This is a genomic window from Desulfurispirillum alkaliphilum (assembly GCF_055378285.1).
The window spans coordinates 1,856,201-1,912,308 of the sequence record NZ_AP042405.1; the positions used below are offsets into that span (position 1 = coordinate 1,856,201).

The 56,108-nt window shown below is 56.3% G+C and carries 57 protein-coding genes (2 of these 57 running past the window's edge); 20 read left to right on the forward strand and 37 right to left on the reverse strand.

The genetic code is table 11. From position 1 onward, the window contains the following. From ACZ46I_RS08300 to ACZ46I_RS08330, 7 genes are all read right to left on the reverse strand, one after another. Positions 1 to 700 carry the 5' portion of a sensor histidine kinase gene (locus ACZ46I_RS08300; RefSeq protein ID WP_226507767.1) on the reverse strand. Its footprint begins 437 nt before the window's first position, so 700 of the gene's 1,137 nt are visible here — the first part of the coding sequence; it begins with the start codon at positions 698 to 700; its stop codon lies off the left edge, out of view. Then, complete coding sequence (locus tag ACZ46I_RS08305) at positions 697 to 1,395, reverse strand: cobalamin B12-binding domain-containing protein (protein ID WP_226507766.1); 699 nt, start codon at positions 1,393 to 1,395, stop codon at positions 697 to 699. Before ACZ46I_RS08305 ends, ACZ46I_RS08300 begins: the two co-directional genes overlap by 4 nt. Positions 1,396 to 1,697: 302 nt before the next feature. Continuing rightward, complete coding sequence (purL, locus tag ACZ46I_RS08310; RefSeq protein WP_464280502.1) at positions 1,698 to 3,926, reverse strand: phosphoribosylformylglycinamidine synthase subunit PurL; 2,229 nt, start codon at positions 3,924 to 3,926, stop codon at positions 1,698 to 1,700. Next, positions 3,923 to 4,588, reverse strand: coding sequence for a phosphoribosylformylglycinamidine synthase subunit PurQ (purQ, locus tag ACZ46I_RS08315; protein ID WP_464280503.1), 666 nt, complete (start codon positions 4,586 to 4,588; stop codon positions 3,923 to 3,925). Before purQ ends, purL begins: the two co-directional genes overlap by 4 nt. Next, entirely contained in the window at positions 4,585 to 4,833 is a 249-nt protein-coding gene (purS, locus tag ACZ46I_RS08320) for a phosphoribosylformylglycinamidine synthase subunit PurS (protein ID WP_464280504.1), read from the reverse strand. The genes purQ and purS overlap by 4 nt, the downstream gene beginning before the upstream one ends. Continuing rightward, a complete protein-coding gene (gene purC / locus ACZ46I_RS08325) occupies positions 4,833 to 5,549 on the reverse strand; it encodes a phosphoribosylaminoimidazolesuccinocarboxamide synthase (protein ID WP_226507763.1) in 717 nt (238 codons plus the stop codon). The genes purS and purC overlap by 1 nt, the downstream gene beginning before the upstream one ends. 145 nt (positions 5,550 to 5,694) lie before the next feature. Then, complete coding sequence (locus ACZ46I_RS08330) at positions 5,695 to 6,639, reverse strand: mechanosensitive ion channel family protein (RefSeq protein WP_013506391.1); 945 nt, start codon at positions 6,637 to 6,639, stop codon at positions 5,695 to 5,697. Positions 6,640 to 7,706: 1,067 nt separating this feature from the next. Between ACZ46I_RS08330 and ACZ46I_RS08335 the strand changes: the two genes are divergently transcribed. From ACZ46I_RS08335 to ACZ46I_RS08370, 8 genes are all read left to right on the forward strand, one after another. Then, positions 7,707 to 8,459, forward strand: coding sequence for a LytR/AlgR family response regulator transcription factor (locus ACZ46I_RS08335; RefSeq protein WP_013506390.1), 753 nt, complete (start codon positions 7,707 to 7,709; stop codon positions 8,457 to 8,459). A 38-nt stretch (positions 8,460 to 8,497) separates the two neighbouring features. Beyond that, entirely contained in the window at positions 8,498 to 9,508 is a 1,011-nt protein-coding gene (locus tag ACZ46I_RS08340; RefSeq protein WP_464280505.1) for a DctP family TRAP transporter solute-binding subunit, read from the forward strand. A gap of 107 nt (positions 9,509 to 9,615) precedes the next feature. After that, positions 9,616 to 10,122, forward strand: a complete 507-nt coding sequence (locus tag ACZ46I_RS08345; RefSeq protein ID WP_049871124.1) for an NUDIX hydrolase — start codon at positions 9,616 to 9,618, stop codon at positions 10,120 to 10,122. After that, entirely contained in the window at positions 10,115 to 11,221 is a 1,107-nt protein-coding gene (hflK, locus tag ACZ46I_RS08350; RefSeq protein ID WP_013506387.1) for an FtsH protease activity modulator HflK, read from the forward strand. The genes ACZ46I_RS08345 and hflK overlap by 8 nt, the downstream gene beginning before the upstream one ends. Before the next feature lie 12 nt (positions 11,222 to 11,233). Then, positions 11,234 to 12,091, forward strand: coding sequence for a protease modulator HflC (gene hflC, locus ACZ46I_RS08355; protein ID WP_013506386.1), 858 nt, complete (start codon positions 11,234 to 11,236; stop codon positions 12,089 to 12,091). After that, the gene (locus ACZ46I_RS08360; protein WP_013506385.1) at positions 12,088 to 12,612 is read left to right on the forward strand and encodes a gamma carbonic anhydrase family protein; all 525 of its coding nucleotides are present in this window, start codon (positions 12,088 to 12,090) and stop codon (positions 12,610 to 12,612) included. Before hflC ends, ACZ46I_RS08360 begins: the two co-directional genes overlap by 4 nt. Further along, positions 12,602 to 13,546: a Ppx/GppA phosphatase family protein gene (locus ACZ46I_RS08365; protein ID WP_464280506.1), complete on the forward strand. Its 945-nt coding sequence runs from the start codon at positions 12,602 to 12,604 to the stop codon at positions 13,544 to 13,546. Before ACZ46I_RS08360 ends, ACZ46I_RS08365 begins: the two co-directional genes overlap by 11 nt. 367 nt (positions 13,547 to 13,913) lie before the next feature. Continuing rightward, positions 13,914 to 14,990, forward strand: a complete 1,077-nt coding sequence (locus ACZ46I_RS08370; protein ID WP_013506383.1) for a permease — start codon at positions 13,914 to 13,916, stop codon at positions 14,988 to 14,990. Here the strand turns inward: ACZ46I_RS08370 and ACZ46I_RS08375 are convergent. The 6 genes from ACZ46I_RS08375 to ACZ46I_RS08400 all read right to left on the reverse strand — a co-directional run bounded on the left by ACZ46I_RS08375 (position 14,962) and on the right by ACZ46I_RS08400 (position 19,868). Continuing rightward, positions 14,962 to 16,023: a hypothetical protein gene (locus ACZ46I_RS08375; RefSeq protein WP_464280507.1), complete on the reverse strand. Its 1,062-nt coding sequence runs from the start codon at positions 16,021 to 16,023 to the stop codon at positions 14,962 to 14,964. The genes ACZ46I_RS08370 and ACZ46I_RS08375 overlap by 29 nt on opposite strands. Before the next feature lie 5 nt (positions 16,024 to 16,028). Next, a complete protein-coding gene (locus ACZ46I_RS08380) occupies positions 16,029 to 16,637 on the reverse strand; it encodes a transglycosylase SLT domain-containing protein (RefSeq protein ID WP_464280508.1) in 609 nt (202 codons plus the stop codon). Between the two features lie 174 nt (positions 16,638 to 16,811). After that, complete coding sequence (locus tag ACZ46I_RS08385) at positions 16,812 to 16,946, reverse strand: hypothetical protein (RefSeq protein WP_013506380.1); 135 nt, start codon at positions 16,944 to 16,946, stop codon at positions 16,812 to 16,814. Further along, positions 16,936 to 17,523, reverse strand: a complete 588-nt coding sequence (mobA, locus tag ACZ46I_RS08390) for a molybdenum cofactor guanylyltransferase (protein WP_464280509.1) — start codon at positions 17,521 to 17,523, stop codon at positions 16,936 to 16,938. The genes ACZ46I_RS08385 and mobA overlap by 11 nt, the downstream gene beginning before the upstream one ends. Then, the gene (rfaD, locus tag ACZ46I_RS08395) at positions 17,520 to 18,446 is read right to left on the reverse strand and encodes an ADP-glyceromanno-heptose 6-epimerase (protein WP_464280510.1); all 927 of its coding nucleotides are present in this window, start codon (positions 18,444 to 18,446) and stop codon (positions 17,520 to 17,522) included. The genes mobA and rfaD overlap by 4 nt, the downstream gene beginning before the upstream one ends. A 30-nt stretch (positions 18,447 to 18,476) precedes the next feature. Beyond that, positions 18,477 to 19,868, reverse strand: coding sequence for a Do family serine endopeptidase (locus ACZ46I_RS08400; protein WP_464280511.1), 1,392 nt, complete (start codon positions 19,866 to 19,868; stop codon positions 18,477 to 18,479). Positions 19,869 to 20,410: 542 nt separating this feature from the next. Between ACZ46I_RS08400 and ACZ46I_RS08405 the strand changes: the two genes are divergently transcribed. From ACZ46I_RS08405 to ACZ46I_RS08420, 4 genes are all read left to right on the forward strand, one after another. Beyond that, positions 20,411 to 20,692 carry an integration host factor subunit beta gene (locus ACZ46I_RS08405; RefSeq protein WP_013506376.1) on the forward strand — a complete coding sequence of 94 codons (282 nt, stop codon included), beginning with the start codon at positions 20,411 to 20,413 and terminating at the stop codon, positions 20,690 to 20,692. Between the two features lie 353 nt (positions 20,693 to 21,045). Next, positions 21,046 to 22,629: an ATP-binding protein gene (locus ACZ46I_RS08410; RefSeq protein WP_464280512.1), complete on the forward strand. Its 1,584-nt coding sequence runs from the start codon at positions 21,046 to 21,048 to the stop codon at positions 22,627 to 22,629. Continuing rightward, positions 22,595 to 23,281, forward strand: coding sequence for a response regulator (locus ACZ46I_RS08415; RefSeq protein ID WP_013506374.1), 687 nt, complete (start codon positions 22,595 to 22,597; stop codon positions 23,279 to 23,281). Before ACZ46I_RS08410 ends, ACZ46I_RS08415 begins: the two co-directional genes overlap by 35 nt. A gap of 165 nt (positions 23,282 to 23,446) precedes the next feature. Beyond that, positions 23,447 to 24,775: an anaerobic C4-dicarboxylate transporter gene (locus ACZ46I_RS08420; RefSeq protein WP_464280513.1), complete on the forward strand. Its 1,329-nt coding sequence runs from the start codon at positions 23,447 to 23,449 to the stop codon at positions 24,773 to 24,775. Between the two features lie 107 nt (positions 24,776 to 24,882). On the opposite strand, the gene rseP is transcribed toward ACZ46I_RS08420, so the two are convergent. The 11 genes from rseP to radC all read right to left on the reverse strand — a co-directional run bounded on the left by rseP (position 24,883) and on the right by radC (position 35,519). Then, positions 24,883 to 25,950 (reverse strand): RIP metalloprotease RseP, encoded by a 1,068-nt coding sequence (gene rseP, locus ACZ46I_RS08425; protein ID WP_013506373.1) that lies wholly within the window; start codon positions 25,948 to 25,950, stop codon positions 24,883 to 24,885. Continuing rightward, the gene (locus ACZ46I_RS08430) at positions 25,947 to 27,101 is read right to left on the reverse strand and encodes a 1-deoxy-D-xylulose-5-phosphate reductoisomerase (protein WP_464280514.1); all 1,155 of its coding nucleotides are present in this window, start codon (positions 27,099 to 27,101) and stop codon (positions 25,947 to 25,949) included. The genes rseP and ACZ46I_RS08430 overlap by 4 nt, the downstream gene beginning before the upstream one ends. A gap of 11 nt (positions 27,102 to 27,112) precedes the next feature. Next, a complete protein-coding gene (locus ACZ46I_RS08435; protein ID WP_013506371.1) occupies positions 27,113 to 27,895 on the reverse strand; it encodes a phosphatidate cytidylyltransferase in 783 nt (260 codons plus the stop codon). A 91-nt stretch (positions 27,896 to 27,986) separates the two neighbouring features. Then, positions 27,987 to 28,544: a ribosome recycling factor gene (gene frr / locus ACZ46I_RS08440; RefSeq protein WP_013506370.1), complete on the reverse strand. Its 558-nt coding sequence runs from the start codon at positions 28,542 to 28,544 to the stop codon at positions 27,987 to 27,989. 2 nt (positions 28,545 to 28,546) lie between these two features. Then, positions 28,547 to 29,257, reverse strand: a complete 711-nt coding sequence (gene pyrH / locus ACZ46I_RS08445; RefSeq protein ID WP_226507756.1) for a UMP kinase — start codon at positions 29,255 to 29,257, stop codon at positions 28,547 to 28,549. 73 nt (positions 29,258 to 29,330) lie between these two features. After that, positions 29,331 to 30,209: a translation elongation factor Ts gene (gene tsf, locus ACZ46I_RS08450; RefSeq protein WP_464280515.1), complete on the reverse strand. Its 879-nt coding sequence runs from the start codon at positions 30,207 to 30,209 to the stop codon at positions 29,331 to 29,333. A gap of 71 nt (positions 30,210 to 30,280) precedes the next feature. Further along, positions 30,281 to 31,051 carry a 30S ribosomal protein S2 gene (gene rpsB, locus ACZ46I_RS08455; RefSeq protein WP_464280516.1) on the reverse strand — a complete coding sequence of 257 codons (771 nt, stop codon included), beginning with the start codon at positions 31,049 to 31,051 and terminating at the stop codon, positions 30,281 to 30,283. A 189-nt stretch (positions 31,052 to 31,240) separates the two neighbouring features. Then, a complete protein-coding gene (gene feoB, locus ACZ46I_RS08460; protein ID WP_013506366.1) occupies positions 31,241 to 33,397 on the reverse strand; it encodes a ferrous iron transport protein B in 2,157 nt (718 codons plus the stop codon). Continuing rightward, complete coding sequence (locus tag ACZ46I_RS08465) at positions 33,394 to 33,648, reverse strand: FeoA family protein (RefSeq protein WP_013506365.1); 255 nt, start codon at positions 33,646 to 33,648, stop codon at positions 33,394 to 33,396. The genes feoB and ACZ46I_RS08465 overlap by 4 nt, the downstream gene beginning before the upstream one ends. A gap of 345 nt (positions 33,649 to 33,993) precedes the next feature. Beyond that, positions 33,994 to 34,869, reverse strand: a complete 876-nt coding sequence (locus tag ACZ46I_RS08470; RefSeq protein WP_464280517.1) for a radical SAM protein — start codon at positions 34,867 to 34,869, stop codon at positions 33,994 to 33,996. Further along, positions 34,869 to 35,519 carry a RadC family protein gene (gene radC / locus ACZ46I_RS08475; protein WP_013506363.1) on the reverse strand — a complete coding sequence of 217 codons (651 nt, stop codon included), beginning with the start codon at positions 35,517 to 35,519 and terminating at the stop codon, positions 34,869 to 34,871. Before radC ends, ACZ46I_RS08470 begins: the two co-directional genes overlap by 1 nt. A 205-nt stretch (positions 35,520 to 35,724) precedes the next feature. On the opposite strand from radC, the gene rpmB reads away from it, so the two are divergent. After that, positions 35,725 to 35,910 (forward strand): 50S ribosomal protein L28, encoded by a 186-nt coding sequence (rpmB, locus tag ACZ46I_RS08480; RefSeq protein ID WP_013506362.1) that lies wholly within the window; start codon positions 35,725 to 35,727, stop codon positions 35,908 to 35,910. A gap of 387 nt (positions 35,911 to 36,297) precedes the next feature. Here rpmB and tpx read toward each other — a convergent pair whose 3' ends face one another. Both tpx and tkt read right to left on the reverse strand, forming a co-directional pair. Then, complete coding sequence (gene tpx, locus ACZ46I_RS08485) at positions 36,298 to 36,798, reverse strand: thiol peroxidase (RefSeq protein WP_013506361.1); 501 nt, start codon at positions 36,796 to 36,798, stop codon at positions 36,298 to 36,300. A 43-nt stretch (positions 36,799 to 36,841) separates the two neighbouring features. Then, positions 36,842 to 38,830: a transketolase gene (gene tkt / locus ACZ46I_RS08490; RefSeq protein ID WP_464280518.1), complete on the reverse strand. Its 1,989-nt coding sequence runs from the start codon at positions 38,828 to 38,830 to the stop codon at positions 36,842 to 36,844. A 247-nt stretch (positions 38,831 to 39,077) separates the two neighbouring features. Between tkt and ACZ46I_RS08495 the strand changes: the two genes are divergently transcribed. The 4 genes from ACZ46I_RS08495 (at position 39,078) to ACZ46I_RS08510 (ending at position 43,215) form a co-directional block, all read left to right on the forward strand. Beyond that, positions 39,078 to 40,313, forward strand: a complete 1,236-nt coding sequence (locus ACZ46I_RS08495) for a TraB/GumN family protein (RefSeq protein ID WP_013506359.1) — start codon at positions 39,078 to 39,080, stop codon at positions 40,311 to 40,313. Between the two features lie 54 nt (positions 40,314 to 40,367). Next, positions 40,368 to 41,372: a class 1 fructose-bisphosphatase gene (gene fbp / locus ACZ46I_RS08500; protein ID WP_464280519.1), complete on the forward strand. Its 1,005-nt coding sequence runs from the start codon at positions 40,368 to 40,370 to the stop codon at positions 41,370 to 41,372. A gap of 2 nt (positions 41,373 to 41,374) precedes the next feature. Continuing rightward, on the forward strand, positions 41,375 to 42,364 hold the full coding sequence (gene tsaD, locus ACZ46I_RS08505) for a tRNA (adenosine(37)-N6)-threonylcarbamoyltransferase complex transferase subunit TsaD (RefSeq protein ID WP_013506357.1): 990 nt from the start codon (positions 41,375 to 41,377) through the stop codon (positions 42,362 to 42,364). Positions 42,365 to 42,432: 68 nt separating this feature from the next. Next, a complete protein-coding gene (locus ACZ46I_RS08510) occupies positions 42,433 to 43,215 on the forward strand; it encodes an SIR2 family NAD-dependent protein deacylase (protein ID WP_464280520.1) in 783 nt (260 codons plus the stop codon). A gap of 10 nt (positions 43,216 to 43,225) precedes the next feature. On the opposite strand, the gene ACZ46I_RS08515 is transcribed toward ACZ46I_RS08510, so the two are convergent. Beyond that, a complete protein-coding gene (locus ACZ46I_RS08515) occupies positions 43,226 to 44,446 on the reverse strand; it encodes a PAS domain-containing sensor histidine kinase (RefSeq protein WP_013506355.1) in 1,221 nt (406 codons plus the stop codon). 206 nt (positions 44,447 to 44,652) lie between these two features. On the opposite strand from ACZ46I_RS08515, the gene ACZ46I_RS08520 reads away from it, so the two are divergent. The 3 genes from ACZ46I_RS08520 to ACZ46I_RS08530 all read left to right on the forward strand — a co-directional run bounded on the left by ACZ46I_RS08520 (position 44,653) and on the right by ACZ46I_RS08530 (position 46,475). Further along, entirely contained in the window at positions 44,653 to 44,922 is a 270-nt protein-coding gene (locus ACZ46I_RS08520; RefSeq protein ID WP_013506354.1) for a helix-turn-helix transcriptional regulator, read from the forward strand. Between the two features lie 343 nt (positions 44,923 to 45,265). Next, a complete protein-coding gene (locus ACZ46I_RS08525) occupies positions 45,266 to 45,832 on the forward strand; it encodes a hypothetical protein (protein ID WP_464280521.1) in 567 nt (188 codons plus the stop codon). A gap of 52 nt (positions 45,833 to 45,884) precedes the next feature. Continuing rightward, a complete protein-coding gene (locus ACZ46I_RS08530) occupies positions 45,885 to 46,475 on the forward strand; it encodes a uracil-DNA glycosylase family protein (protein WP_464280522.1) in 591 nt (196 codons plus the stop codon). On the opposite strand, the gene ACZ46I_RS08535 is transcribed toward ACZ46I_RS08530, so the two are convergent. The 10 genes from ACZ46I_RS08535 to ACZ46I_RS08580 form a co-directional block, all read right to left on the reverse strand. Then, positions 46,463 to 48,502 (reverse strand): sensor domain-containing protein, encoded by a 2,040-nt coding sequence (locus tag ACZ46I_RS08535; RefSeq protein ID WP_013506351.1) that lies wholly within the window; start codon positions 48,500 to 48,502, stop codon positions 46,463 to 46,465. The genes ACZ46I_RS08530 and ACZ46I_RS08535 overlap by 13 nt on opposite strands. A gap of 246 nt (positions 48,503 to 48,748) precedes the next feature. Next, entirely contained in the window at positions 48,749 to 49,264 is a 516-nt protein-coding gene (locus ACZ46I_RS08540; RefSeq protein ID WP_013506350.1) for a nitroreductase family protein, read from the reverse strand. A 35-nt stretch (positions 49,265 to 49,299) separates the two neighbouring features. Beyond that, on the reverse strand, positions 49,300 to 51,384 hold the full coding sequence (gene priA, locus ACZ46I_RS08545; protein WP_464280523.1) for a replication restart helicase PriA: 2,085 nt from the start codon (positions 51,382 to 51,384) through the stop codon (positions 49,300 to 49,302). Beyond that, complete coding sequence (locus tag ACZ46I_RS08550; protein ID WP_464280524.1) at positions 51,384 to 52,025, reverse strand: HAD-IA family hydrolase; 642 nt, start codon at positions 52,023 to 52,025, stop codon at positions 51,384 to 51,386. The genes priA and ACZ46I_RS08550 overlap by 1 nt, the downstream gene beginning before the upstream one ends. Before the next feature lie 68 nt (positions 52,026 to 52,093). Then, entirely contained in the window at positions 52,094 to 52,600 is a 507-nt protein-coding gene (locus ACZ46I_RS08555; protein WP_013506347.1) for a ferritin, read from the reverse strand. Between the two features lie 114 nt (positions 52,601 to 52,714). Next, the gene (locus ACZ46I_RS08560; protein WP_464280525.1) at positions 52,715 to 53,395 is read right to left on the reverse strand and encodes a zinc metallopeptidase; all 681 of its coding nucleotides are present in this window, start codon (positions 53,393 to 53,395) and stop codon (positions 52,715 to 52,717) included. Between the two features lie 47 nt (positions 53,396 to 53,442). Further along, positions 53,443 to 54,360, reverse strand: a complete 918-nt coding sequence (locus ACZ46I_RS08565; RefSeq protein WP_013506345.1) for a sigma-70 family RNA polymerase sigma factor — start codon at positions 54,358 to 54,360, stop codon at positions 53,443 to 53,445. Between the two features lie 42 nt (positions 54,361 to 54,402). Then, positions 54,403 to 55,092: an O-methyltransferase gene (locus ACZ46I_RS08570; protein WP_464280526.1), complete on the reverse strand. Its 690-nt coding sequence runs from the start codon at positions 55,090 to 55,092 to the stop codon at positions 54,403 to 54,405. After that, positions 55,085 to 55,771 (reverse strand): 23S rRNA (guanosine(2251)-2'-O)-methyltransferase RlmB, encoded by a 687-nt coding sequence (rlmB, locus tag ACZ46I_RS08575; protein WP_226507744.1) that lies wholly within the window; start codon positions 55,769 to 55,771, stop codon positions 55,085 to 55,087. Before rlmB ends, ACZ46I_RS08570 begins: the two co-directional genes overlap by 8 nt. Next, positions 55,768 to 56,108 carry the 3' portion of a 1,4-dihydroxy-6-naphthoate synthase gene (locus tag ACZ46I_RS08580; protein WP_464280527.1) on the reverse strand. Its footprint extends 469 nt past the window's final position, so 341 of the gene's 810 nt are visible here — the last part of the coding sequence; its start codon lies off the right edge, out of view; its stop codon occupies positions 55,768 to 55,770. Before ACZ46I_RS08580 ends, rlmB begins: the two co-directional genes overlap by 4 nt.

Sequence of the window (56,108 nt, forward strand, 5' to 3'; positions counted from 1 at the left end):
GGAAAGCCAGGGTTTTTTCAATAAGGGTCTCCAGGTTGACGGGCGTGATATTCAGTCCCATCCTGCCTGCTTCAATCTTTGCTATGTCAAGAAGGTCATTGAGGAGATTCAGCATAAAGCCGCTTGAGGAACGAATCATCGTCAGGAAATGGATGTGCTCGCTGCTCAGATGCTCAAAGGCCTCTTCCAACAGAAAATCGCTCAAGGTCATGATGGTGCCGATGGGGTTGCGCAAGTCGTGAGCCGCCATGCCGAGGAACTGATTTTTTAACTCATTGAGCTTTTCCAGTTCAGCGTGTTTTTTTTGCAGGTCCCGGTTGGCATTGCCGAGCTCGTGGTTCAGGTCAATCATGTTTTTGCGCAGCAGGTTGATTTCTTCGTGATGCTGCTCACCTATGGCAAGAATGTATTCAGCTTCTTCGTAAAAGCGAAAGTACAGAGTGTGGGCCAAACCGTCTATTGAAGGAAGGTTGAGGAGGTAAGAATCTTTACTGTTCTGGAGGCAGCTTTTCAGGCAGAAGGTGCTGGAGAAGTCCAGTATGACTTCCGAGAGGAAGAGGCGAAGGATGTCACGGCCTACCAGGCTTTTCGCGTAGCTATTTGTTTCCAGAATACGTCCTTCGCGGTCCAGTACCAGCACTGCCATGGCGCTGCGCTCCATGATGTGATGGAGCAGCGGGGTGCCTATGTCATGTTTCATGGGGCGTACTCCTGGTGCAGTACTCTTTCGAGATGCTGCAGGGTGGGAATATAGCGCACTCCGGAATAGGTGCTCCCGATATCCCGTCCGCCCCAGCGAAATGCCTGGCCGCCGACAATGATGGGGATTTCGGGCATGTCTGTGCGGATCCTCGCAATGGCCGTGTGCAGGTGATGCAGGTTGAAGAAGACACTCAGGGAGAGTGCCAGCATGTTTGGTTTTTTTTCAAGAAGGATGTGGCAGAGCTCCTCCATGGGGGTGTTGGCTCCAAGGAAGTATCCATCCCATCCACACATTTCAAAGGTATCTGCAACCATGCGCCCGCCGATTTGATGATATTCGCCAGCTACGCAGGAAATGACGGCTTTTCTGCCGGTGCGCTCTGCTGCGAAGAGGCGTGGGTATATGGTGCCGAGAAGGCTTTCCACAATTGCAGTAGCCAGATGCTCAACGGCAACGGAAATGCGGTTGGCTTCCCACAGGGCACCGACCTCATAAAGCGCACGCTGAAAGAGCTCAACATAGATGGCTCGTATAGGTGTGTCCTGTCTCAGCATGCTCTCTACCTGGGTGTGGCAGGAAGAGCGATCCCCCTGCAGCAAAACTTTCAGGAAAGCCTGGTAGTTGGTTTCCGGGATTATCACGGCGTCAGGTTGACGCGATATGGGTGAGTGTGGGTTGTTTTGAGGATTCATAGCAGCACCAGGCGTCTCCGTGTAAAGGGCTGTCGGAGGGAGGAAAAGCGCATTGCAAACTCTTGCTCTGTAGGATTCAGGCGGTATTGTCGAAGATCTCTCCTGAAAACAGGCTAATGAGTGACAACATGATTGATACCAGCGCAGTGTTACCTTTGTGCCATTCTCGCAAGGGAAAGAAATTTTCTCAACTCAAATCGGCTTCCCCCATCAAGGGGTTAAAGGAGAACGTGGCAAAAAAAAACAGCACCTCCCGTGATTACCCGGGAGGTGCTGTGGATGTTATGCGCAATGGAACGTTTTTACTGCTCCATCAGATCGCGGATGGCGTACTTGTAAGCGTACAAGGCTTTTTCCATGGGAACACTTATCATGGGAACTTCGCCGACGCGGATATTCATGGAGTCGCCGCCAACGACGCCGATATGGACGCACGCAATCTGCTTGCCCACGGTTTCGCGGAAGGCGGTGAGTTTTTCAGGGCTGACGCTGACGACGGCGCGGGAGTGGCTTTCCCCGAAGAGCAGGGCGTCAGTGCGCATGCTGGGGCTCAGGCTGGCGCTGAAACCAATGCGCTGCCGGGAGCTCAGGGAACACTCCGCCAGGGCTACGGCCAGTCCACCCTCGCTGCAGTCGTGGGCGCTTTGCAGGAGTCGAAGCCTGGCCAGCTGCTGCAGCACTTCCACCAGGGCGCGGGCTTCTTTCAGATCCACATGGGGCGCGTCACCGGTGATAAGGCCGTGGATGACCTTCAGGTATTCGCTGCCGCCCAGCTCCTCGCGGGTGGCTCCCAGCAGGAAGATGTGGTCACCGGCCTGTTTGAAGTCCTGGGTAAGGCGCAGGTCAATGTCTTCGATCAGTCCTACGGTGGAGACGGTGGGGGTGGGGTAGACGGCTCCCTTTCCGGAAGTTTCGTTGTAGAGGGAGACGTTGCCGCTGATGACGGGAATGTTCAGCTCGCGGCAGGCGTCCTTGATGCCCCGCACGCACTCCACAAACTGGTACATGGTTTCGGGCTTCTGGGGGTTGCCGAAGTTGAGGCAGTCGGAGATGGCCAGTGGTTTGGCACCGGAGCAGGCGATATTGCGCGCGCCTTCGGCGACCGTGGCCTTGCCGCCCTCATAGGGGTTGAGGTAGCAGAAGCGGCTGTTGCAGTCGGTGGTCATGGCTACGCCCTTCTTGCCGCCCTTGATGCGCACGAGGGCGGCATCGGAGCCGGGCAGAATGACGGTGTTGGTGCGAACCTGGTGGTCGTACTGCTGGTAGACCCACTCCTTGGAGGCGATGGTGGGAGAGCCCAGCAGGCGCAGCAGGGTATCGGAGAGGTCAGCGGGAGCGTGGATGGTGTTAAAGTCGAAGCTCTGCACCTCATCCAGATAGGCCCCGCGCTTGTAGGGGCGGTCGTAGATGGGGGCAGCTTCCACCAGGGGTTTGATTTCCAGGTCGGCCATGGTCTGGCCCTGCCAGATGATGCGCATGCGGCCATCGTCGGTGACGCGGCCCACCACTTCGGCGTCCAGATCCCACTTGGCGAAGATGGCCTTGACGGCGTCTTCGCTGCCCTGGCGCACCACCATGAGCATGCGCTCCTGGGACTCGGAGAGCATCATCTCGTAGGGGGTCATACCCTCTTCGCGGCAGGGGATGTTGTCGAGCCACATTTCAATGCCCATACCGGCGCGGTCGGCCATTTCAAAGGAGCTGGAGGTGAGTCCGGCGGCGCCCATGTCCTGGATGCCGATAATATGATCGGTCTGCATCAGCTCCAGGCAGGCTTCCAGCAGGAGTTTTTCCGTGAAGGGGTCACCCACCTGAACCGTGGGGCGCTTCTCCTCGGAGTTCTCGTCAAAGTCGGCGGAGGCCATGGTGGCGCCATGGATGCCATCGCGACCGGTTTTGGCGCCCACGTACATGACGGGGTTGCCCACGCCGTCGGCGCGGCCCAGGAAGATTTTGTCCTTTTTCACGTACCCCAGGGCAAAGGCGTTGACCAGGGGGTTGGTGCTGTACTGGTCGTCAAAGTATACTTCGCCGCCCACGGTGGGAACGCCGAAACAGTTGCCGTACCAGCCGATACCCTTGACCACGCCGCTGAAGAGGTAACGGTTTTTGGGGTTATCCAGCTCGCCAAAGCGCAGGGAGTTCATGGCGGCGATGGGGCGCGCACCCATGGTGAAGACGTCGCGCAGAATGCCGCCCACGCCGGTGGCCGCGCCCTGCAGGGGTTCGATGAACGAGGGATGGTTGTGGGACTCGATTTTGAAGGCCACGCACTCGTCGTCGCCGATGTCAATGACGCCGGCGTTTTCGCCGGGGCCCTGTACCACCCAGGGAGCTTCGGTGGGGAAGCCCTTGAGGTGGATGCGGCTGGATTTATAGGAGCAGTGCTCGCTCCACATGACGCTGAAGATACCCAGCTCGGTGAGGGTGGGTGTGCGTCCCATGATCTGGAGTATCTTGTCGTACTCTTCGCGGCTCAGGCCGAATTCCATGGCCAGCTCAACGCTGACGGTTTTTTCCTGGGCACTCATAGGCTCACCACATATTCACGGAGGGATTCAAAGAGGGGCGCGCCATCGGTGCCACCCAGCTCGGGGGTGACGACGCGCTCGGGGTGGGGCATCATGCCCAGCACATTGCCTTTTTCGTTGCAGATGCCGGCGATGTCGCCCAGGGAGCCGTTGGGATTGTCCTGGTAGCGGAAGACCACCATGTCGTGGGCGTCCAGGTACTGCAGGGTATGCTCATCGGCGTAGTAGCTGCCGTCGTGATGGGCCACGGGCACGTTGATCACCTGGCTCTGGCGATACTTGCGGGTGAAAGGGGTGCGAGTGGTTTCCACCCGCAGGCTGGTGTTTCTGCAAAGAAATTTGAGGGTGTTGTTGCACATGAGGGCTCCGGGCAGCAGGCCACTTTCCAGCAGAATCTGGAAACCGTTGCAGATGCCGATGACGGGGCGTCCTTCCGAGGCGAAGCGGATGACGTCGGCCATAACAGGGCTGTTTTTGGCGATGGCGCCACAGCGCAGGTAGTCGCCGTAGCTGAAGCCACCGGGCAGGATGATGGCGTCCACGTTGCCCACCGAGCCTTCCTTGTGCCAGATAAAGCGGGTGTTGGCACCGGCCAGGGTGGCGGCATAGTCACAGTCGTGGTCGCAGTTGGAGCCGGGGAAGACCACTACGCCAACATTCATGATTCCTCCGTCACTTCAATGCGGTAGTTTTCAATGACAGTGTTGGCCAGCAGCTTCTGGCACATCTGGGCCACCCGCTCTTTGGCGGCGCTGGCGCTGGTGGCGTTCACCTTGACTTCAATGTATTTGCCGACGCGAACGTCGGAGGCGTCTTCAAATCCCAGATCCTGCAGGGAGCCGAGAATAGCCTTGCCCTGGGGATCCAGGACGCCATTTTTCAGGGTAACATAGACGCGAGCCAGCATTACTTGTCACCCCGGCTTTCGATGCGGCGCACCACTTCAGCGTAGGATTCCTCGATTTTACCCAGGTCGCGGCGAAAGCGGTCTTTATCCATCTTCTCGTTGGTGGTGGCGTCCCACAGGCGACTGGTGTCGGGGCACATTTCGTCAGCCAGGATGATCTGGCCTTTGTGCACGCCAAACTCCAGCTTCATGTCCACCAGCTTAATATTGATGTCGCGGTAGTAGTTGACCAGCAGAGCGTTGATTTTCAGGGACAGCTCGTCGATGGTGGCCATCTGTTCGCGGGTGGCCCAGCCCATGGCGTCGATGTGGTAGATGTTGATGAAGGGGTCGCCCAGTTCATCACTTTTGTAGCAATGTTCCACCACGGGCTTGGCCAGGGGGACTCCCTCTTCGCTTCCCAGGCGCTTGGCCAGGGAACCGGCCACGATATTACGGGTGATGACTTCCACAGGGATGATCTGCACCTTCTTGCAGAGCATTTCGCGGTCGTTGAGCTTTTTGACAAAATGGGTGGGGACGCCATGGTTCTCCAGGAAATTGAAGATGATTTCACTGGTGCGGTTGTTCATGATTCCCTTGTTGATGATGGTGCCCTTTTTTTCGGCATTGAATGCGGTGGCGTCATCCTTGAAGTACTGGATGATCAGGTTGGGGTCATCGGTGGCGTAGAGAATCTTGGCTTTGCCTTCGTAGAGCTTTTCGCGCTTTTCCATGGTGCTGTCTCCATTTGATGTACTGTACGGTTATTCCGGGAAATCCTGGTGATGGAATGAAGAGGGATTTTTACCACGAAACTCTCACGGGCTCAATGGATTTCGCTGGAGGTTCACTGGGTTTTGCCCATGGCATGAACTCTGGCTATCCCGTGTAAATTATAGGTTTTTCCACTGATGCTGAACTGCCATGCGGCTGGCCTGCGGGATCAGTTTGCGGGCCGGCATCCGGCACCCACATGTGACGGTGGAAGTGGGTGTGAATACCCAGAACTTCCAGCTCTTTTTTCAGCTGAGAGCGCATGTTGGAGCGCAGGTTCCAGGCGTCGGAAGGGTGGGAGGCCCAGGCCGCCAGCCAGCACTTGACGCCCTCTTTGTCAAGGCCCATGTACCAGAAGCTCGGCGGCTCCACCTTGCAGGAGTAGGGGTTGTGCTCGGCGATTTCCAGGGCCACCTTTTCCACCACTTCCAGGTCGGCTTCGTAGGAGACCCAGAATTCAATGTGGGCCCAGATATAGCTGTCGGTGATGGTGTAGTTGATGAACTCTTTTTCCAGCATGCGGCTGTTGGGGATAATGTAGCGGCGCCAGTCCCAGATTTTGACGACGGTGTGGGTGATGGAGATATCTTCCACGGTGCCGTAGTTGCCGTCCATAATGACGGTGTCACCGATGCGCAGCTGGTTGGAAAAGGAGATGACGACGCCGGCGATGAAGTTCTGCACGAAGGTCTTGGCGGCGATACCAAGGATGACGGCAAAGGCAGCGGCAAAGGTGGAGACAACCGCGGCGGGTACCAGCCCCAGGAAGGGGAGTATGAGCGCCAGGATCCATACCAGGAAGATACCGACGACCAGGACGCGCCGGATGATGGTAAAGCGGTTGGCGATGCTTTCCAGGGCGCGGCTGCGCGCCTTCTGCACAGGGTTTTTATGGGGGGAGGTGGTGCGCACGGCGTCAAAACGGTGGAAGTCTTCGACGCGGGTGGCGCGCTGATCTTCAATGGCGCGTACACGACTGCGAACCCACCACAGGATAATGGCACCGCTGAGGCCGACGACGCCAAGATAGGTGAGGAAATAGTAGCTCATGGGGGACAGTGTAACACATTCAGTGGAAAAAGGAATCCTGGCGTAGGGGGAGAAAAATGGAATTGAAACTTGAAAAGAGGAAAGTTGATATATATTATAATTGAAGTTTCGCACCCCCGAAACGGCAGGTTGTCGGCGCCGACCCACATGCCATGCTGAAATGGAGGAAATGGTTCTGCACAGACTGCGTCGCTTGACATTGCCCTCACCCTGTTTATGAGTTTCTTTTGCCACTTTTGGGTCGCCAAAAGTGGCTGGGAAGCGACCCCCAGTGCTGTCCTTTTCAGCCGTCCGCTCGCCTGGAACTGGGGACCGCAAACAACCGCCCTCCGTGGCTTTTGGTTTGCGGTTGCCGCCCTCGTGGCGTCAACCCTGCGGGTCCATCGCGTTATGCAGGCAATTGAAAAGCTCTCAGGTGCAAGGCGCACGCAAGGTGAGGAGTGAGGCGTACTTCCTGTACGTCGCAGCGACGAGCATTGGTGAGCAACGCCGCAGGTGAGGCTTTTCAGCAGCCTGACAGTCAGCGCGTCCTGGCTGGGCCAGCACACGGGGGAGGGACAGAAGCAGGCCGTTCCCCCCTGAGCCCGTCCGGTGAGTGCGACGCCTGGCTGGCAAGACCCGAAGGGACACTCACAGGAAGTGAGTGGTCCGGCAGCACTGCAGGGAGGCAGCGGTCAGGCAACGCAAAGAGGCCCAGGTGCAAGGCGCGGGCAAAGCGAGAAGGGAGGCGTACTCCCTGTACGTCGCAGTGACGAGCGATGCCCGGCAACGCAGCAGATGGGCCTCTTTGGGCAGCCTGCTGCCGGATCTCCAGAACAGGCAAGCCAACGAGCCGGAAAAACGGGCGTTCGGGGGGCGCGTTTTTGCGCCCTTTTTGCGCGGTCAAAAAGGGCAATATCCGGAAACAAAAAGTGGAATACCAGATAAGTCAAGCATTCAAAATCAATACAGTTTCCGCGCGATAAATGTTAGAATGATAACACCTTAACCTAAGACAACAAGATGCGAAACTTGAGTTATAAGTTTTTTTAAATCCATATTCTATTGCTTTGGCAAAGGAGTCTCCTATGAGAGTGGTTATAGTGGAGGATGAAGCTCCCGCAGTTGACGAGCTTAAATATATCCTGCGGCAGGCCGAGAATGTCGAGGTGGTGGCGGATGTTCAGAATGGTCTCAAAAGCCTTGATGTCATCAAAAAGCTCAAACCCGATGTGGTCTTTCTGGACATAGAGCTTCCGGATATGAATGGTTTTGAGGTGGCTACCGAGCTGCTGGAGTACGCTCACCGCCCCCTGATCATTTTCTGCACCGCCTACGACGAATATGCCATAAAAGCCTTTGAGGTAAATGCTGTCGATTACATCCTGAAGCCCTATAATGACGAGCGTATCCTTCAGGCGCTGGAGCGCGCCAAGGGGCGCCTTGAGGAGAAAAAAATCTATCACGAGCAGCTGCGCAGCGCCATGAGTGAACTGACGGGTAACCGCATTCGCAAAATCGTGGTGGAGTCCCGCGGCAAGCTCAAGGTCATTGATCAGGAGGAAATTTACTGGATCGGCGCTTCCGTAGGTAAGACGGAGTTCCATACCCATGAGGAGATGTACTACTCAAATCACACCCTGCAGAATCTCGAGAAAATTCTGGACGACAAGCTTTTCCTGCGCATTCACCGCTCCCATATCATCAATCTCAATCGGGTACGTGAGCTGATTCCCTGGTTCAGCGGCTCCTTCCAGGTGGGCATGGACGACAAGGCCAAGACCAACCTGGCGGTAGGGCGTGACAAAGTCAAAATCCTGAAAAACATACTCAATTATTAGATATGCCCCTTTTTTCCGGCCAGAAGCCGATCACTCGCATGGGCACGCCGCTGGTGGCGCTGTGCCTGATGCTGCTGTTCATGTGGCTGTTTATCGCTCCCCAGCCTTCTGCGCAGAGCCGCAAGTATCCCATGATCATCTCCCATGTGCTGCACCCGGAGTCGCCCAAGGGTGAAGCTTTCACCTATTTCGCTCAGATATTGCGTGAGACCGCTGGTGGCGAGGATGTGAATATTGAAATCTATCCTTCGTCGACGCGCTATATCGATGTGGAGGCAATTGAGGCGCTGAATCGCGATGCCATACACTTCATCGCGCCCACCACATCCAAGCTCTCCGTCTTTGTGCCGGAACTGGCGGTGCTGGATTTTCCTTTCCTCTTTGAGGACCGCGAATCCTACTATCGCCTGCTGGAAGGCCCCTATGGCGATTATGTACGGGAGAAGCTGCGTGAGCACGATCTGCGGCTGCTGGCATTCTGGGACAACGGCTTTCGTCATTTTTCCAACGCTATCCGCGAAGTGGTTTATCCAGAAGATCTCAAAGGCCTTTCCATCCGGGTCATGTCGGGGGAAAACACCGGGCTGCTCTACGAGCATTTCGGTGCTCATCCCAAGGTGATCTCTTTTTTACAGATGCCCCAGATGCTGCGTCTTGGCGTGGTGAATGGTGCTGAGAATACCGTTATCAATTATTACGATGAAAATCTGATGGGTATTCAGCCGTACCTGACCCTCAGCTATCACAGCCTGATGATCTACACCTTCCTCATGAGCGAATCCTACTACCAGTCACTCTCACCGGAAATGCAGGAGGCCATTGATGTGGCAGCAGCCAGAACCACTGAGTATATCAACTACCTGGTGGGCACCCGTGAGCAGCGCTTTGTCTCTCTGCTCGAGCAGGACGAACGGGTGCAGATAGTCACGCTCCCGCCGGGGGTGCGGGATCTGTGGCGCAAGAATATTCAGCTGAAAACCACGCCAGCCCTGCAAAGACACTATTCCCGTGCCTACCAGCATATTCTTGAGGCAGGGTACAATCCGTGAATATTCCCTGCGTTAGCGCATATTCCGAAAAACCGCTTTTGAGTCGCCTGCAGAGAAAAATACAAAACAGACCATTGCGCCCTCGCTTTTACAGTCAGGAGTGCAATGTGGCATCGGTCATTCTGCCCGTGCTGGCCCATGGAACTTCCTCCGAGGTCCTTTTCATCCGTCGCGCCGCTGACGGCTATCACCACTCACGGCAGATATCCTTTCCCGGAGGACGCCTGGAGCCGGGTGAGGACCCGCTGCAGTGCGCGCTGCGCGAGTTCGAAGAGGAAATGGGTGCCGCGGTGCCCCAGGACAGTGTGGCTGGCCTGGTGGATATCGGCTTCGCCCATGTCTCCTGCTCGCGCATCAACTGCTATCTCGCCGTTGTGGAGGAACCGCTGACTTTTGCTCCGAATCCACGAGAAGTGGAGTACATTATCCGGGTTCCATTGAATTTTTTCCTGTACCTTGATACTGTACCTGTGGAATATTTCGAGCACGGTTCGGAATGCATCATTTCCCCTGTGTTCCAGTACCGCTCGGAGCGCATTTGGGGCGCGACGGCCAGAATGATGGCCACCTTCCTGACGGAAGTGAATAACACCATTGAGGAGAAACATGTCTAAATTCGCTCTTTCAAAAGTATTTTCCCAATACAACAACCCGTGGGAAAAGCACCGCAAGTCGCCCTTTGGTGGCGGCGGCTCCGGCCCTGGTGGCGGAGGTGGAGGTTTCAATCCCGGGAATTTCAAGGTAAACCTTCCCAAAGACTTTAAGTTTCCCGGCAATTTTGACAAAAAAGTGCCCGTGATTCTGCTGGTGGTTATCCTGCTGGCCTGGCTTTCCACAGGCATTCTGATACTCAAGCCCGAGGAGCAGGCGGCGATTTTGCGCTTCGGAAAGTACGACCGTACTCTGGGTCCCGGTCCTCACATTACCCTGCCCTATCCCATAGAGCGGCGCTATGTGGCCAGTGTCACCACGGTGCAGCGCCTGGAAATCGGTTTCCGCAGCGCAGCCAGCCAGCGCGATGATCGCATTATTTCGGTGGGGCAGGAGTCCCTGATGCTGACTGGCGATGAAAATATTCTCGACGTCAAAGTCATTGTTCAGTTCCGCATCCGCGATATCATTGACTATATGTTTGAAGTGCGCGACTCCCTGCAGACGCTGCAGAACACGGCAGCCTCCTCAGTGCGTGAAGTTATGGGTGGTGAATCCATAGACAACGCCCTGACCGTGGGGAAATTTGAAATACAGATGAATATTCGCGAGCAGCTGCAAAAGGCCCTGAATGAGTATCGCGCTGGCCTGGAGATTCTGTCCGTTGAACTCTATGACGTTCAGCCGCCCCAGCAGGTTGCTGGCGCCTTCCGCGAAGTTGTCAGCGCCCGTGAGGATCGCGAACGGTTTATCAACCAGGCCCAGGGGTACCGCAACCAGATCCTGCCCCAGGCGCGTGGTGAAGCCGCTCAGATTATGGAAGCTGCCAGCGCCTACCGTGAAGAGCGCATTCTGCGCGCCCGTGGTGACGTGGCCCGTTTCCTGGCTATGGAAAGTGAATACAGGCTGGCCCCCGCGGTAACCCGCGACCGCCTCATGTTCGACACGCTGCAGGAGACGCTTCCCAAGACGAAGCTCTTCCTGATCGACAGCGATGCCGGCAGCGGAGTTCTGCCCTATCTGCCACTTGATGGAGTTCGCACTCCATCGGCACGCAATTAAGGAGGCCATGGCGTGAAACCTGTAAAATTTTTCATATTCCCCATTATCATCGTTTTTGGCCTGCTGGCCTATATGTCTCTGTATATAGTTACCTTTACCCAGAGCGCCGTGGTTACCCAGCTGGGCAAACCGGTGCGTACCATCATGGAGCCAGGGCTGTACGTCAAGATTCCCTTCATTCAGGAGGTATTCTATTTTGATCGCCGACTGCTCACCTACGATGGTTCCACTTTTGAAATGCTCTCCCGTGACAAGAAGACCCTGGTGGTGGATAACTTCGTACAGTGGCGTATCACTGACCCCCTGCTCTTCATGACTTCTGTACACAACGAAGAGGGCGCCCGTCGCCGCATTGCCGATCTGATCTATGCAGAGGCGCGCCTGGAAATTGGTTCCTTTGATTTCATCGACGTCATCAACTACAACCGTCTGGAAATCATGCGCAGCATCACCAGCAGTGCCAATGAGAAGGCTCAGCCCCTTGGAATTGAAATAGTCGATATGCGTATCAAGCGAGCCGATCTGCCCACGGAAAACGAGCGGGCGGTATTTGACCGTATGGCCACGGAGCGTGAAAAGATCGCCACCCAGTATCGCTCGGAGGGTGAGGAAGCAGCTGCCCGCATCCGTGCAGACAGTGATCGTCAGCGTGCCATCATCCTGGCGGAAGCCTACCGCGAGCAGGAACAGCTGCGCGGTGAAGGTGATGCGGAAGCTGCCAACATCTATGCGGAAGCCCTCAGTAGAAATCCCCAGTTCTATCGCTTCATGCGTGAGCTGGATCTCTATCGCGCGTCACTGAAAGAAAACAGCACTATCATTCTTAACGAGGAGTCAGAATTCTTCCGCAGCCTGATGGACAAACGATGAGTTTTCTCTCCCGCCCATACCGTGGCGTTACGCCCACCGTTCATGAGAGCTGTTTTGTGGCGCCCACGGCAGTGCTGATCGGTGACCTGGTGCTGGCTCCCCAGGCCAGTATCTGGTATGGGGCCATTCTTCGCGCCGATGTGAACTTCATTCGCGTCGGCGCGCGTACCAATATCCAGGATGGTGCCGTTGTCCATGTCAATGGAAACCCATCCCACCCGACTGTCATCGGTGAAGACGTGACGGTGGGGCATAATGTGACCCTGCACGGGTGCCATATTGGTGACCGTGTGCTGGTGGGCATGGGAGCTATAGTGCTCAATGGAGCGACCATTGGCGATGACTGCGTCATCGGTGCGGGAGCCGTGGTGAAGCAGGGTATGGATATACCCGCTGGCTCCATGGTGGTGGGCAATCCTGCAGTTATCAAACGCCAGCTTTCAGAGCAGGAACGGGCATTTTTGCTGAAATCGTCGAAAACCTATACGGATCTGGCTGAGGAATATCTCCATGACAGTTGAAAGCCGCTTGCGGGGAGCTGTCGATATTGGCAGTAACACCATTCGCATGCTCATTGGTGAATACTCCCCCGCCAGGGGACTCGTTATTCACGACTCCAGGCGTCATGTTACCCGCCTTGGCAAGCAGATGGAAAATGGTTTCCTCCTGCCCGAGGCCATTCAGCGCAGTGTTGAAGTTCTGGCCGAATACAAGCGGTGCTTTGATGACTTTGCGCTGCTGCCGCAGCACTTGAATATCATTGCCACCAGTGCGGTACGCAGTGCCAGCAATCGCCTTGAGTTCATTGAAACGGTGCAGCAGGACACCGGCCTGGAAGTGCGGGTGGTTGATGGTGCTGAAGAAGCCCGCCTGGCGGCCCTGGGTGTCTGCGCCGCCGTAAAGGCAGCCGGCAATAAGCTGATCGTGGATATCGGTGGCGGCAGTGTTGAGTTTATTCTGGTGGATCGTGACACCAACCTGCTCCACAGTCGGTCTGTGGAAATGGGTGTCGTGCGTCTGACGGAGAAGTTTATTACCCGTGCTCCTTTAAGTATAGAGGAGTACCTGAATATGCAGGAGTTCGTCCTGGAGAAGCTCGATACCGTCCATGAGGAGTTTGCCCGCTTTGACCTGACCCACCTGAAGATCGTCGGTACTGCTGGCACCTACACCACGGCAGCCCATGTGCTTTCCGGGCAGCAGGAGTACAGTCCCAGGCTTATCAATGGCATGACCTGTACTGTCAAGGACACGAAGATGTTCCTGGATAAGCTCTCGGATATGACCCTGGCTCAGCGCCTCGAAGCTTTTCCCATAGAAAAGGGGCGCGAGGATCTCATTATTGCCGGGCTCTGTCTTGCGTTGAATATCAACTCCTGCTTCTGTCAGGACCACTTTATGGTCAGCGATTATGGGCTGCGTGAAGGGGCCCTTATCGACGCTGCCAGCCGCTGAAACCTTTCACGGAATTCCCACCCCAGGTTTTGTGCTCCGTCACTGTTTCTTCCCGCTGCGGATTCATCAAAGCGCCCGGCTGCTCTTTTCAGAAAGAGCACCGGGCGCTGTTCTCTGCATAGAACGGCCGTGAAGGCGCGCAATTTGAGAAAGTCTTTTTGTTAGATAATGCGATTTCTCTTAGGTTCTTTTTTCTGTATGATGTTTTCCGATTCACGGTGCAATGCATCGTCAGAAAGGATCAATATGCGCAAACGAAATTTACAATGGCAAGTGCGTCAAATATGCAGAATCTAAACGCTTTTGGCCATGGTGGCAGGGTACGGAACTTCAGTTTCATGATGCTTTATACGCAGAGGAGTGAGTGATGATGGCCTATGGTCTGGAATTCTGGCACCATTTCTGGGTGCTGCTTGACGCTATTGCAATGTATATGCTTCTGGGGCTGGTGATTGCGAGTATTCTGAGGATATACATCTCCGATCGCTTTATTGTCAGTCACATGGGAGGGAACACCCTTGGCGCTGTGCTGAAAGCGTCCTTGCTGGGCTTGCCACTCCCCCTTTGCTCCTGCAGTGTTTTGCCCATAGCCACCTCCCTGAAGAAAAGCGGTGCGGGAAATGGCCCGGTAGTGAGTTTTCTGAGCACAACGCCCATGACCGGAGTTGACTCCATTATCCCCACGTACGGGGTCTTTGGTGGACTGATTACCGTCTTGCGGGTGCTGGTATCGCTGATCATTGGATTGCTTGCCGGTATCATTGTGGGTTTTGTTGAACGCCTGCGGGGGGAAAGGGTTTTAGTCCAGCCATCGGAAGCTTCTGTTGGAGCCTGTTCCGGTGGCTGTCAGTGCACGGCGGCAGCTGAGTCTTCGCGGCAAAATCCCCCGAAGTCGCAGGCCTTTGGGCAGAACTTTCTGGATCTGATGGGTGATATTGCCAAGCCCCTTGTCATTGGGCTGGTACTGGCAGCTCTGCTGTTGAGCGTCTGGCCGGAGCAGTATGGCGACTTTGTCAGTCAGCATGTTCTGCTCTCCTATGGTCTTGCACTTCTGCTGGGCCTGCCCCTGTACGTCTGCTCTATTTCTGTGATTCCCGTGGCCATCTCCCTCTATGCTGCCGGGTTCTCCCTGGGTGCGGCCTTTATCTTTCTGACAGCGGCACCGGCAGTCAGTATGGTCAGTCTGAGTGTACTGCTGCGTGTGGTGGGATTGCGCAATTTGTTGATTTTCCTCGCCTGTCTGGCGGTGGGAAGTATTGTCTTTGCCGCCGTAATTGATGGCATGGCGATTGAGATTCCCCTGCAGCTGTTGCCATCGGCAGAGCAGTCACCAGTGAGATGGCTGCCACGGCTGTTTTCGTTTGTGTTGATTGCACTGTGCCTGTATCTGTGGGTCGGCAGATTCCTGGCCTGTTTCAGTCGGCAATCCCGAGGTTGTGCCTGATCTGGTGCCAGAGGGCAAGGGGCAGGCACAGGCCCGCTGCCAGGAAGAGTGTCGTGCTGATATGCAGCAGTATGGGAACATCAAAGAGCAAGTGAGGGACCAGCGCTGTCAGGGAGAGCAGCAGCAGGCTGAGGAAGAGGGCCTGCTGCATGCTGGAAAATGAGTGACGGAGCATCAGCAGGAGATAGATGCCGAATGTGGCCCAGGCGAAGTGCGCCAGGTGGGCGTGGGTGCGCAGAACATCCATGGCGACCGTGCCGCTTTCGGCAACCAGAACGTACCAGACACCACTGAGCCCTGTGAGTAACAGGCCAGTGAAGGCGACGATCAGGGCGATATTGCCAAGTCTGAAAGCACGGATCAGATAGAGGCTTATAAGCAGGAGAAGTACCCCGGCACTGATTTTCTCCACCCAGTACCACTGCAGGAGCATACCGAAGAACATGCTCAGCACTCCTCCCACCAGTGTGGCAATGGTCAGGTTCACCAGCGGCGTGGAGATATTCAGCATATCCACGTAGCGCGAGAAGAGCAGAAGCGACATGGGAAAGGAGAGGGCCAGGAGAACGTATGAGAATCGCGTTTCAAACATGAAGAAATATTCGAAATTCAGGGAATAGAGAAAGTAGACCCAGCACAGTACAGAGATAATGACAGCGGCGCGCAGGAAGACATTTTCGCGCTGATTGGAGGTATTGCGGAAGAAGTGCCACAACATGAGGCAGCCAAACAGAGAGGCCGAGGCGGCCAGATTCAGCAGGAAAAACTCGGACAGAAGTGCACCAGTCGCCATTATCAGTGAAAAGAGTGCAAAGAGGATCTGCAGGGGCATGGTGCGGTTACCATAGCGCTGGCGGGTGATCAGGAAAGAGAGAAACATGCAGTAGCAGAATCCCGCGATGCCGATAAGTCCGTGGGCGTGAACGCCAGGGGCAATACGGTAGCTGTCGGTGTAGAGGTAGGCACTGAGCGCGATCAGCAGGATGTGTGCCAGCGAGGCGAAACCAAGTACGGGAAAGAAAGGTGCCTGCATGGGCTTCACCGGCAGAAGGGCCAGATCTGGTAGAAACGGCGGCACTTGAAGCGGGATTCACACGAAGCAAGTTGCCGTTCATAGGTTTTGGCACGGTCGCCGACGATTTTGGCTGTACGCATAAGCCAGGGTTTCTGCTGGTAGGTGCGGCGCTGGTAACCGCCATGGCCTTCATGATAGGCCAGATAGAGGTGTTCGGCATTGCTTTTTGAAATGCGGAGGCGGCGGTGGCTGATATCGTTATAGTAGCCGATGAAATCCAGCGCGTCCTTCATGCTGCGCCGGTCGGCAAAGCGGTTGTTGGTATCCCTTGCGAATTCGCGCCAGACTTCATCCTTGGCCTGGGGATAACCGAAAGCTGAGGAGCGTCGCGGACCCGGAATGACTCCGAGAATCTGTGTGCGCTCAGCGGGGCGCACATTATGGCGAAAACTTGATTCCTGATACATGATAGCCATCTGTACATGTGCCGGAGTGCCCCATCGACTTTCAGCCCTTTTGGCGTAGTCATACCAGTGGGGTTTCTGGTCAAAAATGGCGCAGATATTGTCAATGTTTTTGGGTTGTTTTGCGGCACAGCCTCCCAGCAGGACGAGGGCTGCAAATATGAGCATGGTTCTGTACATCTCACTGCTTTACGAAGGGTAATAAAGAGAGCTGAAGCTCCGTTGGCATAGTAGGGCAACAGATGGTAAACATGCAAGCAAATCAGCAGTCATGGGCTGAGCCATGCCGGACGCTGTCGCCTGAATGTAAAAAGCGGAGGTTTCCCTCCGCCTGTGAAGGTGTCAGCCGAAGCTGATGACCAGCAAGTATGTGACGACTGCGAAGACGATGGTGCCGATAAAGCCCATGGTCAGTGGAGCAATATCCTCGGGCTTGAGGGGTTCTTCCTGGATTTCGTCATGATGATCAGATGCCATGTTCTCCTCCTTGTTTTCCTTCGCGCAGCAGCCGTTGGTAGTCCTCGGGCTGGTTCATGTTCATGAGTCTGTGTTCAGGTTTCAGTATAGTCCCATGGGATAAACCTTGCAAGGCCGTTATGACCTTGCGGTTGCCACTTTCAAAGGAGCACGCCATGGTGGTGAGTCCGCTGACACGGTATATGCCGGTCAGGGGGAATACCTTGCCGGCATGGGCGAGCACCGCGGCTTCGTGCTCCGGATGGAGTTGCAGGAAGTCGGCCATTTCGCCATACCAGTCTCCTTCCACCAGAGGCATGTCACAGGGGAGCACGGCAATCGCGTCCCAGTCTGTGGCGACAAGGGCGTGGGAGAGGGCGTGCATGGCACCCAGAGGGCCCTGCCTGGGGACGATGTCCAGCACACAGTGAAACCCCGCCACCTCGCGTCCGGAAATCCACACCTCCTGCTGGCTCACTTTCAGAATCTCGATGGCACGATGCAGCAGATCCTGGTTGTCGTTCCAGGGAAGGGACGCCTTGTCCTGGCCCATGCGGCTGCTCAGTCCCCCCGCCAGCACCACCCCCAGGATTTTCATCGGGCCGATTGCAGGGCCTTGAGGTAGGCGGCGATGCCCGCTTCAAAGGTGTATTCGGGGCGGTACCCCAGCCTGCCATGTGTGGCGCTGATATCGGCTTCTGTGTGGTTCTGATAGAAGGCGTAGGGGTTGTCGATGTACTCGACGGTATTCTCTGTGGCCAGTTCGCGGCAGATAATGGCGATCATATCGTTGAAGGTGCGCGCCGTGCCCGTTCCCACATTATAGACTCCGGAAACATCTCCTTCACTGAACATGGCCCGGAGGTTGGCCTGGACAATATCGGTGACATAGATAAAGTCGCGCTTCTGTTCCCCATGTTTGAACAGGCGGGGGCGTTTGCCGGCCAGAATCTGGTGATAGAGCTGGTAGACCATGCTGGCGGCGTGACCCTTGTGGGATTCGCCGGGCCCGTAAACGTTGAAGTAGCGCAGTCCGACGATACGCTGCTCCGGGTGACGCTCCATAAACGACCTGGCGGTCATATCCATGGCGTACTTGGAGAATCCGTAGATATTTTCCGGCAGCAGCCCCTGGTCAACGCGGTTCGGAGCGGGTGAGTTGCCATATACTCCGGCACTGGAGGCGTAGACGACGGGAATCTCTTTTTCCACTGCCCATTCCAGAAGATGCCGAAAGGCGTCGTTGTTGACCTTCATCATGCGCTTCTGATCCATGACAGTGGTGTCGGTGATGGCGGCCTGGTGGAAGATGCCATCCAGAGGCAGAAGGCTCTCCACCTCGGCCAGCTCCTCAATGCGCGCCATGTCCATGGTGACCACTTCACCAGTGAAACCGATCAGGTTTTTGTAGTGGCCGCTGGAGAAGTCGTCCACCACGACCACATCGTGGCCCTGCTGTTTCAGGGCAAAAGCCAGGTTGGAACCAATAAAGCCGGCGCCGCCGGTAACCATGAAGCGCATAGAATATCCTTTCACTCGCTGAATGCAGTATTATTGCTGAATCTGAAATGGAATAAAGCGGTTCGCGCCCTGGTGCTGAACCAGCAGATTCACGAAGCCGTTGCGGGAGCGCTCCTTGATAGCCTTTTCCAGTGTCGCCAGGTCGCTCACCACCACATTGTTGGCGCGCAGGATAATCATATCACGGCGAACTCCCGCCTCATAGGCTTTGGAGCCCGCTTCCACCTGCTGTACCACGACGCGGTTGTCACGCATCTCAAAGTGAATTCCCTGGAACTGCCAGGAGGCGGCAGATGGGGCAGGTTCCGCCTGCCGTGGTCGCACCTGCGCCCTGCGCTCGTCGGGCCTTTCTCCAAGGGTAACGCGCAGTGTCTGCCGGCGGCCTTCACGAAGGATTTCCATGGGGACTGTACTGCCGGGAGTTGCGCGCGCAACAAAACGGAAGATGTCCTGGTAGCGATCAATTCGCTGGTTATCAAAGGAAGTGATGATATCGCCTTCGCGCAGCCCCCCACGCTGGGCGGGCTGATCCGGCTCAACGGAAGTGACAAGCACTCCGGTGGTCTCGGCTCCCGCACCCATGGAGCGTGCCAGCTCAGGGGTCAGGCGCTGCAGGGATACTCCGAGCCAACCTCGCGACACGCGACCCTTCTCCTTGAGCTGTTCATAGGATGACTTGAGGGTATTGATGGGGATGGCAAAGCCAAGGCCCTGGCCACTGGAGACAATGGCAGTATTGATGCCGATGACCTCGCCCTTGAGGTTCAGCAGCGGGCCACCGCTGTTGCCGGGGTTAATGGAGGCATCGGTCTGCAGGAAGCTGTCAAAGACGGACTGGCCGATGTAGCGATCCTTGGCGCTGATGACACCGACAGTGACCGTTCCGCTGAGGCCGAAGGGATTCCCCACCGCAAAGACCCACTGTCCCACTTCGATGGTGTCGGAATTCCCCAGGGGCAGGGCGGGAAGATTACTGGCGTTGATCTTGAGCAGGGCCAAGTCGTAGGTGGCGTCGGTTCCCACCACCTCCGCTTTGAACTCCCGCTCATCGCTGAGGATAATCGTGATTTCGTCGGCACCTTCCACCACATGGTTGTTGGTTACAATGTAACCATCACTGGACACGATAAAGCCAGAGCCCAGACTGCTGGAACGACGCTGCTGGCCATTCGGGTGCCCCGGGTCGCCGAAGAAGCGGCGAAACTCATCGCCAAAGAAACGGTTGAAGAATTCCTCAGGCAATGGCAGCTCGCGTTGGCCAACTTCCACTTGCTTGCTGGTGGAGACGTTCACCACAGAGGGTTCAACCTTTTTTACCAGTTGGGTGAGGTCAGGAAACTGCTGGGCGCCCACGGGGGCAAAGAGGAGCAGGATCGCCAGCGTGCTGAGCAGAATACCAGTGAGCAGACGGTATATGTTCATTTCAGGTACCTCCAGAAGTAAAAAAGTCTTTTTCCCTGCATTATAACTATCATGGACGAGGTGTAAAGCACCCTGAAACGAAAAAAGAGCCTGCATGGTGCAGACTCTTCTTCCGTAAATATTTTTCCACGAACATCCCATACCCGGAGAGGAAAGGAGGAGAGGAAACTCTCCAGGTGCGTAATTCTGTTTGCATATTATGTGCCAGTTTCCTGTTTTGCCGTCTGTGCAGCGTTTGCTGAACTTCAGGAGGAAATTATGCGGGCCATAAGTGTCAAATTGGCGTGCTGCTGCGAAAATATAACAAAACGAGAGGTGCGTCATAATGACATACTTGTTTGGAGGCGGCGTTAAGGTGCGTCACTTTGACGTATGGTTTTCTAGAACCGTTTGTGCAGCAATTCCTTTTAGGAAAAGAATTTGTAAGCCTTGACATGGTATGGGGAGTATGGTAACTATCCTGTGTTCTGGCAAGCGATGAATAAGTTAATGCGTTGCCATTTCAGTATTTAGCCTGTCGAGTATATATTTAAGGAGGAATGATGACTAAGGCTGATCTTGTAGAACGTATTTGTGAAAAAACTGACTCGGTCAATAAGAAGCAGGCAGAGGCGGTCGTCAACGGTCTTTTCGAGTGTATTATTGACGCCCTTGAGGAGGGCGATAAGGTTGAACTGCGCGGTTTTGGAAGTTTCAAGACCCGTGAGCGCGGACCACGTGAAGGAAGAAACCCCAAGACTGGTGACAAAGTCAGCGTTCCCTCCAAAAGAGTTCCCTACTTTAAACCTGGAAAAGAACTGCGCGAGCGCGTTGATAACGCATAAGATACACCTGCAGTCGCAGAGCCCGGCCTTTACTGGTCGGGCTTTTTTTGTTGTACGTGTTGAACACCACCTGTCCGCGCCAGGAAAACCGGGGCCCGTGCTGGGAATGATCAGACCATCCAGGATCCTGTGTGCCGGTTCAGGGCCGCAACCACGGTGCTCGTATCTTTATGGGTCATGTTCTGTGTCGTGGTCTGGTACTTTTTCCCTGTAATGTGGTTTCCGGAAATTGAAACCTCTCCATCTGCTGCCGGTATTTATCGAAACGGGGGTGCTGTCTGAACAACCTCTTCCTGCGCATTGACCGCTTTCTGCCACGCCGTTTACAAGCGAAACTCAGCCTGCTGGTGACCGTGTTGCTTATCATCCTGGTCGGCCTGATAGGTGCCTTGTTTTCTGATTTCACCAAGAACCTGCTCCATGACCAGATGTCGAGTAAAGCGCTGGACCTTGCCCACTCGGTGGCCAAGAATCCTCTGATTCGCCAGGGAATTGAGCAGGGAGATTCCCGTTCTGTGCAGGATTTTGCCGAATCTCTGCGAGTGACCGTTGGTGCCGAGTATATCGTCGTTGGTGATCGCAACGAAATTCGTCTGTCACATCCGAATCCGCAGAGAATCGGTCAGCGCTTTCTTGGTGGTGACCTTGGTCCTGCCCTGAATGAAGGGCAGGCGTACGTGTCCAGCGCCATAGGAAGCCTTGGTCCTTCGCTGCGGGGTATTGTCCCCGTTCGCGATGCGCAGGAACAGATCATCGGATTTGTGGCGGTGGGTTACCTGACCAGTGACATGGATCTTATGGTCCGTCGCCAGCAGATGGAGATACTGGGCTATATCCTTGTGGTCCTGCTCTTTGGCCTTGTGGGAGCAGCGGTAATTTCCAGTGGTCTCAAGGCCGCCATCATGGGCCTTGAGGTCTACGAAATCGCCGCGCTGTTCCATGAGCGCAACGCGATCATCAGCGCGATCCGCGAAGGGATCATTGCCATCAATGGCGCGGGAACCATTACCTATGCCAACCGGGCTGCTTATGCCTACCTGGGTATGGATCAGCAGACATCCTTTCATGGTCTGCCCCTGGATGATGTGCACTCCTGCTCCGAGCTCCGGCAAATCGTCAAAAATCGCGAGCAGCAGCTTGACCGTGAAATGATCCTGGCAAATCGGGTCATGGTGGTGAATATTCTTCCCCTTGAGGACCCACGCACCGGAATGGTGATCAGCTTCCGTCCAAAGGATGAGCTGGACCGGCTGGCGCAGGAACTCACCCATATGCATGCCTATTCAGAGCTGCTGCGTTCACAGACCCATGAATATTCCAACAAGATGCACACCATCGCAGGGCTTATACAGCTGGAAGCGTACCAGGAAGCCCTCGACCTGGTCATCAATGAGGCCAGCGGATACGAAAATCTGGTGCGCTCCCTGGTTTGCGCTGTACCGGATCCGGTCATTGCCGGTCTCATTCTGGGGAAATACAACCGCGCATGTGAGCTCAAGGTTTCCCTGGCCTTTGACCCGCAGAATTCATTTTCCGATGTCCCGTCCCAGGTGAACCGGGAATCCCTGGTGACCATCATTGGCAACCTCCTGGACAACGCCTTTGACGCCGCCCGTGACCAACAGGGCCATCCCGCACGGGTCAGCCTCTATCTCACCGATCTGGGGCCGGATCTGGTTATTGAGGTGGAGGACTCGGGGAGCGGTGTTGCTGAATCCATTGCCCGCACTCTTTTTCAGCGGGGTGTGACCACAAAGAGCGGACGTGGTCGCGGCGTTGGCCTGGTTCTGGTGAAGCAGGCTGTTGAACAGTTGGGAGGAGAGATCATCTTTGGCGCGGGAGAGCTGGGGGGAGCTCTCTTCACCGTCATAATTCCAAAAGTACACCAACAGGAGAAGGCCAATGATCCCAGAAATCCGCATTCTCATCGTAGATGATGACCTTCGCATTGCCAACTTGCACCAGCGATTTGTTGAAAAACTTGAGCACTTTGAAACTGTCGGCATCGCCAACCGCATCGTGGATGCGATGGAAATGGTCGAAATCCTGCAGCCCGATGTGGTGCTGCTGGATCTCTTTTTTCCCGAGGGCAATGGCATGGAGCTGCTTTTTCATATCAGATCCAGGAAGCAACCATGTGACATCATCCTCATTACCGCTGCCCGAGAGATCGCCTCTCTCCAGGAAGCCTTGCGTGGAGGAGTTTTCGACTACATCATCAAGCCAGTCTCCTTTCCGCGCTTCCAGGAGTCGCTGCTGAATTACCACACCTATTTTCAGCACCTGCAATCCGGCAACCTCCTGGATCAGCAGGATGTGGATCGATTTCTGCACATCCAGCATACGCCGGACCCTTCAAGTGGCACCATGCCCAAAGGCATCGACCCTCTGACCTTGAGCAAAGTTCGGAAAGTATTCGACGACTCTGCCCTGACGGATATCAATGCCGAGGAAATGGGTCGTGCCATCGGTACCAGTCGTTCTACTGCCCGTCGTTACCTGGAGTTTCTGGTTGCCGAGGGATTTCTCAAAGCTGATCTCATCTATGGCGCTGTGGGGAGGCCGGAACGCCGCTATCTGCGCCGCTGAAAGGATTTTTTTCCAGCCCGTCGCCCGTGAGCATAATCAGCACAATCGCCGAAAGAGAATTAATATTCTTAATTTCCCCTTTATTTACTTTATGTTATCCGTGACGCACCATGGAATGTGCAATGATTCACATATCGTGATCCTGAGATGCGAAAGGAGTCCATCATGTTGTACATTCAATTTCTCTTTCTCCTGCTCATGCTTTACCTGGGGAGTCGTTACGGCGGTATCGGGCTGGGTGTTGTCTCCGGTATCGGCCTCGTTATTGAGGTGTTCCTCTTCAAGATGCCGCCAACCAGTCCTCCCATTGATGTGATGCTGATCATCATCGCGGTGGTGACCTGCGCCGCCATCCTTGAGGCAGCCGGCGGCTTGAAGTACATGCTGCAGGTCGCTGAACGCCTGCTGCGTTCGCGGCCCAGAAATGTCACCCTTCTGGCACCCATGGTCACCTATACCATGACGTTTCTGCTGGGAACCGGTCACGCGGTATATTCCATCATGCCGATCATCGGAGACGTGGCCCTGAAAAACAACATTCGCCCTGAGCGTCCCATGGCAGCTGCCTCTGTGGCGTCCCAGCTCGGCATTACCGCCAGTCCGATTTCAGCAGCGGTTGTCTACTATCTGTCGCAGCTCAGTGGAATAGCCCCGAACATCACCCTGCTGTCCATTCTGGCCGTCACCGTTCCGGCGACTTTCATCGGCACGGTTCTGATGTCGCTCTACAGTATCAGGCGCGGAGTTGAGCTCAAGGATGATAAAGAGTATCAGCGTCGTCTGCAGGATCCATTGTGGAGAAAGCGCATCGAAGAGACCACGGCAACCACTCTCGGGGAAGAACTCCCCAAGTCGTCCCGTAATGCGGTGCTGCTCTTCCTTCTGGCACTGGTGGTCATCGTTATCATCGCCATGTATCCTGAGTTGCGCACCCTGAACGAAGGAGATCGTCCCATCAGCATGTCACTGGTTATCCAGATGATGATGCTGGCCTTCGGTGGACTGATTCTGCTGGTGACCAGAACCCGTCCATCGCTGGTACCCGAAGGGGTGGTCTTTAAATCAGGAATGGTGGCAGCCATTGCGATTTTCGGTATAGCCTGGATGAGCGACACGTATTTTAAGTACGCATTGCCCAGCTTTCAGGGAGGTATTACGGAAATGGTGACCGCCTACCCCTGGACCTTTGCCCTGGCGATGTTCATCGTGTCCGTGGTCGTCAACAGTCAGGCTGCCACCTGCCGCATGATGCTGCCTGTCGGCCTTGGCCTGGGACTTCCCCCAGCGCTGCTGGTGGGGATCATGCCAGCCAGTTACGGTTACTTTTTTATTCCCAACTATCCTTCCGATATTGCAACCGTGAATTTTGACACTTCCGGAACCACGAAAATCGGCAAGTGGTACTTCAATCACAGCTTCATGGCACCTGGGCTGATCGGCGTCATCAGCGCCTGCCTGGTGGGATACTCGCTTGGAATGCTGATACTGGGGTAGGAACATGTCACGGAATAGAATAGCGAAGGGGGTAGAAGCGGGAAAATCACAGGGGCTGAATGGAGGGCGGTGTACAACCGCTCTCCATGACCGGCTGGCGGCACGTGCTAGCCACCGACGATAATTCGCCTGATATCGTTGTAAAAGGCGAAGAACATCAGACACAGCAACAGCGCCATGCCGATGCGCGCGGCAATCTCCCTGGCTTTGAGGCTTGGCGCTTTGCCGCGGATTGCCTCATATATGTAGAACATCAGGTGCCCACCATCCAAAATGGGTATGGGCAGCAAATTGAGAATTGCCAGGTTGACGGAGATCAGTGCCGCGAAGAAGAGCACGGAGTTGAATCCGTGGGAGACTTGCTCTGAGGCGACCTGGACGATCATGATGGGTCCGCCGATATTGTCCGCTGGAATGATTCGCTGGATCAGCTTGACAATGGACTGAAAGGTGAGGCTGGTCAGTTCCCAGGTGCGCACCACGCCCATGCCGAGGGACTGCAGAGGGCCATACCGGACGTTCACGGTTTGCTCCGATGCTGTGATGCCGATAAAGCCGACTTCCCTGTCCTCGCCGAAGATATTCTGAACCGTGCGCTGGCGCGGTGTTATCTGAAAGCTGGCGAGTTGGTCGTTGCGCTCGACGACCACTCTGACTTCGACGCCAGGCAGCAGGTGGATCTGGCGGGTGATGTCATCCCAGAAGTGTATCTCCATGTCATTGATGGTGATGATACGATCGCCTGGCTGCAGGCCGGCAGCATAGGCGGCCGAATCGGGCTGGACAGTGCCGATGATCGGCTCAAGCCTGGGAACTCCGTTGATATGTACAAGGCTCAGCAGGACGATGGCCAGCAGAAAGTTGAAGAGGGGACCAGCGGCCACAATGGCCATGCGTTGCCAGACGCTCTTATGGGCAAAGGATTTTTCATGGGGTACCGCAGCCTGCTCATCGGCACCCTCCAGGCTTTCGCCCATCATTTTCACGTAGCCTCCCAGGGGAATCATGGAGAGGCGGTATTCGGTTTCCCCATGGCGAAAGCTGAGCAGCTTGCGACCAAATCCTATGGAAAAAACTTCCACGCCGACCTTGCATGCCTTGGCAACCAGGAAGTGCCCCAGTTCGTGGAAGAAAATCAGCAGACCTAAGAGAAGAATGGCGACAGCAAAACTCATGCGACTATACCTTCCTGCGCCTTCCGGCGGCTCCATTTATCGATTTCCAGTACATCCTCCACGCAGTTCAGAGTGCACGGGGTGTGTTGTTCCAGCGTACGCTCCACCATGGAGCTGATGCCGGCAAAAGGGATTTTTCCGTTGAGAAAGAGCTGTACCGCCACCTCATTGGATCCATTGAGCACAACCGAGGCACTGCTCTGCTGTTCCATGGCCCACTGAGCCATGCGCAGGCAGGGATATTTCAGCAGATCGGGCTGCTGGAAGTGCAGAGCTCCGATTTCATGTAACTTCAAAGGGGGGATATCCAGGGCATAGCGATGGGGATAGAACAGCGCGTAGGCGATGGGAGCCTGCATGTCAGGGGTACCAAGCTGGGCTATCATGGAGCCATCCACATACTCCACCATGGAATGCACGATACTTTCCGGGTGGATCACCACATCAAGTCTGGCAGGTGGGACATCGAAAAGCCAGCGTGCTTCGATAAGTTCAAGTCCTTTGTTCATCATGGTGGCAGAGTCAATGGTGATTTTGCGTCCCATGTTCCAGTTGGGATGACGCAGGGCGTCGTTGACCGTGGCACTCTGCATTTTCTCCAGGCTCCAGTCGCGGAAGGCACCGCCACTGGCGGTGAGGATGATGCTGGATATCTCCGCGTGGCGATGACCCTCAAGGCACTGCATAATGGCGCTGTGCTCACTGTCCACGGGCAGAAGTCGAACGCCGTGTTGTTTGACCAGTTTCATGACCAGTTCACCGCCAGCCACCAGGATCTCCTTGTTGGCCAGAGCAATGTCACGGCCAGCCTGAATAGCCTCAATCACCGGCGCGAGACCAGCGCTGCCCACCATGGCTGCCAGAACCATGGAAACATCGGGGTGGTGGACGCACTCCCGCAGGCCTTGCGGGCCCCAGAAAACGGGAATATCAACCTGCTGACTCAGCCAGAGAGCATCTTCACGGCTGGCAATACTGGCCAGCGCAGGGCGAAACTCCCGGATCTGACCTAACAGGGCTTCGCGATTATTGCCGGCAGCCAGCGAGACGATACGGATCTTGTCGCGATGCTGGCGAGCCACTTCCAGAGCGCTGCAGCCAATGGAACCCGTTGAGCCGAGAATGGAAAGGGACTGGCGTGTACTGTGCATGCGAGGAAACCTTACTGAGAGACGTTGGCCATCAGGAGAATGATCAGAATAAGGTAGAGCGGCGCGGTGAAAATCATACTGTCCATGCGATCAAACATGCCACCATGTCCCGCCAGAATACTGCCGGAGTCCTTGACGTCTGCGGAGCGCTTCAGCGCAGATTCCACCAGGTCGCCCACCACGGAGATCGCACCGACGGCGAGACCGATAAAGGCTGGATGAATGAGGAACGCGACGGGGAAAAACGCCATCACCACGGAGTAGGTGATGGTTGCTCCGGCTATGCCGAATGCCAGCCCTTCGAGGGTTTTGTTGGGGCTGATTTTCGGCGACATGGGGTGTCTGCCCAGCAGCTTGCCACCAAAGTAGGCAAAGGTGTCGGCAGCCCACACACTCAGCATCATTGCCAGCAGAAATTCATAACCGTGCTCGCGCAGGACGATAATGGCACTGTAGCCAATGCCGATGTAGAGAAAGGCAAAGCTGTAGCGAGCCGTTGCCGCCAGGTATCCCTCAATGCCATCGGCGCGCATCATGCCCAGTGCCACGCAGATAAAGGCAGAAGCAACCCATACTGCCATCCCGAAATGAATGCCGAAACTCATGGTGAAGACGGCGAGAAAGAGGCACAACAGTACCAGCAGGCCACGGTGGCCGGTAAATCCGAAATACTCATATGCGGTTATGGCGGCCGCCAGGGCACAGGCAAAGCCAAAAACATAAAATGGGGAGCCAATCACAAGCCACAATACGATGGGAATAGCGATGGCAGCGGTCAGAATGCGTTTTTTCATAATAGAAGTACTCACCGGTCGGGGGCTAAGGAAAAGGCCACAGAATCGTGACTCTGTGGCCGATCATAGCATAGGTTCCGCAATGTTGGTATCAGACGGTCATCAATTCTTTCTCTTTTGCTTCTGCCATCTCATCAATGGTTTTGACGAAACCGTCAGTGATTTTCTGAACTTCTTCCTGGGCGCGTTTGGCCTCGTCTTCAGTGATCAGCTTATCCTTTTCCAGTGCCTTGACAGAGTCATTACCAAAGCGGCGAATATTGCGTACGGCAATGCGGCCATCCTCGGCGAATTTCTTGACCTGGCGGGTCAGCTCCTTGCGGCGATCCTCTGTGAGCGGCGGGATGGAGATGCGGATCATCTGACCGTCATTGGATGGCGTGACGCCAAGGTTTGCGGCTACAATGGCCTTCTCGATGGCCGGCAGCATATGGGGCTCCCAGGGTTGAATGGAAATAGTCGTGGCATCGGGAATCGTAACGCTGCCTGCCTGCTTGAGGGGAGTGGGCGTGCCGTAATAGTCCACTTTGACATTATCCAGGAGCGCTGTTGACGCCCGTCCGGTGCGCAGCGTGGAAAAGTCTTTGCGTGTGGCTTCCACGGCTTTCTGCATTTTTTCTTTTACTTCACTGTAGACGTCATTCACCATGTTTATTCCTCAATGATTGTTCCAATTTTCTCACCACAGATGGCTTTAAAGATGTTGCCCTTGGTTTTCAGACTGAATACCACAATGGGAATATTGTTGTCCATACATAAGCTGGCAGCCGTACTGTCCATAACCTTCAGTTCCCTGGTGAGCATCTCCATGTGAGTGAGGCTTTCGAATTTCACAGCGTTGGGATTTGTGCGGGGATCGGCATCATAGACGCCATCCACGGAAGTGGCTTTGAGTATGATTTCCGCATTGATTTCATTGGCGCGCAGGGCCGCGGCGGTATCGGTGGAAAAGTACGGATTCCCGGTGCCCGCCCCAAAGATGACCACTCGCCCCTTTTCCAGGTGCCGTTCGGCGCGACGGCGAATGTAGGGCTCCGAGATGGCTTTCATATCGATGGCTGAAAGGACGCGGGTGAACACCCCTATCTGCTCCAGGGCATCCTGCAGGGCCAGAGAGTTAATCATGGTCGCCAGCATGCCCATGTGGTCTGCTGTTGAGCGGTCCATACCCTTGGCACTGGCAGCTACTCCACGGAAAATATTGCCACCACCAACCACGATGGCCACCTCAATACCGGCCCGCACTGCGTCACGGATCTCTTCCGCTATCTCATTGGCTACAGCCGGATCGATGCCATAGCCAAGGTTGCCCATCAGTGCTTCGCCACTGACTTTCAGTAGTACTCGCTTGTATTTTGCCATTTGGTTTCTCCCCTGGATTGATATGAACCAAAAAAAAGCTCAGAGCCGGAGGCTCTGAGCGGTTATGATGTGTTCAGCGCAAGCCCTGAACCTGTTGCTGAACTTCTTCAGCAAAGTTGCATTCCTTCTTCTCTATCCCTTCGCCCAACTGGAAGCGACTGAAAGCCACGATGGATGCGCCTTTTTCCTTGAGCAGCTGCTCAATGGACAGGTCGGGGTTCTTGACAAAGGGCTGATTCAGGAGGCAGACGTCCTTGAGGCGCTTGGACACCTGGCCCTTGACGATATTGGCGATAATCTTCTCGGGCTTGCCCTCTTCCTGGGCTTTGGCGGTAAAGACCGCTTCTTCACGGGCGATAAACTCCGGGTCTACCGAAGACTGATCCAGGAACTGGGGATTCGAGGCCGCGATATGCAGGCAGAGATCCTTGGCCAGCTCGCCGTCTCCACCATTGAGATTGACGATGACACCGATTTTTCCACCCATGTGGATATAGGTGGCAACATTTTGTCCCTGCATGCGGTTAAAGCGGCGGATGCTCATGTTTTCGCCAATCTTGGCGATCTTCTGGGTCAGCGTTTCGGCTACGGTATTGCCATCGCCGAATGGCTTCTGCAGCAGGTCATCCACGTCGGCAGGATTTTCACTGGCGATGATACGGGCGATGTCAGTGGTGAACTGCTGGAACTCTTCGTTTTTGGCAACAAAGTCGGTTTCCGAATTGATTTCGGCGATAACTCCCACACCGTTGCCAACATAATCCGCCACCATGCCTTCAGCGGCAACGCGGCCAGCCTTTTTGGCGGCTGCAGCCAGTCCTTTGGTGCGCAGGTAGTCTATTGCAGCCTCCAGGTCACCGTTGGTCTCCCCCAGTGCCTTTTTGCAGTCCATCATTCCGGCTCCGGTCTTTTCACGAAGCTCTTTCACCATGCTCGCTGTGATCGCGGTCATATTCTTCTCCTGTGTAAGACGTAATCAATGGTAGTATTGGGGACAGCGTGAGATATTTCCGGGGAAACACCTCAGGCGTTTTCTGTTTCCGTTTCCTCAGCGACTTCTTCTGCTTCCTGCTCGTAGGCGGCATCACCGGAATCAGAAACATCCTGCTGATCCAGCTGGGAGTTGCCTTCCAGGATAGCGTCGGCAATCTTGGTGCAGATCAGGCGGATAGCGCGGATGGCGTCGTCGTTACCGGGGATGGGGAAATCGATGTAGTCGGGGTCGCAGTTGGAGTCGACGATGGCAATGGTCTTGATGCCCAGGTTGCGAGCCTCCAGAACAGCATTATGCTCATTTTTGGGGTCAATGATCACCATGACATCGGGAATCTTTTCCATGTCACGGATACCGCCCAGGTTGCGCTCAAGCTTCTCGCGCTCTTTCTCCATACGGCTGGCTTCCAGCTTGGAGTAGCCAGGATAGCCTTCTTCAGCCAGGGCACTCAGGTTCTTCAAACGCTCAACGCGCTTCCGAATGGTGCCGAAGTTGGTGAGCAGTCCGCCGAGCCAGCGGTGGTTGATGAAGTACATGCCACAGCGCAGAGCCTCTTCCTTGATGGAATCCTGGGCCTGCTTCTTGGTGCCGACAAAGAGAAACTTCGCTCCGCCACGGGCGTCCAGGCGAGCTTCGTCATAGGCGCGCTTGAAAAGCTTCAGGGTCTTCTGCAGGTCAATGATGTGGATACCGTTACGTGAGCTGAAGATGTAGCGTTTCATCTTCGGGTTCCAGCGGCGGGTCTGGTGACCAAAGTGGACACCGGCTTCAAGCAGTTCTTTCATGGTAATAGTCGGCATAAAATCCTCCGTTTTTTCCTCCGCACTCCTGTACCCATAAGGGCACGGCGATATCTGAAGTGCGTGCGTTTTTGGCAAACCAACAATTTATACACAGGTTTCGCCGCAAATGCAAGGGATGAAGAGGAATTCTTGCAGGTGAAGAAAGAGGACACGCGGGAGCACCGTTTTCAGCGCTCCCGCGTGAGATCAGAAGAGCCGTGAGGCTACCTGGTAAAAGGCTATGGCCAGGCTGAAGGCCAGAATCGTATTGAAGGCCAGGACAAAGAGCGCCCAGCGCCACGAGGATTCACGGGCCATGACGATGACGGTAACCATGCAGGGGGCATAGAGCAGGACAAATATCATCAGGCTGATGGCGTTGGCCGTCCCCCAGTGGGGATCGCTGGCCAGACGCCCCGAAAGTGACGCAGCGGAATCAGGATCCACATCACCCAGGGAGTAAGCAGTGCCCATGGTGGAGACAATGACTTCCTTGGCAGCAAAGCCGCCGATAAGGGCAATATTGCTGCGCCATTCAAAACCAGCCAGGGAGGTCAGCGGCTCAAGTGCGGTGCCCATACGCCCTGCCAGGGAGTTGCGCAAAGCTGCCTCCGCCTCGACATTGTCAATTTCCAGCAGCAGATCACTGAGGGACGAGTGGTTGGCAAATGTCTGTTCCACACTGGAGCGCTGCATCTCAAAATCTGCTGTAACCTCCTTGGGCAGCAGCGGAAAGGTCATGGCAGCCCACAGGAGAATAGCCACAGCCAGGATCACGGTTCCAGCTTTTTTCACATAGGCCCAGACGCGATCCAGGGTGTGAATGAGAACGCCTTGCAGTGTTGGCATGCGATAGGGGGGCAGCTCCATGACGAATGGCGTAGGATCACCGGCAATGATAGTTGAGCGCAGCAGACGGGCCACCAGCAGCGCCATTACCCAGGCAAAAAGGGTAACGCCAAACATGACGGCGGCTCCATGCTGAGGGAAAAAGGCTGCCACCACCATCAACATGACGGGAATCTTAGCGCCGCAAGTCATAAACGGTGCAACGGCAAGGGTTGCCAGTTTCTCTTTGGGGCTGCGCAGGGCACGGGTGGCCATGATGCCGGGAACAGCGCACCCTCCGGCGATGCCGCCGGATATGATCAGAGGGAGCACGGAGCATCCGTGAAGGCCAAAATACTGAAATACGCGATCAAGCATATAGGCCATGCGTGCCACATAGCCCGAGTCCTCCAGGAAGGAGAGCAGCAAAAAGATAATCAGGATAAGAGGAACGAAGACCAGCACGCCGCCCACGCCGTCGATAATTCCGGAAACCAGCAGGGACTGCAGCAGTCCATCGGGTACACTGGCGCCCACGGTTTCTCCCAGCCAGCCAAAAATGTCTTCAATCCAGCCCATGGGAATTTCTCCCAGCGCAAAAGTCGCCTTGTATAAGCCGTAGAGAACACCCAGCATGATTATCGGGCCGAGAAGAGCGTGGGTCAGAACGGTATCAATGCGCTGGGAGATGTCCATACGCTCACGCCGCGATGCGTCGCGGTTAATGACACCACCTTTGAGCAGGCCGGTGATGTATCCGTAACGGTAGTCAGCGATGAGTTCTTCCGGTGAAGCCAGCAGGGTCTTTTGGCAGTGATGCGCCAGCTGGGCAACCAGAGATTTCAGTTGGGTATCAATGGCAGAGTTGATCCGCAGGCCTTCATCCATCAGTGCGCTGTCAGACTCCAGGTATTTCAGGGCTACCCATCGCGCGGGATAATGGGAGGTGAGAAAGGCATTTTCCTCGATAATGCTGATCATGACTTCCAGCACGGGATCTATGTCGGGGCCATAGGAAAATACCAGCGGCTCCCATGCGCGATTCTGAAGGGCCAGTGCCTCCTGGAGCAACTGATCCTTGCCTTCTCCGGTGCGTGCTACCGTGGCAACCACCGGCATGCCCAGCAGCGAAGAGAGACGCTCAATATCAATGGAGATGCCGCGTTTGCGCACTTCATCCATCATGTTCAGTGCCAGTACAACGGGCACACCCAGTTCGAGAAACTGTACTGTCAGGTAGAGATGACGCTCCAGGCTGCCGGCATCAAGAACATTGAGGACAGCATCGGGTTTCTGGCGCACCAGGAAACGACGTGCCACCAGCTCCTCCTGGGAGTAGGCGCTCAGGGAGTAGGTTCCGGGAAGATCAACGATGCGCAATGTGTTCTTTTGAAAGTCAATGACACCCTCGAGGGTATCAACCGTTACGCCGGGATAGTTGGCCACATGCTGCCTGGCGCCGGTTATTGTATTGAACAGAGTGGATTTTCCGGCATTGGGATTGCCGGCCAGGGCAAAAACCGGTGATCGCTTCACAGATCACCCCCGTCGCAGAGCTCCACCTGGATAAAATCCGCCTCGCGGTTGCGCAGGGTCAGGGTGAAGTCGCGCAGGCGCAGCGCGACGGGATCCTTCAAGGGAGCCCGCCCTACCACTTCAAACTCAGTTCCGCTGACCAGGCCCATGTCGCGGATTCTGCGGCCAAGTTCTCCACTGGCGGTGACCCGCACGATTTTCCCCCTCTGTCTGACCTGCATCTGACGAAGATTCATTACTTGCTGTGACATGAAACACCCGCATGTGAAAGAAGTGCAGCCTGACTCATGCTCTCAAAGGCTTGGTGGAGAAAGGAAAGCCCGTAAGGCGAGTGCTGAGATGTGAGTTATAGCTGAGCGCAATAATCGGGTCAATGCATATTCATGGCAGCTAACAGGCTGCTGGAAAACCCTCATCTGCGGCGTTGCCCGCTGTCGCGTGTCATTGCAGCGTACGGGGAGTACGCTTCATTCCAGGCTCCGCGAGCGCCTTGCACCTGAGCATTTTCAATTGCCTGCGTGTTTTGAAGTACTTCAGCAAGCTGCTAACAGGGCAATGCTGCGGAGAGAACAGGAGTAAAGGTGCATGAAATGGTGTCAGAGTTCCTCGTAGAACTCGGGCACCGTGTCGTAGGCTCTGCTCTTCAGCAGTTTCTGCCGATGCGCTTCAAGTCCGCTCAAAAGCCGTTCGCGATCACGGGGGAGGGTGCCGGAAAGGTCAACCAGATTGGAGATGTGATTGGCGCGGAAGATGATGTTCTTCCCCTCAATATGCTGGATCAGGGCGATGGTCTCTTCGGCCAGGGAACCCCAGGTGGGCTGTTCCAGCTGCTCAAACAGGCTGGTGTTGCGTCGCAGGAAAAGGGTCAGCAGGCTGAGGTAGCGAGGATTGACCTGATTGACCCAGCGGGCCGTATCCAGGGCGTGTTCGCGCGCAAGGCGTCGGCCGCCGCCGCCCAGCACCACCATGACGCTCAGGGCGATTTCCTGTTGTTGAACCACCTGACAGAGGCTGGCGGCCTCGGCAGCGCTGCCACCTTTGTTCATGAGCTTCAGCACTTCCTCATTGCCGCTCTCCAGACCGAAATACAGAAGTGAAAGTTTACGCTGGCGCAGCTCGCGCCACTGCTCAGGCGTCTTGGCGCGCAGGGCCTTGCGCCCCACATAGGCGCTGATCCGCTGAAGTGCGGGGAAATGGGCGTTGAGGGCATCCAGGATCGGGGTAAGTTTTTCAGCGGGGTATATGGTCGCATCGCCATCAGCCAGGAAAACGCGGCGAACCGTAGCTGCGTAAGCTGCGGGAATGCTTCGGATTTCCTCCAGCACCGTCTCCAGGGGCTTCATGCGAAAACGCTTGTCCGTATACATGCCGCAGAAGGTGCAGGCGTTATGGGAGCAGCCATGGGTGATCTGGAAAATCAGGGAGCGGGCCTCACTGGGGGGGCGATAGAGGGGTTGCGAATAGGTGAGCATCAGAGGTAATTACACTCCTTAAAGCTGACTTCACCCTTGGGCGAGATGATGATGTGATCCAGCAGGGGAATGCCCAACAGTTCACCGGACTGGCGCAGACGTCGGGTGATGTTGTGATCCTCCTGGCTTGGCTCGACACTTCCCGAGGGGTGATTATGGGCGACGATAATGGAGGCCGCCCGATCCGTCAAGGCATCACTGAACACTTCACGGGGATGAACGAGACTGGCGTTGAGGGTGCCGATGGTGACAATGCGGCGCTGCAGAACGCAGCCGGCACCATCAAGGGTGATAGAAAGGAAGTACTCCTGCTTTTTATGGCGAAACTCCTCCAGCAGGTGGATGACGTCGCGATAACTGCGAACCGTGGCGCCGGTGGCGCTGTAGAGGCGTCTGCCCATCTCAATGGCTGCCAGCAGCTGGCAGGCTTTGGCCTGACCGATGCCGTTAATTGCCAGAAAGTCATCCTGGCTGACGGTCATGCCGTTTTTCTCCATGGCCCTGGCAACAAGGCGGGAAAGTTTCATGACATCCATTTCCCGCGTGCCGCTGCCCAGGAGAATGGCCACCAGTTCATGGGTGTCAAGGGAGCGGGCTCCCCGCGCCAGAAGCTTTTCACGTGGCCTGTCAACGCTCTCCAGATCTTTCACGGCCAGTCCTCCATTCTTGTGAAGAATATTTAAGACTAACTTATACGATAAATGCGAAAGACGCCAGCTTCGAGGTGTCGTTGCCATGAAAAAGTATGCTGTCTGCAATTTCCCATTGGATTTTCAGGAGGAGCGTGGTAGTATTCTGCGTTTTGTAAAAACTCAGGGAATCATAACAGTTATCTTATTGCGGAGGATATACATCATGGCCAGAAGGTGTGAGATCTGCGGCAAGCAGCCTCAAGTAAACAACAATGTCAGCCACGCCAACAACAAAACCAAAAAGCGCTCACTGCCCAACCTGAAGTCACAGGAACTGACAGTGAACGGCTTGACCAAAAGGGTGAAGATCTGCACCTCCTGCATTCGCACCCTGAATAAGGTCAGCTGACGCACGCATCTCATGGACGCAAAAAGGCCGCGGTTTCTGCCGCGGCCTTTTTGCGTTGGTCAACGGGAAGTACCCAGAGCGCTCGCCTGTTCTGGAGATCCGGCAGCAGGCTGCTCAAAGAGCCCCATCTTTGCGTTGCCTGACCCCTGCCTCCCTGCAGTGCTGCCGGACCACTCACTTCCTGTGAGTGTCCCGTTCGGGTCTTGCCAGCCAGGCGTCGCACTCACCGGACGGGCTCAGGGGGGAACGGTCTGCTTTTGTCTTTCCCGTCATTCCAGCATGGCATAAGGGTTGGTGCCGACAACCTGCCGTTATTTGGTCTCGCTAAAGTGCCAACAAAAAAAGGGGCTGCGGAAAATTCCGCAGCCCCTTTTCATATCAATCGGGTTACTTCAGGGTCGCCAGCGCCTTGTCGTAGTCGGGTTCCTGGGTGATCTCAGGAACCTGCTCGGTGTAGAGAACCTTGCCGTCAGCGCCAACCACGACGACTGCGCGGGAGAGCAGTCCGGCCAGTGGACCACTGGTCATGCGCACTCCATAGGCTTCACCAAAAGAAAAATCACGCATTTCGGAGAGGGTCACCACATTTTCCAGTCCTTCCGCGCCGCAGAAGCGGTTCAGGGCGAAGGGGAGGTCACGGGAGATGCACAGGACCAGGGTGTTTTCCAGGGAGGAGGCTTCCTGGTTGAAGCGGCGTACCGATGCGGCACACACCCCGGTGTCGACACTGGGGAAGATATTCAGAACCAGGCGCTTGCCAGCAAAGCTCTTCAGGCTGGCGTCACTGAGGTCCTTTTGCGTCAGGCAGAAGTCAGGGGCTATGCTGCCTGCAGCGGGCAGATTCCCTTTGGTTTCAACGGCGTTACCTTTAAGTGCGATCTGGGCCATAACAGAACCTCCATTGAGAGTTATTCGCAAAATAAGCGGGAGCTTACAATGACGCGAGCGATTTGGCAACCATTTCAGTAGTCAATCCGAAATGTTTTTCCAGATCCTTGGCTGGCGCGCTTTCACCAAAGGTGTCAACGCCGATGGCCACACCCTGCAGGCCGATATACTTATACCAGCCGGAGGTGGAAGCGGCCTCGATTGAAGCGCGGCGCGCCACAGAGGGGGGCAGTACTTCGTCACGATAGGAGGCGGGCTGTTCATCGAACAGTTCACAGCAAGGCATATTGACCACGCGCACCCCACAGCCTTTGCTGTTCTCCAGTTCAGCAGCCACATCCAGGGCCAGCTTCACTTCCGAGCCAGTGGCGATCAGAATAATTCCCAGAGTGCCGTTCTCGCGGCGCAGGATATACCCGCCACGGGCGAAATCGCCCCCGCTGCCGTAGTAGGTGGTCGTTACAGGTTCCAGATCCTGGCGGGTCAGGCACAGGGCCGTGGGCCGCTGGGACTGCAGGGCAAACTGGAAGGCCCTGGCGGTCTCACCGCCATCGGCGGGGCGCAGTACCAGCAGGTTGGGGATCAGGCGCAGCGAGGGGATATGCTCCACGGGCTGGTGGGTTGGGCCGTCTTCACCCAGATAGATGGAGTCGTGGGTGTAGATAAACATGGTACCGATCTGCTGCAGGGCGGCGAGGCGGATGGCGGCCCGCTGGTAGTCGGCAAAGCTCAGGAAGGTGGCGCCAAAGGACTTGATGCCGAAGAGCTGCATGCCATTGGTGATGGCCCCCATGGGGAATTCACGCACGCCAAAGGGAATGCTGCGGCCACGGTGATTCTCCCGGGTATAGTCGCCCACCTTGTCCAGAAAGCCGGTGGTGTTGTTGCTGGGCTCAAGGTCGGCGGAGCCGCCGGCGAAGGCGACAAAGCTGTCGGCAGCGGCTTCCAGCAGCTTGCCGAAGGCCTTGCGGGTGGCCATTTTCTGATTGAGGTCGGGGAAGTTGATGGCGGGTACCACGCCACGGGCGAACTGATCGAAGAGGCTGGCGAACTGCGCGTTGCCGGACGCCTGCTGCACTTCCTGTTCCCAGGACTTACGGCCCTGGCGCAGTGCGTCGAAGCGGCGACGGAAAAACTCCAGCGCTTCGGTGGGCAGGAAGAAGGCCTGATCGGCCGGAATGCTCAGCTTCTCCTTGGTGGCGGCAATTTCCTCATGGGGCAGGGGCGAACCGTGGGTCTCTTCGGAGCCCTCCATGGTGGCGCAACCACGGGCCATGATGGTATGGCCGATGATAATGGTGGGGCGACCGCTGTTTGACTTGGCCTGGCGGATAGCCTGGTCGACAGCCACCTGGTCGTTGCCGTCAATCTCCAGGACATTCCACTGGAAGGCGCGGAACATCTGGGCGATATCGGTGCTGTCATTGCGGGACACTTCGCCGGAGATCTGGATCTTGTTGAAGTCGTAGAAGACGATCAGCCGATCAAGACCGTAGTGGCCGGCCAGCTGGCAGGAGCCCAGGGCCACTGGTTCCTGGATGTCGCCGTCACCACAGATGACGTAGGTGTAGTTATTGACGACCTTTTCCCCCAGATAGGCGGCAGCGATATTAGAGGCCAGAGCCATGCCCACCGCCATGGAAATTCCCTGTCCCAGGGGGCCGGTGGTGGCTTCGACGCCGGGGGTCAGGTGGGATTCGGGGTGGCCGGGAGTCTTGCTGCCCAGCTGGCGGAAGCGCTTGAGCTCGTCCATGTCCAGGTAACCCTGCAGGTGCAGCAGACTGTACAGCAGCATGGACTCATGGCCGGCAGAGAGAACGAAGCGGTCGCGATTATACCAGCGGCAGTCGTCGGGATCGTAATTCAGGTGTTTCTGAAAGAGGGTGTAAGCAAAGTCCACCGAGGAAAAAGCACCACCCGTATGGCCCGAATTGGCATTGCGCACGCCATCCATTATCAGGCCCTTGATGTAATTGGTGAGTTGTTGCTCTTTCTGGGGTTCGCTCAGGGAAGAAAAATCTGCCGCGCTCATGGAATCTCCTGTATAGTGGGAATAACGGGGAATTACCCAGCAGACTTCTAAAGTCTGTGCAGAAAAGCCACTGGGAATGATGGCGGCACTATACATGAAGCGCAGACAGAATTAAACCCGCCGATGCACTTTCCGCAAAGAATTCCCCATATTCCGTTCGGCGTTTTTTTGAAAAAAAGCTCGGCAAAAGCGCCCTCAATGGGTATCATGTCGCCTACACAGTCTATAAAGGTGAAAAACGAATTTCATGGAACACACGTCCGACAACCCTGAGAATCAGCAGCTCTCCGAAGCCCAGCAAGACGCCTTACGACAATACTCAGATCTGGAAGTCCTGACATACCAGGGGAAGACGCTCTTTCTGCTGGGAACCGCCCATGTCTCGCAGCAGAGTGTTGATACGGTGCGCGCCGTCATTGCCGCCATCAAGCCGGATACCGTGGCCGTGGAGCTCTGCCCCTCCCGCTATCGCGCCCTCTTTGAAGAAGATCACTGGCAGAATATGAATATCTTCCAGGTGCTGCGGGAGGGCAAAGCCACTGTCCTGCTGGCAAACCTCATCCTCTCGTCCTTCCAGAAACGCATGGGAGCCCAGCTGGGCGTGAAACCCGGCCAGGAGATGGTTGAGGCCATTCGCAGTGCCCAGGATAACGATGCCCGGTATATTCTGGCTGACCGCGAAGTGCAGCTGACCCTCAAGCGCGCTTGGGGCAGCGCGGGCATCTGGGGTCGCATGAAGCTCATCAGCACCCTCATTGCCAGCCTCTTTGCCCAGGAGGAACTGACCGAGCGGGATCTGGAAAAGATGCGCAATCAGGATATGCTCAGCGAGATGCTGGAAGAGTTTGCCCGTCACTTCCCCCGCCTGAAAACCACCCTCATCGATGAACGGGACCAGTATCTTGCCAAAAAAGTGGTTGAAGCTCCCGGGAGTGTCATACTGGCGGTTGTGGGCGCCGGCCATCGCCAGGGCATGCGTCGACTCATCGAAAGCCAGCAGGTGGAGGAACTCTCATTAAGTCAGCTGAACACCGTTCCGAAACCATCGCCGGTGTGGAAGTCCATCAAGTACCTGATTCCCGCCATTGTCATCGGCATCATCGCCTATGGTTTTTTTTCTTCATCGGCTGAAGTCTCCTGGACCATGATTCAGTTGTGGGTATTGGCGAATGGCGTCCTGGCTGCTCTGTTTGTCAGCTTTGCCCTGCCCCACCCCATAACCATACTGACCGCTTTTGTGGCTGCTCCCCTCACCAGCCTCAACCCCACCATAGCCGCCGGCTGGGTGGCGGGCCTCATGGAAGCCTGGCTGCGCAAGCCCAAGGTCTCGGACCTGATGAACCTCTCCCAGGATGCCATCTCCCTGAAGGGGTTCTGGAAGAATCGCATAACCAAGATCCTGCTGGTGGTGGTGTTCGCCAACGTGGGCAGCAGCATCGGCACCTTTGTGGGCATACCGCTGATCGCCAGCCTGCTGCGCTGAACAGGAGCCGCGCCCTGGCGCAGACAAAAATGATTTTTTTCAGGAGAAGAGAATATGCAAGGACCCATGAACCTTACCCGCTTTATCTACGAAACCCAGAAGGCCTTTCCCACCGCCACCGGTGATTTCTCCGCCATCCTCAACCAGATTGCCCTGGCGGCCAAAATCGTGTCTTTGGAAGTCAACCGCGCCGGTATCATGGAAGATGTCCTGGGCTATCAGGGAGAAGTCAACGCCTCCGGTGACGCCCAGAAGAAGCTCGACGTCATCGCTGACAACGTCTTTTTCAATGCCCTGGAACATATCGAAAAATTCTGCATCATGGGCTCCGAGGAGAATGAACAACCGGTCAAGCTGCCCGCCCAATACAAAAAAGGCCGCTACGCCATCCTCTTTGACCCCCTGGATGGCTCCAGCAATATCGACTTCAACGTCAGTATCGGCACCATCTTCTCCGTCTACCGTCGCGTGACCCCCGAAGGTGGCGATGGAACCCTGCAGGATCTGCTGCAGCCCGGCTACAAACAGGTTGCCGCCGGATACGTGCTCTACGGCTCCAGCACCATGATGACCTTTACCACCGGCCAGGGCGTCAACATGTTCACCCTGGACCCCCAGATCGGTGAATTTATCCTGACCCACCCCGATATCCGCATTCCCGACACCACAAGATACTATTCCATTAACGAAGGCAACTCCGCAAACTGGGACGAGAAACTGGCCGCCTATGTGGACAGCCTGAAAACCACGGACAATATCTATGGCAAAGTACTGTCGGGTCGCTATATCGGCTCCATGGTGGCCGACGTGCACCGCACCCTGCTGGGTGGTGGATTCTTCGCCTACCCCTCCGACCGCATCAACACCAGCGGCAAACTGCGCCTCATGTACGAAGCCAATCCCATGGCCATGATCATCGAACAGGCCGGCGGGCGGGCCATCTACGGCGAAGGCGACATTCTGGGCATCATCCCCCGCGACCTGCACCAGAAAATCCCCGTCTACCTGGGGTCGAAACGGGACATCGACGCCCTGCAGAAAGCCGTGTTCGGGAAATAGCCTTGGCCCTCATACTCGCCATTGAAACCTCCTGCGACGACACCTCCGCCGCCGTGGTGGACACCAGCTACCAGGTGCTCTCCAACGTGGTCAGCTCCCAGGAGAAGACCCACAGTATCTATGGCGGCGTGGTACCGGAAATTGCCTCGCGCCTGCACTACGAAGCCATTGACACCATTGTCGCGCGGGCGCTGGAGCAATCCCATATCGCCCTCGACAGCATCGACGCCATCGCCTGCACCCGCTGCCCCGGCCTGCTGGGCAGCCTGCTGGTGGGCGTCAACTTTGCCAAAGGGCTGGCCTGGCAGTCCGGCAAACCCCTCATCGATATCCACCATATCGAAGGCCACCTGCTGGCCCCCCTGCTGGAGCATCCCCTGGAGTTCCCCTTTGTGTGCTGCGTCATGAGCGGCGGCCACACCAGCATCTACCGCGCAGACGGCTTCGGCGACTACCACCTGCTGGCCCGCACCATTGACGACGCCGCCGGTGAAGCCTTTGACAAAGTCTCCAAGATGATGGGCTTCGCTTACCCCGGTGGCCCCGTCATCGACAAACTGGCCCAGCAGGGCGAACCCACCATCAGGTTCACTATCCCCCGCATCAAAAATAACCCCGTGGACTTCTCCTTCAGCGGCATGAAAACCGCCGTGCTGAATCATATCCAGCAGAATCCCGACTATGAGCCCGCTAACGTGGCCGCATCGTTCCAGCACACCATTGCCCGCTATATCGTCGAACGGGTTATGGAGCTGTGCCAGCGCGAAGGCATCAATCGCCTCGCCTTCTCCGGCGGCGTCAGCGTCAATTCCACCATCCGCGCACTGGCCCGTGAGCAAGGGGAAAAGCACCATATCCATACTTTCTTCCCCTCTCCTCGCTACTGCACCGACAATGCCGCCATGATCGGAGCAGCCGCCGTGTATCGCTATGCCAGGAGCGATTTTACCCCGCTGGATGAGATGAAGCCCCTGGCGAATTCGGTGTTGTGACAGGCGGCTGAGAAACGCCGCAGATGGTAGCCGCCTGTCCTTTTGCCAACTGCCTGCAGGAGAAACTTATGGAACACACCACTTCCATCAACACCATCGCGCGCCACATCAGCGAGTCCCGGCGCATACTCTTTATCACTGGCGCGGGCATTTCCGCCGACTCTGGCCTGCCTACCTATCGCGGCCAGGGGGGCATGTATAATGACAACCTCACCGAGGATGGCATTCCCGTGGAGCAGGCTCTGGCAGCCAAAATGCTGAAGATCGATCCGTCAGTGAGCTGGAAGTATCTCATGCGCATTGAGGAGAGCTGTCGCCACGCCACCTTCAACCGGGCCCATGAGGTCATCGCGCTGCTGGAGCAGCACAAGCCGGACACCTGGGTGCTGACCCAGAATATTGATGGCTTCCACCGCCAGGCGGGCAGCCACAATCTGGTGGAAATTCATGGTCGCTACACTGATCTGCGCTGCATGGACTGTGACTTCAAGCAGAGCGTGGAAAACTACGCTCACTTCACCGACTTCCCGCCCCGCTGTCCCCAGTGCCACGAGGGCATTCTGCGTCCCGGTGTGGTACTCTATGGCGAGACCCTGCCCATGGGCGACATTGTCACCATCCAGCACCAGCTGCGCCTGGGCTTTGATATGGTCATCACCATCGGCACCAGCAACCAGTTCCCCTATATCACCGAACCGGTTTTGCAGGTGAAAAGGCGCGGAGGCGTCACGGTGGAAATTAACCCCCAGCCGACAGTGCTTTCCGATGTGGTGGATCACTTCCTGCCCCTGGGAGCGGCTGAGGCCATGGAGCGCATCTGGCGCGCGGTGGAACCGACTCTTGGAGGGTGAAGCGCTGGTGTCACCGGAAGAGGGTTGAGGCTGACAGCTCCGCAGCATCTTTCCGGCGAAGTGGCAGTCGCAGGTGAAAGCAGGCGCCATGTCCACTGTTGCAGGCACTGATGGTGCCGCCCATCTGCTCAATGATCGTGCGGCTCAGGGAGAGTCCGATGCCGGTCCCGTCATGTTCCTTGGTGGTCACATAGGGCTGAAAGAGGGCATCGGGAAGGAGATGGCGGGGAATGCCACCGGCGTTATCGCGCAGGGTGATCAGCGCATGCTGCTCACCTGAGTTGATACTCACGGTGATCCGACGTCTGGCAGGAATTCCCCTTTCCAGGAATGCCTGGCGGGCATTGTTGAGGATATTCAGAATAACCTGCTGGAAGTGGTTGCGCACTCCGGCAACGTGAAACGGCTGGCTGGGCTCCAGTAATACATCTACATCATCGTAGCGCAGCTGCTCACGCATAAGTGCTATGACTGCGGTGATACTTTCCCCGACTTCAAAATATTCGCTTTGGGCCTGCGGCCTGAAAAAATCACGAAAGTCGTCGAGGGTTCTGTTCATGAATTCTACGTGTTTCAGGATATCGGCGACAGTGCTTTCAATGCTTCTGCCATCCCAGCTGACGCGCTCTGCGTCCCTGGGCAGGCACTGCGCGAGAATCGCCAGATTATTCAGGGGCTGTTTCCACTGATGGGCAACAGCGCCCATCATGCTGCCGATCTGTGCCATTTTGCTTTGCTGGAGAACTCCTTGCTGCTGTTCCCACGGAACGCTGTCATGGAGGGTTTTCACTATGGCAATCGCGATGGATTGTCCATCCATGCGGATGCGTCGTATGCGAACAGCTCCCCGGAAGCTGTTGCCGTCGGCACGTCGCAATTCGGCTTCGAAATCGCGTGTGGCGCATGGGCACTCAGTGATATCTACATGGAAACGCGCCGAGTAGTGCGGATGGCACAAGTCAAGAGGACTGAGGGACAGAAGCTGCTCCTGTGAACTGGCGAAAAGTTCACAGGCCGGACCGTTGATGGCGACAAGATTTCCCGGCTTATGGCAGTTTTGGGCAATGTAGGCAAAGGACGCCTCGGGGAGGGCTTCCAGGAGGCCCGCAAGGGCGTGGTTGCGCTCTCGGATACGCTGCTTTCCTTTGCTGAAGAAACGGCCCAGAGCTTGCCATGCATGCTCTGGCAGATACTTGCGCAATCGACTGTTGTTTGTTTCCCCTGATATCATGGGCCAATTCTTTTCTCATTTTCAGACAGAATGCTGCAGGAAAATGCTTTCTTTTGTCTGGTTAAAATTCTGTAACACTCTGGAGTGGTCTATTTTTCTCTCTGATCTGATGCGGTATGGCGCATGGTATTTCACCAAATTTTCGTTTTGTAAAATACAATATATCCTAAAATGGGATATGCCTCAATACCCCCTATAATTTTCTGATGAAAAGAAATACGTGGAACCCCCAGTATCATGTTCTTCGACAGGCCCTGAAACAGATGCGCCTGGATGCCGAGCTTACCCAGGCACAATTAGCTGTGCGGCTGGGCAAGCCCCAGAGCTTTGTGGCCAAATACGAAAATGGCGATCGGAATCTTGACTTTCTGGAGGTGCTGGATGTGTGCCGTGCGTGTCACCGCTCGCCCCAGGATATCCTCAGGTGCCTGGAGCCCCAATCCTCCCCGGCAAACGTCCTGTGCAGAGAATCCTGATTCCTTAGCCCTGAATGTTTCCTGGGTGGCCGGGAAGATCGGGACCAGCGTAGTCAGTTATGGTTCTCACCTGATTGTGTCATTGAGCCCCATCAGCGCGCAGTCTGACGAAAAGTATCAAATTTAAGTTTTGCTTTTCATTGTTTCGGCTTTTATACTTTTCCAGAATCGGTGCCGCGCAGAAGCATGGAGGTGGCAGCCCACGGAATGTTCGCGCTGTGGCACGGCCGTTGTTGCATGATTGGCGTACGGTGGCTTTCTATGCAACTTTTCTTGTAAATCCACCAAACAGGTTCCGGAGATGATGGTGTTTCGGCAAAAATCAATTGTGATCAGGCGCGTCATGCGACTGGTCTTTGTGGTACTGATGTTTTCCGCACTGACACAGCCTTCCACAGCGCAAACCCGTGAAAGCACTGGCCCGGGAATGCTTATCGGGCTGCAGCTGAACATGATTTACGAGCACGAGCCCTTTGGGGGGCGAGATCCCTTGGGTTTTGAGCTCGGCGGGGTCTGGCAGATGCTGTCAAAGATACCTGAGCCGCTTTTCTACGCATCGGTGGAACCCCGCGTGACTTTTTTTTCCAACAGCAGTGATGCTGAAAATTTTGAACGTCAGCGCAACGAGGACGGTGAGCGCATCTGCTGGGACAGGCGAAGGGAGCGTGAGGTTGATGACCGACGCTGCCGTTTTTTCAGCGAGGAAGAGTATTCCGCCATGCTGGAGACGGGCATTTTCCTCAACCACCTGATTGGAGCTCCCGTGGGAGTTGGTGCTGGATATCGCCTGGGGGGCAGCCTTGAAGGGACTTACTATGCCATTACCTATGGCGGCGGGTTTGTGGTTCGAGGGAATAGCGACTATGTGCTCCTGTCTTTCACTATTCCCCTTGCTGGTGGAGCGCGCTGAAATGTACTGTACCAGGCAGGGAGAGGAAAATGCTCAGGCGTAGGGAGATTCTGTGGAAAACGTGAATCTTGATGCACTTCTGGTGGATATTCGCCGCTGCACCCTTTGCGAACCCTATCTGCCCCTTGGTGCCCGTCCGGTGGTGCAGGTCCACCGTGATGCGTCCATTCTGATCGCGGGACAGGCACCGGGTCGCCGGGTCCATGCTTCCGGAATCCCCTTTGATGATGCCAGCGGGGATCGCTTACGTCAGTGGATGGGGGTAGCGCGTGAGATTTTTTACGATGAATGTCGCATAGCCATTGTGCCTATGGGCTTCTGTTATCCCGGCACCGGTCCCCACGGCGATCTGCCACCGCGGCCACAGTGCGCTGCCACCTGGCGCGCGGCTCTGCTGTCTTTGCTGCCTCATATTCAACTTACCCTGGTCATCGGCAAGTATGCCCAGGAGTATCACATGTTGCCCCGGCCGGATTCCGTGACAGCAGCCGTGGCAAACTGGCAGGAGCGGTGGCCGCACCTGATTGCCCTGCCCCACCCCAGCCCGCGCAACCATCGCTGGCTCCGCCAGAATCCCTGGTTTGAAGCGCAATTGCTGCCCCGTCTGCGAGATCGGGTCAGCGTGGTGCTTCAGGGGCGATAGGCGCAGGAGAGGTGTTTGCCACTGCGCAGCATTGCCCCCAGCTCCTCGGCGTCTATGGCTTTGCTGAAGAGAAATCCCTGCATTTCCGTGCACTTATGCTGCTGCATGAAGGCAAGCTGCTCCGGTGTCTCCACCCCTTCCGCCACCACTTTCAGATTCAGGCGACTGCCCAGGGAGATGATCGACATGGCGATGGCAACGTCCTTGTGTCCATGGGGCAGATCCCGCACAAATGACTGATCCACCTTGAGTACGTTGATGGGAAAGCGCTTGAGATAGGTAAGCGAGGAGTAGCCGCGACCGAAGTCGTCAATGGACAGGTGCACCCCCATGGCGGAAATCTGCTCCATGATGCGGATGGCATTCTCCACGTTATCTATGAGGATGTTCTCGGTAATTTCCAGGTTCAGGGATTGCGGCGGTAGAGCGGTTTCGCGGAGAATATCCCCGATCATGGCAGGGAGCTGCTCGTCGTGAAACTGTTTGCCTGAAAGATTGATGGCTACGCTCAGGTGCCCGTGACCCTCGTCATGCCACTTTTTCAGCTGGCGACAGGCGGACTTCAGCACCCAGGCACCAATCTCCAGAATCAGATCGCTGCGCTCAGCTACGGGAATAAACTCAGCTGGTGAAATAAAGCTGCCGTCAGCTTTGCGCCAGCGCAGTAATGCCTCCACCCCGGAAATGGTGCCCGTATTCAGGCAGACCTTGGGCTGGTAGAAAATCTCAAGCTCCTGATTTTGCACGGCACTGGCCAGAGCAGACTTCAGGGCAGCCTGTTCAAGGATCTCACGGCGCATGCGATGGCTATAGTGCAGGTAGCCATTGTCGGCGCATTCTTCCTGCACCTTGTGCATGGCCATTAACGCGTTGCGCATAAGAGCTGAGCCGTTTTCTCCTCCACCAGGGTAGTCGGTGACGCCAACACTGACCGTAGAGCTGAAGCGCCCCTCTCCCAGTCCAACGGGCTGGGAAGCACAGGTAAAGATAATGCGCATGGCCCCCATCACATCCCAGTGGTTCTCCATCACCGGCAGCAGCAGTGCCAGCGTATTGGTGCGAATGCGTCCCATGATCGCCGGAGCGGAAAAATACTTCTGCAGGCGCAGGCTGAAGGACTGCAGGAAGAGATCTCCCATCTCTGTTCCTCCGCGATTGCAGATATCCTTGTAGTTATCCACATGTATACACAGCAGTGAGAAACCCACGCTGCCGAAATTGGCGCGGGGGATGGCCTGGTTGATATGCTGCATGAAGAGAACCTTGTTGGGCAGGCCGGTCAGACCGTCATAAAGCCCCTGATACTCCAGCTGCTGGCGGGTTTTTGTCAGCTCGCTGAGATCATGCATGATTCCCACATAGTGAGTGCCGCCCGTCTCTGCATCGCTGATACGGGCGATGGAAAGCCATACAGGGTATATCTCACCACTTTTGCGGCGGTTCCACACCTCACCATGCCAGGTGCCATATTCCTCTATCGACGACCAGATCTGACGGTAAAATGCTGCGTCATGGCGACCTGACTGCAACATGCGCATGTTGGAGCCGATGACTTCGTGTTGCTGGTATCCGCTGATTTGCGTAAACGCCGGGTTAATTTCCTCGATACGCCCATGGCGATCGGCGATGACAATGGCCTCACCGGTGTTGGCAAAGGCGCTGCCGTAAAGCAGCAGCCGTTTTTCACGCTTGAGGGAAAGGCTGACGTCTATGGCGATGACGCGAATAGCAGCCCGGCCCTTCCACAGCGTCTTGATGGAATAGAGGGTCACATCCTGTTTGCCATCAAGGGCATCAAGACTCAGCAGGCAGTAGAAAGGCTCACCATAGAGCGTACGTTCGATAAGGGGCAGAATCTGGTCCTGGGGCAGCAGGGGGGTCTGGGCGACGGTCAACTGCAGCATCTGCTGACTGCTGTAGCCACAGAACTGGCAGGCTGCCGGGTTGGCACTGAGGATTTGCCCCGTATAGGCGTCAAAGATAATGCTGATAACGTTTACGCTTTTGTCCAGAAGGTGAAAAGACAAGGGTGATTCCCCCTCTTGAGGATTTTCTGAGATACAGAGGCTATCGCACTCACCGGCCACCTTGAGTCACCGTCCATGAGCCAGGCGGCGAACATGGCACGGCAAAAGAGACGCCCTTGCCCGTAATGCCGCCCGGTTTTCAGAATAGTATGAATGGGGGTATCAGGCAAGCAGTATTGACGCAGGATTAAAACATTGTTTTAGTTTTCCCTGGTTTTTTTCCGGAGCCTGCACGTGTGCAGGCGCTCAGAGGTACTGGACCTTGGAGGCTGGCAAGGCGCTGAAGGGCCAGGGTGCGGGAGTTTCAGCGGGGTACCCGATGCCGATGATGCAGGTGACCTTCAGGTTTTCCGGAATACCCGCTGCCGCGCGCGCGAGCTCTTCGGAAGGAACCTTGTCGGCGCCGAAGCGTTCGCGGATCTGCACCCAGGTGCTGCCGAGTCCGATCGACTGTGCCGCCAGCTGAATGCAGATAGCGGCGATGGAGGTATCCTCAATCCAGACATCGCTGATGGATGGGTCAGCGCAGATCACCACCGCCAGAGGGGCACCGGCGAGAAAGGCAGCCCCGTGCTCTTTGGAACGGGAGAGTTTGTCGATAATGGCTTTGTTCTGTACACAGTAGAATTGCCATGGCTGTTTTCCGCGGGAAGAGGGAGCGCGCAGGGCGGCTTCCATAATCAGGTCGATTTTGTCCTTTTCCACGGCTGCAGGGGTGAATTTGCGTATGCTGCGGCGACTGCGCAGAGTTTCCATGAACATAGCGGACTCCTTTTCTGATTCATTATGGCAGCGCATCATAACACTCCCACCGGATCAACGTACAGTTTGAGATGAACCGATGAGGGTAATGAGTGCTCCAGCGCCTTGCAAAGGGCAATGTGAAGGGTTTTTGACGAAGGGCTCTTCAGAATCAGTTTCCATTGATAGCGTTTCCGGGTCATTTCCACCAGAAAGGGCGCCGGCCCCATGGTCTGAACGCCACGGGTAGCGACAGCGGCGGCCAGGCTCTCGATGGACTGCTGCACCACTTCGCGCTGGCTGCCGGAAATGGCCATCAGCGCCATTCGAGTATAGGGTGGATAGCCCATCTGGCTGCGTTCCTCCAGCTCCTGGCGGTAAAAGGTATCCTGATCGCGATTCAGCACATGCTGAATCGCAGGGAACTCCGGGCAGTCAGTCTGGATATACACGTGGCCGCGCTGGCGCTCATTGCGGCCCGCCCGCCCGGCCACCTGCATCAGCAGCTGGAAAACCCGCTCACCGCAGCGAAAGTCGGGCAGGTTGATCATGTTGTCAATACCCACAATGCCCACCAGCTCCACGTCGGGAAAGTGGTGTCCTTTAGCCACCATCTGGGTTCCCACCAGTAATCGGTGGCTGCCGGCGCTGAATTTGTTCAGCAGGGCCTCCGCCCTGGAGCGCCGGCCGGCACTGTCGCGATCCATACGCAGCACGCCATAGCTGGCAAAATCCTGCTCCAGGCCCTCTTCCAGTTTCTCGGTGCCAAATCCCTTCAGCTGAATCTCGGCATTGGTGCAGTGTGGCCTGGACAATGGAAAAGCGCAGGCATACTGGCAGGAGTGACAGACCAGTTTGCCATAGGCTTTATGGTAAGTCAGGGGGATATCGCAATGGGGGCAGCGCAGGGTTTGCTGGCAGCCAGTGCAGACGGCATAGGGAGCAAAGCCACGGCGGTTCAGCAGCACAATGGCCTGATGGCCCGCCGCCAGATGCGCCTGCAGTTCATCGTGCAGCTTCTGTGACAGGGGATCGTGGGGCGACGGAGGATTGGGGGTCAGGTGCACTTCAGGCAGAACTCCCTGGTAACGCACATCCAGCCTCAGCAGCTCATACTTGCCGTTCAGGGCATTGTGATAGCTCTCGAAGGAGGGCGTGGCGCTGCCGAGAATAACCCGTGCCCCTTCAAGTTGTCCACGCACCATGGCCACATCACGGCCGTGGTAAACGGGGGTCTCGGTCTGGTAGTAGGAGCCATCGTGCTCCTCATCCACGATAATCAGCCCCAGGTTGGGCACCGGGGCGAAGATGGCGCTGCGGGCACCAACCACAATGGTGATATCGCCCCGCTGCATCTTCTTGTACTGCTCCAGTTTGACGCGGGAGCTGACCTGGGAGTGAATCAGCGCCACCCGTTGCCCAAACAGCTCTTTCAATCGCTTTTCCAGAGTGGGGGTCAGGTTGATCTCCGGCACCAGATAGATGACCCCCCGCCCCTGGGCCAGTACATGGTCCATCAGGGAGAGGTAGATCTCCGTCTTGCCGCTGCCGGTCACCCCCTGCAGCAGGATCTGCTTTTTGGACTCCAGGCAATGTTCATAGAGAGCCTGCTGTTCCGGGCTCAGGCGGCTGGAGTAACCTGTCGCAACATAAGGCGTCTGGGCGCATTGAGTATCGAGACGGATAATTGAGCGCTGCACCATGCGCCGCAGCAGATCGGCGGGTACCTGGTGGGCGAAGAGCTGCTCTCCGGCCTGCAGACGCGCCACAACCTCGCGCATGCGATGGGCATTGGATGGCAGCAGAACCTCCTCCCGCAGGCGCAGCTGCGGGGAGAGGCTGAAGTCATCCTCAAAGAACGGTACCATCAGGTTGATGTAGCTTCCCACATCATAGAGGTAGTACTGGCTGAGCCAGGCGGCCAGTTCCATCTGCAGGTCCGAGGCCTTCAGGTGATGGTAGATCTCGGCAACGGCCTTGACGCTACCCTGGAAGGAACACTGGGTCGAAGTGCCGATAATGACGCCCTTGCGTTTTGAACGCCCGAAGGGAACGCTGACGAAGGTTCCCGGGGAGATGTCCTGGGGTATTTCGTAGGTGTAGGTCTCCCGGAAACCGGCAATGGCGACGGAAGCGTACATCAGAGGAACAGAAGTTCGCGGATACGGGTAAGCGTATAGGTGGGACTGAGCTCTTCAAGGTGCGAGAGGTTGCCGTACCCATAGGTTACCAGGGCGCTGTCCACCGTCGCGCCAGCGGCACACAGGATATCATTGGCACTGTCGCCCACCATCAGCACGGCGGAAGGGTTGAGCTGCAGTGAGGCCAGCAGGTGGTGCATCACGGCTGGATCGGGCTTTTTGCAGTCCAGGGTATCGCCGCAGTAGACCACCGGGAAAAACTCTCTCAGCCCGAGATCCTGCAGCATGGGGAGAGTAAAGCGCTGGGGCTTGTTGGTCATCAGGATCAGTGTCTTGCCCTGGGCATGCAGCGTGCTCAGGGTTTCCACGACCCCTTCGTATATCTGCGTGCCTTGGGAACAGTTGCGGGCGTAGTACTCATCGAAGATGGAGCGCAGCTGCTTCATGCGGTGGGCTTCATCGGGAAAGGCCCGCTGCAGCAGCACGGTCACGCCATCGCCAACCATGGTTCCAACCTGCTCGCGACTGTACTGATGGTTGATCTGCGCTGAGGCTGCCACGTGGTTGATGGCCGCGGTCAGGTCGGGCAGGGAGTTGACAAGGGTGCCGTCGAAATCAAATACATAGTGGGTGTAGGCCATGGAAGTACTCCGAAAAAATTCAGGCTGCCCCAGAGAAGGACAGCCTGCAACCTCGACTGTGGAAGGAATCAGGCGTCAGCTGTCGCTGCCGTGCGGGTGCCCATTTCGCGGTTGATCATGAACAGACCGCTCTTTTCTTTACCCACCAGCTTCAGCTGATCGATAATATCCTGGGCGGAGGCCTCCTCCTCAACCTGCTCAGTCACAAACCACTGCAGGAAGATAGTGGTGGCGTGATCCTTCTCGGCCAGGGCCAGATCCACCAGTTTATGAATGGATGCCGTGACAAACTGCTCGTGCTTGAGTACTTCTTCAAACATCTCCAGCACCGACTCAAACTTCGAAGGCGGAGCGGGAATCTCCTGCAGGGCGATCGTGGCTCCCTGATCAAGCACGTAGCGATAGAACTTCATGGCGTGCATCATCTCTTCATCGTACTGCAGCTGCAGCCAGTGGGCGAAGCCCTTGAGGCCGTTTGATTCACAGTGGGCCGACATGGCCAGATAGAGGTGAGCAGAGTAGATTTCGTGTTTAATCTGCTCGTTCAGGGCATTTTGCATCTTCTTGCTGATCATGGTGAGCCTCCGGTTTTTCGTACATATGGGAAAATCTGAAAACGACAGACGGGAATTCTTCAGCAGCTTCCGAACTGACAAAATATTACGGACTCACCCCGGTGAAGTCAAGGGTCAGCGGCGCAGCAGGGCAAACCAGCGCCACACGTTCAGCAGGCTGGCCGCCGAGGCCGCCACATAGGTCAGTGAGCAGGCCAGCAGGATGGAGCGCACATCCGCGAAATCGCGGGCGCTGCCCAGGTACCCGCCGCGATCCAGCATGGGCAGGGCAACGGAAAAGCTGGCGTGCAGTTCCAGGGGCAGGGTAATCAGGTGAACCAGCGTTGGCAGAAGCATGCTGAGGACAGCTGCCACGATCAGCAGGCGTCCAAGGGGGGGGCTCATGACCAGTACTCCCGGCGAAAGGAGCAGGCCCCCCATGGCAAATTTCCCTGCGTTGGCCGTGAATTTCACCAAAGTGGTGCGCCAGCGCAGCAGGTGGTGCCCCGACGCGTCCTGGAGGGCGTGGCTGACTTCGTGGGCGGCAATGGCCACGGCGCTGAGGGAGCGCCCATGGATGACTTCGCCACGCAGGCGCACCACTTTGGCTTCGGGGTCGTAGTGGTCGCCGCGCTCCGTGGACTCCACCGCGACGCCTTCGAGACGGTGGATATCGAGCAGGTGACGGGCCAGTTCACCGCCTGTGCCGGGGATGTCGTCTCGCGTTGTGCTGTGACGGCCGATGACCCTGGTGGCCCACCACTGGGGCAGGGCGAGGGCGATGAGCAGGATGATGATCAGCAGGAGAAAGTGCATGGATCTGGTTCACGTGCACCCTGATGGTGCGGTTTGCGGAGAACCCTTCAGTGCAGGTATTCCGAGAGTTTACGATTCATGGCCTTGCGTTGCAGGCGCTTCAGGGCTCGTTCCTCGATCTGGCGCACCCGTTCCTTGGAGAGTCCCAGGCGCGTTCCCACCTCGTCAAGGGTCTGGGGAATGCCTTCGCTGATGCCAAAGCGCAGATCCACCACCAGGGCGTCGCGGCTTTCCAGTTCGGCGATGATGGAGCGGATTTCCGTCGATATTTTCTGCCGGACATACTGCTCTTCGGTGGAGCTTTCCTCGGGGCTTTCCAGCACATCCTTGAGGGTGCGCTCGTCATCTTCGCCGATGGGCGTATCAAGACTGATGTAGGAACGGGTCGCCCGCAGGATATCCTCGATATTGCTGATATCCAGGCCATACTCGTCGCGCAGTTCCTGTTCGGTGGGTTCGCGGCCATCGTGATCGCGGGCGAATTCGCGCCGCGCGCTGTTGAGTTTGCTGGCAAACCGGGCCTGCTTGCCAGGCAGTCGCACGGTGTTGCTGGAAGAGATAATCGCCTGGATGATGGACTGCTTGATCCACCAGACCGCGTAGGTGATAAACCGGTTGCCTCGTTCGGGATCAAAGCGGCGGGCGGCTTCCAGCAGGCCGATATTGCCTTCGTTGATCAGATCCAGCAGGTTGATGCCGATATCGCGGTACTTCATGGCAATCTTGACCACAAAGCGCAGGTTGGACTCCACCAGAACCCGGAACGCCTGTTCGTCGCCGGCGCTTATCCTGCGGGCCAGCTCCTTTTCCTCTTCCGCAGTCAGCAGGGTGATGCGGCTGATGCGTCGCAGGTAATCCCTCAGACTGTCGCCGGAGGGAATGTAGTTTTCTGTAGCCGTCTGTTTCAGCACATCTTCGCGCATGGAGAGATCTTCGCTGAATTCTTCCTGTCGGTTCTGAGTCATAGTCTGTTTCCCCGGTTGAGTGAAAGCACCCCTGGTAGCGTGTTAGGTGTTCTCCGGCCGCAACTGCCCGTGGCGGTTTTGCATCAGCAGTATTCCGTCGCCGGCCGGGATCAGCGTTGCCTGGACAGTGGGATCTTCCAGCATCTGGCGAAGGAAATTCTCCATGCCCTGCAGCGAACTGCGCAGGGCCGGAGGAACCTCAGCTCTGGGCATGGACACGAGGCCTCGGTACAGCACATTATCGAACACCGCCACCTTCCACTTGAGGCGGCGGATATATTCCATATAGATCGGGTAGTGCCTTTTTATAGCATCTACAAAGATAAAATCAAAATCATCTCTGTTACACGCCATGAATTCCAGGGCATTGGTGTGAAGCATCTGCACCCGGTTGGCCCAACCGAGTCGCTCAGCCATCTGCCGGGCAACTTCAAGGCGCTTGTGATTAAATTCCAGAGTAACAAAGCGCTCAAGGGTTTTCCTGTCAGCGCCCTCCATGAGGGCATGGGTGGAAAATCCGGCGCCTGTGCCAATTTCCAGAATGGAACGGGGCCGTGACAGCGCTGTCAGGGAGCTCAGCAGGCGTGCCACACTGCTGCGTACAGCCGGTATACCATGGTTGCTGGCCACGGTACGGAACATGGCTGTGCTGGCAGCAGAGGGCTCCAGGTCTTCCATAAAACGCTCCACAAAGGGAAAGAGCAGCGAATCGGTCAAATACTGATTACCCATGGTTCTGGCGGGCAATTTCGTAGAGGGCGATAGCGGTGGCTGCGGAAGCGTTCAGGCTTTCCACACCGGGACGCATGGGTATGCTGGCGCGCCAGTCGGCGTGGCGCAGGAGAATATCCTTGAGGCCACTGCCTTCGTTGCCGACCATCAGCAGAATTTTGCCATCAAGCTTCAGGCGGAAGAGCGATTCGCCTTCTCCATCCAGGGCGACAGTCCAGAAGCCGTTTTCCTTCGCCTTTTCCACATAGCGGGCGGCGTTGACCACGCGTCCGACGCGGGTATGGTAGATATTGCCGGCGCTGGCTTTGATGACCGTGTCGCTGATGGGAGCACTCTGATGCTCCGTAATGACCACATCGGCGCCAAAGGCGGCGGCACTGCGGATAATGGCTCCCAGGTTTCCGGGGTCCTGCACGCGATCCGCCAGGACAATGCAGCTGGCATCAACCAGAAACGTCAGGGGGTCCTGGGTCGCGATAGCGCCGACGATGGCGCCGACACCCTGGTTATGCTGACCGAACTGGCTGTCCATCTTGTCGCGGTTGAGGATTTTGATCGGGATATCGCGTTCACGGGCTGCCGTTTCTATGTCAGGCAGGGAACGGCTGAGAAATATCTTTTCAATGTTGCTGCCGCAGCGCAGGGCTTCGCGTACGCTGTTCACGCCCTTGATGTTCATGTTTGACTCCAGAGGAAATTCAGTTCGGCAGTGTGGTCGCCAAAGAGCAGGTAGGCAATGGCCCGGATGCCATCGGGGCCGATGTCATGGGAGTACTGGTTGACATAGAGTTCGATATGGCTGCCCATGACCGCGTCATCAATCTCCTGGGCGTACTGACGACAGAAATCCAGCACCTCCGCGCGGTGGTTCCGGGCGTAGGCGATGCTCTGGCGGATCAGCGTCTCAAGCTGACTGGCCAGCGCGGGGTCACAGCTGCGGCGCAGCACAATGCCACCCAGGGGGATGGGAGCTCCCGTGGTTTCCTCCCACCAGACACCCAGATCCTGAACCAGGC

What these genes read in the sequence shown, in the direction of transcription:
- ACZ46I_RS08525 (WP_464280521.1), top strand. Translation starts at nt 45,266, where the DNA reads ATGCGACTGGTCTTTGTGGTACTGATGTTTTCCGCACTGACACAGCCT.
- rlmB (WP_226507744.1), bottom strand. Translation starts at nt 55,771, where the DNA reads ATGAACATCAAGGGCGTGAACAGCGTACGCGAAGCCCTGCGCTGCGGC.
- fbp (WP_464280519.1), top strand. Translation starts at nt 40,368, where the DNA reads ATGCAAGGACCCATGAACCTTACCCGCTTTATCTACGAAACCCAGAAG.
- ACZ46I_RS08520 (WP_013506354.1), top strand. Translation starts at nt 44,653, where the DNA reads ATGAAAAGAAATACGTGGAACCCCCAGTATCATGTTCTTCGACAGGCC.
- ACZ46I_RS08385 (WP_013506380.1), bottom strand. Translation starts at nt 16,946, where the DNA reads ATGGCATCTGATCATCATGACGAAATCCAGGAAGAACCCCTCAAGCCC.
- tkt (WP_464280518.1), bottom strand. Translation starts at nt 38,830, where the DNA reads ATGAGCGCGGCAGATTTTTCTTCCCTGAGCGAACCCCAGAAAGAGCAA.
- priA (WP_464280523.1), bottom strand. Translation starts at nt 51,384, where the DNA reads ATGTACGCTTCCGTCGCCATTGCCGGTTTCCGGGAGACCTACACCTAC.
- rpsB (WP_464280516.1), bottom strand. Translation starts at nt 31,051, where the DNA reads ATGCCGACTATTACCATGAAAGAACTGCTTGAAGCCGGTGTCCACTTT.
- ACZ46I_RS08380 (WP_464280508.1), bottom strand. Translation starts at nt 16,637, where the DNA reads ATGCTCATATTTGCAGCCCTCGTCCTGCTGGGAGGCTGTGCCGCAAAA.
- tsf (WP_464280515.1), bottom strand. Translation starts at nt 30,209, where the DNA reads ATGACCGCGATCACAGCGAGCATGGTGAAAGAGCTTCGTGAAAAGACC.
- ACZ46I_RS08495 (WP_013506359.1), top strand. Translation starts at nt 39,078, where the DNA reads ATGGAACACACGTCCGACAACCCTGAGAATCAGCAGCTCTCCGAAGCC.
- purQ (WP_464280503.1), bottom strand. Translation starts at nt 4,588, where the DNA reads ATGAATGTTGGCGTAGTGGTCTTCCCCGGCTCCAACTGCGACCACGAC.
- purC (WP_226507763.1), bottom strand. Translation starts at nt 5,549, where the DNA reads ATGGAAAAGCGCGAAAAGCTCTACGAAGGCAAAGCCAAGATTCTCTAC.
- ACZ46I_RS08550 (WP_464280524.1), bottom strand. Translation starts at nt 52,025, where the DNA reads ATGGCCTACACCCACTATGTATTTGATTTCGACGGCACCCTTGTCAAC.
- ACZ46I_RS08375 (WP_464280507.1), bottom strand. Translation starts at nt 16,023, where the DNA reads ATGCAGGCACCTTTCTTTCCCGTACTTGGTTTCGCCTCGCTGGCACAC.
- ACZ46I_RS08405 (WP_013506376.1), top strand. Translation starts at nt 20,411, where the DNA reads ATGACTAAGGCTGATCTTGTAGAACGTATTTGTGAAAAAACTGACTCG.
- rseP (WP_013506373.1), bottom strand. Translation starts at nt 25,950, where the DNA reads ATGAGTTTTGCTGTCGCCATTCTTCTCTTAGGTCTGCTGATTTTCTTC.
- ACZ46I_RS08360 (WP_013506385.1), top strand. Translation starts at nt 12,088, where the DNA reads ATGAGTTTTCTCTCCCGCCCATACCGTGGCGTTACGCCCACCGTTCAT.
- ACZ46I_RS08370 (WP_013506383.1), top strand. Translation starts at nt 13,914, where the DNA reads ATGATGGCCTATGGTCTGGAATTCTGGCACCATTTCTGGGTGCTGCTT.
- ACZ46I_RS08435 (WP_013506371.1), bottom strand. Translation starts at nt 27,895, where the DNA reads ATGAAAAAACGCATTCTGACCGCTGCCATCGCTATTCCCATCGTATTG.
- purS (WP_464280504.1), bottom strand. Translation starts at nt 4,833, where the DNA reads ATGCTGGCTCGCGTCTATGTTACCCTGAAAAATGGCGTCCTGGATCCC.
- ACZ46I_RS08340 (WP_464280505.1), top strand. Translation starts at nt 8,498, where the DNA reads ATGGGCACGCCGCTGGTGGCGCTGTGCCTGATGCTGCTGTTCATGTGG.
- ACZ46I_RS08510 (WP_464280520.1), top strand. Translation starts at nt 42,433, where the DNA reads ATGGAACACACCACTTCCATCAACACCATCGCGCGCCACATCAGCGAG.
- ACZ46I_RS08465 (WP_013506365.1), bottom strand. Translation starts at nt 33,648, where the DNA reads ATGTCACAGCAAGTAATGAATCTTCGTCAGATGCAGGTCAGACAGAGG.
- ACZ46I_RS08540 (WP_013506350.1), bottom strand. Translation starts at nt 49,264, where the DNA reads ATGTTCATGGAAACTCTGCGCAGTCGCCGCAGCATACGCAAATTCACC.
- rfaD (WP_464280510.1), bottom strand. Translation starts at nt 18,446, where the DNA reads ATGCGCTTCATGGTTACCGGCGGCGCCGGCTTTATTGGTTCCAACCTG.
- ACZ46I_RS08430 (WP_464280514.1), bottom strand. Translation starts at nt 27,101, where the DNA reads ATGCACAGTACACGCCAGTCCCTTTCCATTCTCGGCTCAACGGGTTCC.
- mobA (WP_464280509.1), bottom strand. Translation starts at nt 17,523, where the DNA reads ATGAAAATCCTGGGGGTGGTGCTGGCGGGGGGACTGAGCAGCCGCATG.
- ACZ46I_RS08470 (WP_464280517.1), bottom strand. Translation starts at nt 34,869, where the DNA reads ATGCTCACCTATTCGCAACCCCTCTATCGCCCCCCCAGTGAGGCCCGC.
- tpx (WP_013506361.1), bottom strand. Translation starts at nt 36,798, where the DNA reads ATGGCCCAGATCGCACTTAAAGGTAACGCCGTTGAAACCAAAGGGAAT.
- ACZ46I_RS08560 (WP_464280525.1), bottom strand. Translation starts at nt 53,395, where the DNA reads ATGCACTTTCTCCTGCTGATCATCATCCTGCTCATCGCCCTCGCCCTG.
- hflK (WP_013506387.1), top strand. Translation starts at nt 10,115, where the DNA reads ATGTCTAAATTCGCTCTTTCAAAAGTATTTTCCCAATACAACAACCCG.
- ACZ46I_RS08400 (WP_464280511.1), bottom strand. Translation starts at nt 19,868, where the DNA reads ATGAACATATACCGTCTGCTCACTGGTATTCTGCTCAGCACGCTGGCG.
- ACZ46I_RS08335 (WP_013506390.1), top strand. Translation starts at nt 7,707, where the DNA reads ATGAGAGTGGTTATAGTGGAGGATGAAGCTCCCGCAGTTGACGAGCTT.
- ACZ46I_RS08330 (WP_013506391.1), bottom strand. Translation starts at nt 6,639, where the DNA reads ATGAGCTACTATTTCCTCACCTATCTTGGCGTCGTCGGCCTCAGCGGT.
- ACZ46I_RS08515 (WP_013506355.1), bottom strand. Translation starts at nt 44,446, where the DNA reads ATGATATCAGGGGAAACAAACAACAGTCGATTGCGCAAGTATCTGCCA.
- frr (WP_013506370.1), bottom strand. Translation starts at nt 28,544, where the DNA reads ATGGTGAATGACGTCTACAGTGAAGTAAAAGAAAAAATGCAGAAAGCC.
- ACZ46I_RS08415 (WP_013506374.1), top strand. Translation starts at nt 22,595, where the DNA reads ATGATCCCAGAAATCCGCATTCTCATCGTAGATGATGACCTTCGCATT.
- ACZ46I_RS08420 (WP_464280513.1), top strand. Translation starts at nt 23,447, where the DNA reads ATGTTGTACATTCAATTTCTCTTTCTCCTGCTCATGCTTTACCTGGGG.
- ACZ46I_RS08555 (WP_013506347.1), bottom strand. Translation starts at nt 52,600, where the DNA reads ATGATCAGCAAGAAGATGCAAAATGCCCTGAACGAGCAGATTAAACAC.
- pyrH (WP_226507756.1), bottom strand. Translation starts at nt 29,257, where the DNA reads ATGGCAAAATACAAGCGAGTACTACTGAAAGTCAGTGGCGAAGCACTG.
- rpmB (WP_013506362.1), top strand. Translation starts at nt 35,725, where the DNA reads ATGGCCAGAAGGTGTGAGATCTGCGGCAAGCAGCCTCAAGTAAACAAC.
- ACZ46I_RS08365 (WP_464280506.1), top strand. Translation starts at nt 12,602, where the DNA reads ATGACAGTTGAAAGCCGCTTGCGGGGAGCTGTCGATATTGGCAGTAAC.
- ACZ46I_RS08565 (WP_013506345.1), bottom strand. Translation starts at nt 54,360, where the DNA reads ATGACTCAGAACCGACAGGAAGAATTCAGCGAAGATCTCTCCATGCGC.
- ACZ46I_RS08570 (WP_464280526.1), bottom strand. Translation starts at nt 55,092, where the DNA reads ATGGGTAATCAGTATTTGACCGATTCGCTGCTCTTTCCCTTTGTGGAG.
- ACZ46I_RS08305 (WP_226507766.1), bottom strand. Translation starts at nt 1,395, where the DNA reads ATGAATCCTCAAAACAACCCACACTCACCCATATCGCGTCAACCTGAC.
- purL (WP_464280502.1), bottom strand. Translation starts at nt 3,926, where the DNA reads ATGAGTGCCCAGGAAAAAACCGTCAGCGTTGAGCTGGCCATGGAATTC.